Here is a 49,619-nt window from a genome sequence, read left to right as displayed (position 1 = left end):
CCGCTACCCGCACCTCGCATCATGCCGGGCGCGTCAACCCCGGCCCGCGGTTGTTCATGCGCGCGCCCGGCGCGCCCCCCGGCTCGAGCGCGCTAGAGCGCGCTATCGACGAGATGGCGTGGGCTTGCGGCATCGATCCGCTCGCCTTTCGTCTGAAGAACTATGCCGAGGTTGAGCCCATCACCGGCAAGCCGTTCTCGTCCAAGGCATTGCGCGCCTGCTACGAGCAGGGAGCGGCGCGCTTCGGCTGGGCGAAGCGATCGCTCCAGCCGCGGCAGATGCGCGACGACGATGGCCTTCTGGTCGGCTGGGGCATGGGCACCGCGACGTTCCCGGCGCTGATGTTCCAGGCCGAGGCACGCGCAGTGCTTCGCCGCGACGGCTCCGGCGCCATGGAAATCGGCGCGCATGACATGGGGCAGGGCGCCTGGACGGCGCTGGCGCAGATTGCGGCCGACGAACTGGGGCTTGATATCGACCGCGTCGAGTTCAAGGCGGGTTCATCCGACCTGCCCGATGCCGGCATCGCCGGCGGCTCGGCACACACGGCAACCGCGGGTGCCGCGATCCACAGCGCAGGCGCCGCCGTGATTGCAAAACTCGCCGATCTCGCCACCAACGATGAGCGCTCGCCGCTGTTTGGCGCCGGCAATGCCGGGGTGATCGCGCGCGATGGCAGGTTGATCCGGCGCGACGACGAGAGCCGCGGCGAAAGCTACGCCGAGATTCTCGCGCGCGCAGGCGTGGCCGAGGTCGAGGCGCGTGGCACCGGCGCGCCGAATCCGGCGGCAATGGAGGAGTATGCGATGCATGCCCATGGCGCGGTGTTCGCGGAGGTGAAGGTCGATCCCGAGCTCGGCCAGGTCCGCGTCACCCGTATGGTCGGCGCTTTCGCCGCGGGACGCATCGTCAACCCGCGTATGGTGCAGAGCCAGCTGTTCGGTGGCATGATCTGGGGCCTGTCCTTCGCGTTGCACGAGGAAGCCATCACCGACCGCCGCACGGGCCGGATCATGAACGCCAATCTCGGCGAGTACCATATCCCGGTGAATGCCGACGTGCCGCCGCTCGACGTGATCACGGTCGATGAGCACGACCCGCACGTGAACGCGCTCGGTATCAAGGGTGTCGGCGAGATCGGCATCACCGGCAGTGCGGGCGCGGTTGCCAACGCGGTGTGGCATGCGACGGGCGTCCGTGTCCGCCGTTTCCCGATCCGGATCGAGGAGTTGCTGACGTAGCCTTTAAGCAGCGGCGGGCGAGGCCGTCTCGCTCTCCGCCTGCTAGTGCAGCTTCTTGCGAAGAGCCTTGAGCGCTTCTCGCTGCGACTCGATGTAGTTCGCGATGGCCTTGCGCAGCTCCTCCGAATGGAGCTTGTCGTTGTCGCGCTGCACTTCATCGAGTGCGGCCTCTGCATTTGCGAGCGTGATCTTCATAGCGAGCCCTGTTACGAAGCGGCTCCGGAAAGCGGAGGCTGCTTGGCTATGGCTCGAAATATATAGAGGATCAGGCTGCGGAAATTGAGATGGCTCAAGCTCCGTAAGATACCGGTGGCTCCGTAGGATCGCGGATAACTTCAAAATGTCGGCGGTGTGCAGGCCGAGATCACCTCGCACGGCTTGCCGCCGACGCAGCGGAAGCGATGCGGACGCCGGCTCTCGAAGTAATAGGCATCGCCCGGATTGAGGATGCGGCGCTCGTCCTCGACGGTGACTTCGAGCTTTCCCGAGATCACGATGCCGCCTTCCTCGCCGTCATGGACGAGGTGAACGCGCCCGGTGTCGCTGCCGGGCTCGTAGCGCTCCTTCAGAATCTGCAGGCTGCGACCGAACAGATTGTCGCCGATCTGCCGATAGGAGATCGGCTTCTTGCCGACCTCGGTCAGCTCTTCGCCGCGGTAAAATATCTTGCGCCGGCTCTCCGGCTCCAGCGCGAAGAATTCGGCGAGCCCCATCGGAATGCCGTCGAGGATGCGCTTGAGGGCGCCGACCGACGGGTTCATCTGGTTGGATTCGATCAGCGAGATCGTCGAATTGGTGACGCCGGCGCGCTTGCCGAGTTCGCGCTGCGACAGCTTCTGGCGCGCCCGGATGAATCGCAGCCGTCCACCGATATCGACGCTCATGTCCCTGTCCCGTGTTGCAGGTGTTGCGGATCGCGCAAATATGGACCGGCAGCCCCAGTTAAATCAATGGCTTGCAGCCTCTCAGAAAAGGACTTGTTGCGCTTTTCAAGCCGTGCCTCTGGTAGCAGGTCAGCAAAGGAGCGTGGCCCGTGACCCTTCATCAGATTCCGAACACCATCAAGACCGACTCGTTCTGGATGCCGTTCACGGCCAACCGGCAATTCAAGAAGGCGCCGCGCCTGTTCTCCTCGGCCGAGGGCATGCACTACACCACCGTCGACGGCCGCAAGGTGATCGACGCCTCCGCCGGCCTCTGGTGCGTCAATGCCGGCCACGGCCGCAAGCAGATCGCCGCCGCCGTCGAGCGCCAGCTGATGACGCTGGATTTCGCACCGTCGTTCCAGATGGGCCATCCGCTGGCATTCGACTTCGCCGAGCGTCTGGCCGAGATCGCGCCGAAGGGCCTCGATCGCATCTTCTTCACCAATTCCGGCTCCGAGTCGGTCGACACCGCGCTGAAGATCGCGCTCGCCTATCACCGCGCCAACGGCCAGGCGAGCCGCACCCGTCTGATCGGCCGCGAGCGCGGCTATCACGGCGTCGGCTTCGGCGGCACCTCGGTCGGCGGCATGGTCGCCAACCGCCGCGCCTTCGCGACCCTGCTGCCGGGCGTCGACCACATCCGTCACACCCACGATCTCACCCGCAACGCCTTCGCCAAGGATCAGCCCGAGCATGGCGCCGAGCTCGCCGATGATCTCGAGCGGTTGGTGGCCCTGCATGGCGCCGAGACCATCGCCGCCGTCATCGTCGAGCCAGTGCCCGGATCGACCGCGGTGTTGCCGCCGCCGAAGGGCTATCTCCAGCGCCTGCGCGACATCTGCGATAAGCACGGTATTCTCCTGATCTTCGACGAGGTCATCACCGGCTTCGGCCGCCTCGGCACGCCGTTCGCCGCCAACTTCTTCGGCGTCACGCCTGACATGATGACGACGGCCAAGGGCATCACCAACGGCACCGTTCCCTGCGGCGCCGTGTTTGCGAGCCGCAAGGTTCACGACGGCCTGATGGTCGGCCCGGAGAACGCGATGGAGCTGTTCCACGGCTACACCTATTCGGCGCACCCGGTCGCCTGCGCCGCGGGCATCGCGACGCTCGACATCTACAAGGATGAAGGCCTGCTGACGCGCGGTGCTTCGATCTCTGAATACTGGCGCGACGCGCTGCATTCGCTGAAGGGCCTGCCCAACGTCGTCGATATCCGCAATTGCGGCCTGATGGGCGCGGTCGAGCTGTCGCCGCGTGACGGCACCGTCGGCGTGCGTGGCTACGACGTCATGGTCGACTGCTTCAATCGCGGGCTGTACTTCCGCATGAGCGGCGATAGCTTTGCGCTGTCGCCTCCGCTCATCGTCGAGAAGAGCCACATCGACGATATCGTGTCGATCCTCGGCGATGCCATCAAGCGGGTGGCCTGATAATTGCTCTCGCCGTTGCCGAGTTCCTCTTGCAGCGGCGAGCGTGATGCCGCGGGAGTTTGACCAAGCGTGAAAGTTCTGATCCTCGGCAGCGGTGTCATCGGTGTCACCTCTGCCTACTACCTCGCGCGTGCCGGCCATGAGGTGACGGTTGTCGACCGTCAGCCCGAACCGGCGCTCGAGACCTCCTTTGCCAATGCCGGCGAAGTGTCGCCCGGCTATTCCTCGCCGTGGGCCGGTCCCGGCGTCCCGGTGAAGGCGGTCAAATGGCTGCTGATGAAGCACGGCCCGCTGGTGATCCGGCCGAAGCTCGATCCCGTGATGTGGGTCTGGCTGCTCAAGATGCTGCGCAACTGCACCAGCGAACGCTACGCGATCAACAAGAGCCGGATGATTCCGATCGCGGAATACAGCCGCGATTGCCTGCGCGACCTGCGCCGCGACATCGGCATTCAATATGACGAGCGCTCACAGGGCACGCTGCAGCTGTTTCGCTACCAGGCCCAGCTCGACGGCACCGGTGAGGACATCGCCGTGCTCAAGCAATACGGCGTGCCGTTCGAGGTGCTGAGCCGTGAGGGCTGCATCGCGGCCGAGCCGGCGCTGGCGGGCGTGAAGGAGAAGTTCGCGGGCGGACTACGCTTGCCGCAGGACGAGACCGGCGATTGTCACATGTTCACGCAGGCACTGGCCAAGCATGCCGAAGCGCTCGGCGTGCGCTTCATGTTCAATACCGGCATCGACCGCATCGTCACCGACGGGGCGCGCGTCAGCGGCGTCGCGACCAGCGCTGGGATGTTGCAGGCAGACGCTTACGTGCTCGCGCTCGGAAGCTGGTCGTCGCGGCTGGTCGCGCCGCTCGATATTTCGCTGCCAGTCTATCCCGTGAAGGGTTATTCGATCACGGTACCGATCAAGGACGCTTCCGGCGCGCCGGAATCGACGGTGATGGACGAGAGCTATAAAGTCGCCATCACGCGCCTCGGCAATCGCATCCGCGTCGGCGGCACCGCCGAAATCTCCGGCTTCTCGAGCCAGCTCTATGGTGCGCGGCGCGCCACGCTCGATCACTCGCTGACCGATCTGTTCCCGCGAGGCGGCGATCTCTCCAAGGCGACGTTCTGGAGCGGCCTGCGCCCGATGACGCCGGACGGCCCGCCCGTGATCGGCCCGACGCAATACGCCAACCTTCACCTCAACACCGGCCATGGCACGCTAGGCTGGACCATGTCCTGCGGCTCCGGCCGCGTGCTCGCCGACATGCTGTCAGGCAAAAAGCCGGACATTGATGTGAGTGCGCTGACAGTGGACCGGTACAAGTACCGGTTTGGCTAAGACTCTATCCTCCCGTCATTGCGAGGAGCTCTCGGGACGAAGCAATCCAGAGTGTCTCCGCGGTGAGAATGTGGATTGCTTCGCTTCGCTGGCAATGACGGCTGCGCTACGCCGTCCCCGTCACGCAATTCACCCACAGCACCACCGCCTTCGCGTCATTGGCTGGATTTGAAAACCGGTGCGGCCGACGGCTTGCAAACCGAAAACTGTCGCCCGTCTTCAGCGACCACGTCTCGCTGTCCACCGTCAGCATCATCTCGCCTTCGAGAACGAGGCCGGCTTCCTCGCCGTCATGGGTGTAGAGCTCGTCACCGGTGGAGCCGCCCGGCTCCAGATGCACCAGGAACAGGTTGAGCCGGTTGTCGGGGCTGGCGGGGCTCAGCAACTGCTTGGACACGCCGGTGCGCCAGAGCTTCAGCTCGGGCCGCTGCAGTCCGCGCGTGACCACCTGATCTGGTGCACCGTCGGCGTTCGGGCTCGCGCCGAACAGCGCGGCGATGCCGACGCCGAGCACGTCGGCGAGCGTGGCCAGCACGCGCAGCGACGGCGACGACAGTCCGCGCTCGATCTGGCTGAGGAAACCGATCGACAGCTCCGTGCGCGAGGCAACCGTCTCGAGCGAGAATTGCCTGATGCGCCTGAGATCGCGGATGCGGCGGCCGACCGCAACATCCATCGCCGGCTCGGCCGCTTTGGCGATAGCCCGGGCGGAGGCTTTCACCTTCACCTTCTTCACCGGCTTTGCGGCGGCCGGCCTGTGCATTCTCTTGCCACCGCTCACGTCAAACCGCTTCCTTCATGTGCATGAAAACCACTTGCATCGGCCGCAGAAGTGTGACCAAATTTTCATATTGGTGAAAATAGGCCGAAACGGCTTTGCCCGCAACGTCTGCGATGACGAGGTTTGCGAGCGCCGCCATCGGTCGGGCCCAAGGGGGATGCGATGAAGCGTTTTGGTCTGGCCGCGCTCGCGGCACTCGCGATTGCCGCAGCAGCGCCGGCCTCGGCGCAGCAAGTGCTGAAGGTCGGCTCGACGCCGACAGGCATTCCCTTCACCTTCCTCGACACCAAGACCAATAGCATCCAGGGCATCATGGTCGATCTCGTCACTGAAGTGGGCAAGGATGCCGGCTTCAACGTGCAGATCGAGCCGATGCAGTTCTCGGCCCTGATCCCGTCGCTGACATCAAGCAAGATCGACATCATCGCGGCCGCGATGTTCATCACAGCGCCGCGCAAGGAGGTCGTCGACTTCTCCGACCCGATCTACACCTATGGCGAAGGCCTCGTGGTCCCCAAGAGCGACACCAAGGCCTACGCCACCCAGGACGATCTGAAGGGCGAGACGGTCGGCGCTCAGGTCGGCACCGCCTTCGTCGACGCGCTGAAGAAGTCCGGCCTGTTCGCCGATGTCAAGGCCTACGACACCATCCCCGACATCCTGCGCGACGTGAACACCGGCCGCCTCAAGGCCGGTTACGCCGACTATCCGATCCTCGCCTACAATCTGAAGCAGGGCGGCTTCCCCGAGGTGCGCCTGGTCGATGGCTACAAGCCCGTCACCGTCGGTTCGGTGGGCATCGGCGTGCGCAAGGGCGAGGCCGCGCTGCTCGGCAAGATCAACGCTTCGCTCGCCAAGCTGAAGGCCAACGGCACCATCGACAAGATCCTCGATAAATGGGGTCTGAAGGCACAGGGTTGATCGGCAGAGGCCATCGATGAAAGCTGATCGATGAAAGGCTTCTGGCACGACGCGGCCGAATTCTTCCCGATCCTGATGAGCGGCGTCGCGCTGACGATCGTCGTCACCATCGGCTCGCTGCTGCTTTCGACGGTTCTTGGCCTCGTCTGGGCGATGATGCGGGTCTCCGGCATCCGCGTCCTGTCGCTGCTCAGCGCCAGCCTGATCAACGTGATCCGCGGCATTCCGATCATCGTGCTGTTGTTCTACCTCTATTTCGTGATGCCCGATCTCGGCGTTACCCTGTCCGCGTTGCAGGCCGCGATCCTCGGGCTCGGCATCGCCTACTCGGCCTATCAGGCGGAGAATTTCCGCGCCGGCATCGAGGCCATCGACAAAGGGCAGATCGAGGCCGCGCAATCGATCGGCATGGGCTGGTGGCTGACCATGCGCCGGGTCGTGCTGCCGCAGGCGGTGCGGATCGTGCTGCCGCCCTACGGCAACGTCATGATCATGATGCTGAAGGACTCTTCGCAGGCCTCGACCATCACGGTCGCCGAGCTCGCCCTTCAGGGCAAGCTGATCGCGTCCTCGACCTTCAAGAACACCAACGTGTTCACGCTTGTCGCGCTGATGTATCTCACCATGAGCATTCCGCTGATCCTGCTGGTCCGTCACTTCGAGAAGCGGGCCGGCAAGAAATGATCGAGTTGACCGACGTCCACAAGAGCTTCGGTGCGAACGAGGTGCTCAAGGGCATCACGGCGTCCGTCCAGAAGGGCGAGGTGGTCTGCATCGTCGGCCCTTCCGGCTCCGGCAAGTCCACCATCTTGCGCTGTATCAACGGTCTCGAAAGCTACGACCGCGGCGAGATCAGCGTCGAGGGATTGAAGGTCGACCGCGACGCGCCGTCGATCGTGAAAGTCCGCACCCAGGTCTCGATGGTGTTCCAGCGCTTCAATCTGTTTCCGCACCGGACGGTGCTGGAGAACGTGGTTGAAGGTCCGCTCTATGTGAAGCAGGAGCCACGCGCTGCCGCATTCGAGCGTGGCCGCGCGCTGCTCGCCCAGGTGGGCCTTGCCGAGAAAGCCAACGAGCATCCGCCTCAGCTCTCCGGCGGCCAGCAGCAGCGCGTCGCGATCGCACGGGCGCTGGCGATGCAGCCCAAGGCCATCCTGTTCGACGAACCGACCTCGGCGCTCGATCCTGAATTGGTCGGCGACGTTCTCGGCGTGATGCGCAAGCTCGCCGACGACGGCATGACCATGGTCGTCGTCACCCATGAGATGGGCTTTGCCCGCGACGTCGCCGACCGCGTGCTGTTCATCGACGGCGGCGTCATCGTCGAGCAGGGGCCGGCCAAGTCGCTGCTCAATCAACCCCAGCATCCGCGCACGCAGGACTTTTTGCGCCGCGTGCTGCATCCGCTCTGACCGGTCTTCGCCATGACCACGCGCCTGCCTCTGCCGCCGTCTCTCTATGCCGACACCGCCGTTGCGCCGGTGGCCACGCCGCCGCTCGAAACCGACAAGACGGTCTCGGTCGCCATTATCGCCGGTGGCTACACCGGCCTGTCCACCGCGTTGCATCTGGCGGAGCAGGGTGTCGAGGCACTGGTGCTGGAGGCGCAGGAGCCGGGCTGGGGCGCATCCGGCAATAATGGCGGTCACACCAATCCCGGACTGAAGCACGATCCCGATCAGATCGAGGCGGATTTCGGCGCTGAGCTCGGCCGCCGCATGGTCGCGTTCTCCTACGGCACGACGAACTTCACCCACGATTTGATCCGCCGCTACCAGATCCCGTGCGAAGCACGGCAGAACGGCACGCTGCGCGCGGCCTATAACGAGGCCAGCGCCGCCGCGATCGAGACAACCGCACAGCAGTGCATCGCCCGTGGCATGCCGGTGTCGTACCTCAATCGCGAGCAATTGCGCGAGATGACGGGCACGGATCGCTACATCGGCGCCATGCTCGATATCCGCGGCGGCGATCTGCATCCGCTCAGCTATGCCCGCGGCCTCGCGCGCGCCGCGATCTCCGCGGGCGCGAAGGTGTATGGCGAAACACCCGCACTATCACTCCGTCGCGAGGGCAGCCGCTGGCGCATCGAGACGCCGCGCGCGGTGGTGCATGCCGACAAGGTGCTGCTCGCGACCAACGGTTTTACCGACGATCTCTGGCCGGCGCTTCGCCGCACCATCGTGCCGGTGTTTTCCTCGATCGCGGCCACGGCCCCGCTCTCTGACGACGTGGCCCGTTCGATCATGCCGGCGCGTCCCGTCCTTTACGAGAGCGGCCACATCACCGTCTATTACCGCATCGATCAGCAGAACCGCCTCTTGATGGGGGGCCGCGGCCCGATGCGCTGGATCAGTTCGCCGCGCGACGTCGCCTATCTCATGCGATACGCCGAACGGCTATGGCCGCAGCTCAAGGGCGTGGCCTGGACCCATGGCTGGAACAGCCGGCTTGCCATCACCGCGGATCATTACCCGCATGTGCACGAGCCCGCGGACAACATCCTGATCTCGCTCGGCTGCAACGGTCGCGGCGTCGCGCTCTCGACCGCGATGGGCGCGCAGCTCGCGAGGCGTCTGATCGGCGGCGCCAAGGCCGAGCTCGACATGCCCGTCACCGGCATCAAGCCGATCCCGATGCATGCCTTCTGGCCGGTCGGCGTGACGACGGCAGTGATCGCTGGTCGCCTGCGCGACCGGTTGGGGATCTAGGCTCAGCCCTCCGCCACCGCGTCGGCCCAGGGCTGGAAGATCTCGACCGCGCCGGAATTGGTGTCACCGTCGCGCATCACGACGCTCGGGCAGGCGAACTTCTGCGGCAAGGACTGCACCCGCGCTTCCTCATAGTCGAATCGCGCCGCGAGCGCCTCGCGTGTGTCCGCCGGCAGCCTGGTATCGCCGATCACGATGGCGCCTTCGCTGGCGTCGATGCGCGGTTGGTGGATCGCGGCATCGAGATCCATGCCGAAATCCATCGCAAACGACACGATCTGCATCACCGACGGGAGGATGCGGCGACCGCCGGAGGCGCCGACCGCGAGCCGTCTGCCGTCTTTGGCCTCGGCGATGACGGGAGTGTAGTTGGTGAGACAGCGCTTGCCAGGGGCGAGCGAGTTGGTGGTGCCTGGCTTCGGGTCGAACCACATGATGCCGTTGTTCATCGCGATGCCGGTGTGCGGCGTGACGTATTTCGAGCCGAAGGATGACAGCAGCGTCTGCGTCACCGCCGCGATATTGCCGTGGCGGTCGACCACGGAGAAGTGCGTGGTGCAGGCGGGCGCCAGATATTCCGCGCCGAGCGAGCGCTTGCCGTCGGCATCGCCCATATCCTTGAGCCGCTCGCGATAGGCCGATTGCAGCGCGGCGGCATATTCGGCATAGGCGGCCGCGTCGGGCGCGCTTCCCGGCTTCAGGTTCTGCTGCAACAGGCGCAGCGCATGCGCCATTGTCGGTCCGGCTGTGAGTTCCGGCGTCGCAAACACGTTGCCGCCACGATAGGGGATCGCCAGCGGATCGCGCAGATGGGCTCGGAACGCGGCGAGGTCCTCCACCGACAGCGCGCCGCCGTCAGCCTTGATGTCGGACGCGATGCTCCTGGCGAGGTCGCCCTGGTAGAAATCGCGCGGACCGGCGTCGGCGAGGTGCGCCAGTGTCGCCTTCAGCGTGTCCAGCGGCAGCCGCGTCTCGGACTTGATGCCCCACGGCGCGCTCGGCGGGAGGCCGTCCTTCAGGAACGTTGTCGCGCTCGCGGGATAGCGCCGAAGATCGGACGCCGATGCCGCGATCGTCAGCGTGGTCCACCAATCGACCAGCAGGCCTTCGCCGGCGAGGGCGACGGCCGGCGCGACCAGATCGTTCCACGGCAGCCTGGCATGACGGCGATGCGCCTCCTCCATGCCGGCGACGACGCCGGGCACGGCGATCGAGCCGGGGCCGTGGATGTTGCGGTCGTCCTTCACCCGCTGCCAGGGAAACAGGTCGGAAGCCGCGCCTTCGCCGCTGAGCGGATAGTCGGCGGCGCGCAGGCTTTGCGGCGCGCACATGCCGTAGTCGATCACCTCGTAGAGATTTTCCGCGGCACGGTAGAGCACCATCGCGCCGCCGCCGCCCATGCCGCTGTTCCAGGGCTCCAGCACGTTAAGCGCGAAGGTGGTGGCGACGATCGCGTCCACACAGTCGCCGCCCGCCGCCAGCACTTGCGCCCCCACTTCGGCCGCCCGCCGCGATTGCGCGGCGACGATGCCGCCTTTGGATGTGACGGCGGGCTTGCGGACGGTTTGGGTGTGGCTGAACTGGTGCGGCATGATGATGTCTGTGTGCTGTCTTCGGTTTGGCTTCGTTGCGCTGAGCTCCGCGAAGAATGGCACATCGCCCCCATCGAGAACATCGAAAGGGCGACGCGGCATGGCTGGTGTGTAACAGCGGGGGTGGCGCAGTCGGCAAGACGTAGATGCCAAGACGAGAAAGCCCGGGACAGGCCCGGGCATGACGAGTTATGAGACCGATCAGTGGGAAGCGGAAGCCGCAGGGCTCAGCGCGCGCGATCCAGCCGGCTGGCCTGATACCTGGCGTGCCATTTCGGGCCAGGCCCGCGCATGTAGTGGAGCTCGGGGCGGTAGGGATTGCCCGCGATCCGGATCAGCGTCAGCCATTTGCTGGCGATGAAGTTCAGGGGCTGGCGGAACAGGGTCAGTGACGCGAGCAACATGGCATCACCTCAGTGCGGCTTGCCGAGCATGGCAGTGAAGGGGAGGTCGAAGATCTCCTCGCCGTCGGAGCCGCTGACATGGATTACCCAGTCGCGCCAATCCTCAGCGCCGGGCGTCAGGATCATCGCGTTCATGATCTGGGCGGCACGGTCGCGCGCCTCGGTCAGGTTGGTCACGGCTGTGCCGCTGCGATCGATCAGCGTGCCGTCCAAGTTGGAGCAGTGAAAATAGACCTGGACCATATGCGTCTCCTATTGGGAGCGATTGGGACGGCAAACCGATACCATTCCAAGCCTTCGCGAAACATTCGGGTCGAGCCCGGTAAGGGAATCTACGGAGATTGGTCGGCGCCAAGCCCCCTGCTGGTTTGATCACAAGGGGGTGTTGATCAACTGGACGGCGTTCCCGCGGCATGGAACAACCCTGGACGGAACGTCCGGGAGGCGCCGTGAACCACCTCACATTTTGGCGTGAAAGCCGAAGCCTGCGCGCATGCACGGGCGCCTTGGTGGTCCTCCTGACCCTCGCCTCGGTAGGCTCATCAGAACCGGTCCGCAAGAGCGGCTATGCGATCGGCACGGAGACCTGCGGCAGCGCCGATCTCGCCTTTCCCAGAATCCAGATCGACATGAAGGCGGGATTTTGCGCTGGCCTCGTCGCCAGCGAGGAGGATCGGCTGAAATTCCCGCGCTCGATCATCCAGGTGCCCGGTCGTGACCTGTTCGTGGTCGCCGACATGGCGGGCTGGGGCCATACCGATGGCCGGCTGCTGTTGCTCGACCCGCGGGCACCCCAGGGACAGCGGTTCAAGGAGTTGCTGACTGCAATCGAATATCCGTTCGGCCTCGCGATCGGCCCGGACAAGAAGCTCTATGCCTCGAGCGCGGAGACGATCTTCCGGTTCGATCCGCTCGCCGACAATCCGCGCGACACGGTCGAGACCGTCGTCCGTCACATGCCCGGCCGCCGGATCACATTGCCCGACGGCAAAAAGCTCGACGAGAGCGCGCATCCATTCAAGCAGTTTGTCTTTGATAAGAACGGCCGGCTGTTCGTCAATGTCGGCTCGCACAGCGACGACTGCATCACGCCGGCGCCGATCACGAGACCTTGCGCGGCGGCCGAGGGCGTTTCCGCAATGGCGTCGATCTGGCTGTTCACGCCGCCCCCGGGCGGTATCTTCCCGGCGTTGAAGCCTGGCGAACCCGACCCGCCGCACGGTGTCTATGCGCGCGGCCTGCGCAACTCGATGGCGCTGGCGCTGCATCCGAACTTCCCTGATGCGGGCTATGCCTTCCTGCAAGGCGAGAACGGCCGCGACCTGCCTGACATTTTCAAGCCGAACGAGGAGATCAACGCGATCGAGCAGGGCAGGCATTACGGCTGGCCCTATTGCTACGATTTGTCGACGCCGAGTCTCGAATTCAGGATCGTATTGCGGTCGGGGGTCTACAAATCGCTGTGCACCGCCAACGCTCTCTACAAGGCGCCGTTCTCGCTGCTGCCGCCGCACGGCGCGCCGCTCGCGATGCTCTATTATCGCGGCGCGAAATTTCCGGAGCTCGAGGGCAAGCTGCTGGTCGGCCTGCATGGCTATCGCCCGACCGGCAGCCGCGTCATCGTCTATGACGTCGACGATCACGGCTTCCCGAAGCCCGCCCCGGCGCCGGTACGCTATCATGTCAGTTGCGCGGCCGATCCGACCCACAGCTTTCAGACCGAGGCCGGCGCCGTCGCCGCCGCGCCGTTCGAGGAGCTGATCGCAGGCTGGCACCGCGTCAACGGCGCGCGGCCGCAAGGTGCGCCGGTCGGCATGACGGTCGCGGAGGACGGCGCAATCTGGCTGGTCGAGGACAAGAACCAGACCGTGATCCGGATCGACCGCGCCGCGGGCGATGCGCCGTCGCCGCTGCCCTGCGACGTGCGTAGCCAGGCGCTGATCGAGCAACTGGCGGTCTTCGTGGCCAGGGACGCGCAGAACAGCGTCCGGCTCACCAATTTGCGCAAGGGCCTCGTCGAAAAGCACTGCGTCGGCTGTCACTCGGATTTCGGCCTGAAGCCGGGCCTATCGGACGCTCAGAAGGACGCGACGGTGCTTCGCTTCATGCTGTCGCAGGATGGCTGGATCTATCCTGGCGATCCCGATTCCGGAAAGTTGCGCACGCGGCTTCGTGGGTTGGGCGCGGAGAAACTGATGCCGCCGGGTGGCGACGGCCTGCCGAAGGCCGAACCCGGTTACACGCGCCTGCTCGACACGGCGGATCTGCTGGTGTCAAGAATGGTTCCAGGCATCCGGATGCGGATCAAGTCCGGCCCGCCGCAGCGCAAGTTCTTTGGCAAAACGAACAAGGAATGCGGCGAAATACCGGCTGCCAAGGTCGTCGTCGTGACACAAAGGAACGCTGTAGACAAACCCGGTTTCAGCCGCTTCTTCCGACCGGCCGATGCCTATCTGAATGGCGAGTGCAGCGACGGCGATGGCTATTACATCCGGCAGGAATTTCTGGTGCCTGTGCAGTAGCGTTGTTCTCGTCCTTGCGACGGCACCGGCCCGAGCGGAAACGAAACTGTTCGAAAGCGTGCAGGTGACGCCATCAGGCGAATACACGTTCGGCATCGAAGGGCCGGCCGCCGATCTCGACGGCAATCTCTTCGTCGTCAATTTCGGCAAGCCCGGCACCATCGGCAAGCTGCCCGTCGGCGGCACGGCGTCCGAGCCGTTCACGGCGCTGCCCGAGGGCAGCGTCGGCAATGCCATCCGCTTCGCGCGCGACGGCACCATGTTCATCGCCGACTACAAGAAGCACAACATCTTCGCGATCCCGAAGGGATCGACCGAGCCCGCCATCTGGTTTCACTCCGACGAGATGAACCAGCCCAACGACATCACCATCGCCCGCGACGGCACGATCTACGCGAGCGATCCGAACTGGAAAGGTCGCGAAGGCCACATCTGGCGCATCGCGAAGGGAGCCGACGGAACGGTGCAGGGACAGCTGATGTCGGCGCCGCGCGCGATGGGCACGACCAACGGCATAGATCTCAGCCCTGATGACAAGACGCTCTATGTCGGGGAATCCAGCAGCGGCCAGATCTGGTCCTATACGGTCGCCGGCAACGAGCTCACCAGTCCAAGACTCGTCAAGGCATTTCAGCCCGACACTGTCGACGGCCTGCGCACCGACATCGCTGGCCGTCTGTATGTTGCGCGCATCCTCAAGGGCACGATCACGTTGATGAAGGCCAATGGCGCGGTGGAGCGGGAGATCACGCTGAGAGCCAAGGAGCCGACCAACCTCGCCTTCGGAGGCCACGACGGCAAGACGATCTTCGTCACTCAGCGTCAGGGCGGCTTCGTCGAGTCCTTCCGCACCGACCAGCAGGGCCGCGAGCACTGCCTTCAGCGCGGGCGCTGCTGAGCTTCACGAGGGATCTGCTTCCGGCGCAGGGCGGTGCGACAGGGGCGGCATTCTTCTTGCTTGCATCTCGCCGCCGCGGGGATTTAGACATCTGTGGCACCCTCAAAGCGACCACGGAGTGTTCGAGTGAAAGCCGTCCATACCGAGCTGCATCGCAGCCACGATCCGCAATTCTTCCTGGTTCGCGGTGTGGTCAAGCGCACCACCGAGCAGCCCGAACGTGCCGACCGCCTGCTCAAAGGGCTCAAGGACGGCAAGCATCAACTGGTCGAGCCGACCACATTCGGGCAGGGACCGCGTGCGCGCATCCACAGTCCGGAATATCTGTCGTTCCTGAGCGAGGCCTGGGAGGCCTGGACCGCGCTCGGCGATTCCGGCCCGGAGATGATCGGCAATATCCATCCGGTGCGCCATGCCGCGACTTATCCCACCCATATCACCGGCAAGCTCGGCTGGCACACCGCCGACACCGCGGCGCCGATCGGCCCGGGCACCTGGGCTGCGGCCTGCGCTGCGACCGACGTCGCGGTCACCGCGGCACAGATGGTGATGGACGGCGAGGATGCGACCTATGCGCTCTGCCGGCCGCCCGGCCATCACGCCTATCGCGACATGGCCGGCGGCTTCTGCTTCCTCAACAACAGCGGGATCGCGGCGGCGCATCTGCGGCAGAGGCACGAGCGTGTCGTGATCCTCGACGTCGACGTCCATCACGGCAACGGCACGCAAGGAATCTTCTACGCGCGGCCGGATGTCTACACGGTCTCGATCCATGCCGATCCCGTCGCGTATTATCCTTACGTGTGGGGCTATGCGCATGAGCGCGGCGAAGGTCCCGGCCTTGGCACAAATCTCAACATTCCCCTGGCGATCGGCACCGGCGATGACGGCTACATCCAGGCGATGGACGTCGCGCGCAAGGCGATCGAGTCCTTTGCGCCCGGCGCCCTCGTCATCGCGCTCGGCCTCGACGCCTCCGAGCACGATCCGCTCAAGGGTCTCGCCGTCACCACGCCGGGCTTCCGCCGCATCGGACAGGCCATCGCGAAGATGGGCCTGCCGACCGTGTTCGTGCAGGAGGGCGGCTACCTCTCGGACATCCTCGGCGCGAACCTGACCTCGGTGCTGGCCGGCTTCGAAGAGGCGCGCTGATTCTCGCTGAGTAGCCCATCATTCTCCGTCATTGCGAGGGTAGCGAAGCAATCCAGAATCTTTCCGCGGAGGGACTCTGGATTGCTTCGCTACGCTCGCAATGACGATGTGGATGGTTAGGTCGACTTCATCCACAACTCAAAACATCCCGCTTGCCGCGAGCGCCTTGCAGACGTGCTGCATCTCGGTCTCGTCCGCGACCATGTCGAGCATGATCGTGGTCAGCCCCTTCGCGGCAAACTCCTTCAGCTTCGCGCCGATCTCCGCGTAGCTGCCGACGAGGTAGGGGCAGTCGGCCTGGAAGGTCAGGAACGGCAGCAGCCAATAGCCATTGTCCGCGAGCTCGCCGCTCTGGCTCTCGTAGAGGCGCCGTTTCCACACGGAATCGCTGTTCTCCACGGTGAGCGCGAGCAGCTCGCGATCGTCGGCATTATCGCGGAAACGCGCCTTTGCCGCTTGCCGCGCCTCGTCGCGTCCCTCGCGGGCGAAAATTCCAAAATTCACGCCCGGCGCATCGAGGCCGCGGTCGAGATCCGGCGGCAACATCTGCATCTTGATGCAGCCGGTCTCCTTTGCGACGCGCTGTGCCGGCTCGGACTGGCCTGCGACCAGAAATTCCGGCATCAGCTCCGGCGGCAGGCGCGGCCGAAGTTGCAGGTTGCTGGCGCGGTAGAACCGGCCCTCGAAAGTCGTCGGACGCGGGCTTGCCAGCAGCTGGCGCATCAGCGCAACGAATTCGCCGAGCCGGACATAGCGATCGGCGTGCGACTGCTCGTCGCCGAGCCCCTGCAGATCGCTGACCGCCGTCCCCGTGATCATGTTGAGATAGACCTTGCGGCCGTGGAGCTGCGCAAAGGACGAGACGAATTTTGCCGCCGTGAACGGGTGCATGTAGACCGGATTGACCGCGATCAGCGGCGAGGATCGGGTCGTCTCGCCGATGATGTGCTGGGCCATCGCCCAGGGCTCGACGAACACGTCGTTGCCTTCGAATAGCAGGATGCCTTCGAAGCCGTTGCGATCGGCGAACTGCGCCACCCGCATCAGCTCGTCGACATATTTCTTGGGGTCGCGGTTGCGCGAAATCGCGGGAAAGACGCGCAGCCGCCGCGGCGTCATTCAGCCGCCTCCTGTAGCGGCCATCCATTGCGGGTGATGGGAAGGCCGCCGGTGGCGCGGGAGCCGTCCGCGATCGCGAGACGATGCGAGGGCGACGGCGAGATCAGCTGGAATCGCCAGCCTTGCGGATCGTCGGGGATATCGGGCTTGAAGCTGATCTCGATGGCCTCGCGCGATACCTGCATCGCGAAGGCGTCGAGCGGCAAATTGAGGCCGAAACCCCTGGCCTTCAGATAGGCTTCTTTCAGCGTCCAGTAGTCGAAGAAGCGCTCGGTCGCGGCGGGCTCCGGCAGCCTGCGCAGCGTTTCGACCTCTTCCGGCGCGAAGAACCGAAGCGCGGTCGACAGCGGCGCCACCCGACGCGACACGGTCTCGACATCGACGCCGACGGTCTCATGCCCCGACACGACGCAGGCGACGCAGCCGTCGGCGTGCGACAGGCTGAAATGCAGCGTGCTCGATGTCCTGGGTGATGCGACAAACGGCCGCCCGTAACGCCCGGCCGCAAATGACCAGTCGGTCGGTGCGACCTCAGGTGCGACGTGCGAGAGCGCAAGGCGCAACATCGCGTGCGCGAAAATATACTGTCGCTGGTGCCGCTCGAACACGAAGTGGTCGGCTCGTACCCGTTCGTCGACCGAGAGCAGGCGCCGGCACGTATCGATCGCACCTGGCGTGTCAAAATTCTCGATCAATCCGACAAACAGTTCAATTCTGTCGTCTGCCATCAATTGGGCCCATGGCGCCAGGCCGGGGCCAAATCCCCTGCCATGACGGAAGAATCAGCTGAGCAAGAATCAACTAAGCGGACCGCTTCTAGCGGTCCACTCGGGCGAATCCTTGTCGATTGCTGGCCGGTTTACGGGCGCAAGCTTGTGCGAGACCCCAACTCGACACGCGAGCGGCCAAATGTGAAAAATGAAGCCCGAAAACTGAAGCCTGAAGATTCGTGCGGCGTCGGCCGACGAGTCTTACGTCTTCTTCTTCTTGGACTTCTTGGAGCCGCCCAACATCGAAATGCTGGCGTCGACGTCCTTCAGCGCGGACTGCAGCTTCTTCTTCTCGGCGCCGAGCAACTTCTGCAGGGCCTTGCGGTCCTTGTCGCTCAACGAGGTGCCCTTGGTAAATTTGATGAAACCCATAACGAACTCCCCGGTTGAAAATACTCGTCCAAATCAAAACGCGAGAATAATCTTGCGCGATGGCGCCAAATAATCAAGATGCAACTTGGTCGTTCACAGCTTTGACGAGTGACCCCGTATTCGTCCGTGATGTACGGCCGGTCATGCCGCCCTGCGATTGAGCAATCGGCCGAGCGGTGTGTTGGGTTGGGCGAGGGCGGCCGCGAGCAGCGCGACGAGATCCTCCATCCACTGGCCGACCGTAGCGCCGTCGAGCAGCTCGCTCTTGTAATTGCACGAACCGGTGATTCCCGTCGGCCGCTCCTTGAGCATCAGCGACAGCCATGTCTGGTCGATCGGCAGCACCGGCTGGCCTTCGCGGGCGATGTTGCCGATCGATCCTGTCGTGAGATCAGGCAGATCGAGCGGCTGGCGCAGCGGATTTTGCAGGGTGAAATAGACCTGGAGCAGCGAGGCTGGATTGACCCCCTCCTGCTCCAGATGATCGGCCAGGATGTTGAAAGGCAGCTCCTGGCGCGCATGCGCGTCAAGCACGCTCTGGCGGACCCGGACTACGGCCTGCGCGAACGACAGCTCCGGCGTGATTTTGGTGCGAACGATCACCGTGTTCTCGAACGGACCGACGATCCGGTCGGTGTCCGGCTGGGCGCGATTGGCCATGGCGGTGGCGATCGAGATGTCGTCGCGGCCGGTCCGCGCCAGCATCACGGCCTTCAAGCCGGTCAGCAGGCACATGAAGAGCGTGCAATTATGCTGGCCGCCGAAAGCCGCGAGCCGGCCGATCAGCTCACGTTCGAGACTGACCGGATGGTGCCCCCTGGACGGGCCCGGGCTTGATTCGCCCTCGAAGAGGGGAGGCGCCCCGCGCAAATTCTCGGTCCAGTCGGCCGCCTGACGGCGGGCGGCATCGGTGCCGCACCACCAGCGCTGCCAGCGCGCCACGTCCGCAAAGGCCGGCGGCGGTTTCGGCAGCGGCACCGACCGATAGCCGGCCAGCGCCGCATAACGGTTGGATAATTCCTCGAACATCACGCCGATCGACCAGCCATCGACGACGGCGTGATGCAGCGTCAGCAGCAACACGTGATCGCCATCGTGGAGCCGCAACAGCCGGGCGCGCAGCAGCGGCGCGCGCGTGGTGTCGATCGGGACATAGGTCTCCTGTTCGATCAGGAGATTGATCTTGCGGAGTTCCAGCGCCTTGCGCCGCTTGTTATTGTGGGGCTGACCGTCGCCGATCGTCTCGACACTCAGGACACGGCCGAGGGCGCCGGGCGCGGCGATGCGGCTGACGGGCTCCCCGCCGCTCCAGCCGAAATGAGTCCGCAGCGATTCGTGCCGGCGCACGATGTCGTCGATCGCCTGCGCCAGGGCGGCCGGATTCAGCGGCCCCTGGAGGCGGAAAGCGAAAGGCAGGTTGAACAGCGGCAGTCCGTGAAGATTCTGCTCGATCCGCAGCATCTGGTCCTGCGCGATCGAGAGCGTGGGTGGGCTGCCTTCGGCCAGGCTCGCGCCAGCCAGCCTTGCAAAACTTGCAGCCGGCTTGCGCGGCTTTGCCGCCACGACCTCGTCGACCCGCCGGGCAAGCTCGTCGATCGTCGGTGCCTCGAAGATGGTCTTGATCGGCAGCGACGCGCCGAGCGCCCGAGCGACCCGCGCCATGACTTGGCCCGCCAGCAGCGAATGGCCGCCGAGGTCGAAAAAATTGTCGGTGACGCCGAGGCTCTCGACCTTCAGCAGGTCGATCCAGATGTCGGACAGCACCTTTTCGGTGAAGCGCCGCGCCGGCACGGCCGCATCCGGTTCGAACGTTTCCTGCTGCGCCGGCGCCAGCAGCGCGGTCCGATCGATCTTGCCATGGGCATTGAGCGGCACCTGATCCAGGAACAAGAACGCGGACGGGATGGCATGGTCCGGCAGCCGGCTCTTCAGGAAATCGCGCAGCTCGCTGGCGCTGCTCCGGCTGCCGGATCTTGCGACGATATGGGCAATCAGCCTGACATCGCCGCTCGCTTCGCGACGCGGCTCGACGATGCCGGCGCGCACACTGGGATGGTCGGCAAGCGCGTTCTCGATCTCCTTGAGCTCGATACGGTAGCCGCGGACCTTGACTTGATGGTCGGCGCGACCGAGGCATTCGATCGTGCCGTCGGCACGGCGGCGGGCGAGGTCGCCGGTCCGGTACAGCCGGCTGCTTGCTTTGCGCGAGAACGGATCGGGCAGGAAGCGCTGCCGGTTCTGCGCGGGATCGTTGACATAGCCGCGGCCCACACCGGCGCCGCCGATGCAGAGCTCGCCGGTCACGCCGACCGGCTGCGGCTGCAGGTTTGCGTCGAGCACGTAGAGCTGCATGTTCGGCAGCGGCGCGCCGACCGGGACATGGCCTATGTCGGTCGCCGGCGCCTTGGTCAGGCGATGCAGCGAGACGTCGTCGGAACATTCCGACGCACCATAGGCGTTGATCAGCGGCACTTTCGGACAGCGGGCGAACCAGGCCTTGCAGAGATCGACGGGCAGCGGTTCGCCCGTCGAGATCAGAAGGCGCAGCCTCGCAAAGGCGCGTCGGATTTGTGCCTCGTCCATGCGATCGAGGATCACGCGCAGCAGCGACGGGACGATCTCGAGCACCGTGATGCCCTCGCGCTCGATCTCGCGCGCGAGCAAAATCGGGTCCTGCACGATCGCGGTCCCGGAGATGTGGATGCGCGCGCCGACCATGGGCCCCGCGAGGAACTGCCACACCGAGATGACAAAACTCTGTGGCGCGGTCTGCGCGATCACGTCCCGGGACGAGAGGTTCAGCTCGGAGATGAGCGACGCCAGATGGTTTGACAGCCCGCGCTGCTCGATCATGACGCCCTTGGGCGCGCCGGAGGACCCGGAGGTGTAGATGAGATAGGCAAGGCTCGACGCCGCGCGCCGCTTTGCGCGGGCCGGCTTGGCCGACGCTGGCGCGATCGCGTCCTCGAGCTCGGCCATTTGGATGCGCTCGACCAGCGGTTCGAGCAGCGCCTCCGCCATGGATGACTGCGCCCGTCCGATCAGCAGCATGCGGGCCCCGCTCGATCCGAGGATGGTTGCGAGCCGTTCCCGCGGCTGGTCGGGATCGAGATTGAGGAAGGCGGCGCCCACGCGTTGCACGGCGATCATCGCGGCGAGCAGGTCGGGCCCGCGATCTGCAAGCAAGGCGACCACGGCCTCGGCGCCGACGCCTTCGAGAGTGAGCCAGCGCGCAGCCGCTTGGCTGCGGCGCGCCAGCTCGCGGTAGCTCAGGGATGTGCGGCCGTCCGACACCGCGATCGCGTTCGGCGTCTTCTTGACCTGGCGATCGAAACCTTCGCTCAAATTGCCGCGCGCGACGAAATTGGCTGGCACGCCCCGGCCCTGCGCCAGCAGCTGCCGGCGTTCGACCTCGGTCAGGAGTGCCAGGCGGGAGATGCGCTGCTCTGGATCGGCGATGACGGATTTGAGCAGGGTTTTGAACTGAGCGGCCATGCCCTCGATCGTCGCCGCGTCGAACAGATCGGTGGCGTATTCGAAGAAGCCGGTGAAACGGCCGTCGGCCTCGACCAGTTCGAGCGTGATGTCGAATCGCGCCACTTTTGGATCGATCTCGATCCGCCGCGTCGACAGACCGGAGAATCGTGCCGCCTCGATCGAGGCATTCTGGAGGATGAACATGATCCGGAACAGCGGATTGCCGTCCGTCCTTCGTGCGATCTGAAGCGAGCGCAGGACTTCCTCGATCGGGAGATCCTGATTGCGATAGGCATCGAGCGTGACCTGCCGTACCCGGCGCAACATGTCGCCGAAGCTCGGATCGCCGCCAAAATCATTGCGCAGGATCAGGGTGTTGGCGAACAGTCCGATCAGGCGCTCGCTCTCGATCTGATTGCGGTTGGCGATCAGCGATCCGGTCGCGACATCTTCGTGTCCGGTGTGACGGAACAGCAGGCACTGGAACACGGCGAGCAGGGTCATGAAGGGCGTGACGCCCTGGTTCTGGCTCAGCGCGCGCAGGTCGGCCGACAGGGTTTTGGAGAATTCGAGATAGTGACGGGCACCGTGGCCGCTCCAGACCTCCGGCCTTGGGCGGTCGGTTCGCAGCGGCAGCGTGGTGACGCCGTCCAGTTGCACCCGCCAGTAATCGAGCTGCTCCTTGGCCGCCGGCGTCTGCGCCCAGCTCTGCTGCCAGAGCGCAAACTCGCGGTACTGGAAGGCGGGCGAAGGCAGTGCCGTCACGTCGTTCTTGCGCGCTGCCGAATAATGGACGGCGAGTTCTTCCCAGAACAGCCGCTGCGACCAGCCGTCGGTGACGAGGTGGTGGACGTTGACCACCAGCACATGGCTGCTCTTGTCGAACGAGAGCAGCGTGACCTTCAGCGGTGCCTCGTTCGCAAGGTCGAACGGATGTTGCGCGAGCCGGAGTGCTTCGCGCCTGACAACAGCGACCCGCTTGTTCGCGGGGCAGGGCTTGAGCTTGATCCGCTCGAACCGCGGTGGCGATTGCAGCACAAGCTGCACCGGCTCGCCCTCGCGTTCGACGATGACCGACCGCAACGCCTCATGGCGCGCCGATACGGCGGTGAGGCTCGCAGAAAGTGCGGCGACGTCGAGCCCACCCTTGAGGAGCGCGACTTCGACGACGTTATAATTGTAGCGCGTGGGGTCGAGCCGCGAGAGCACGTACATCCGCTGCTGCTGGAACGACAGCGGCGCGTCTGCTTCCCCGGCCTGGCGCCAGGCCGGTAGCATCGTTTCGCGATGGATTGCGGCGGTCTCGATCCGGGCCGCAAGCGCGGCGGCCGTGGCGCAATCAAAAACGTCCTCGAACGAGAAATCGACATTGAAGCGTTCGCGCAGGCGCGAACGCATCTGCGTCACCGCGAGCGAGTCGGCACCGAGCGCAAAGACGTCCTGATCGCCCCCGACCTGCGGCAGCTCCAGCAGATTGGCCCAGATCCCGGCGAGCTCGGTCTCCAGCGCGTTGCGCGGCAGACGGGCCTCCTCCTCGCCGCCGTCCGTTCCAATCAATTCGGCGAGCGCATTGCGCTTGACCTTGCCGCTGGCGCCTTTCGGCAGCGTCGCGACGCTGCGGATCAGGCTCGGCACCTTGTAGGCCGCGAGCCGTTTCCGGGCGAACTGGCGCAACTGGTCCGAAGTCGCCTCGGAATTCGGCCGCAGCACCACGATTGCGGCGACGTTCTCGCCGAGCTTCGGGTGCGGGACGGCAAACACGCCGGCCTCCAGCACCGCCGGATGGCTGAGCAGAACCTCTTCCACCTCCAGAGGCGAGATCTTCTGCCCGCCGCGGTTGATGACGTCCTTGATGCGGCCGACGATGAAGAGATAGCCGTCGGCATCGAGATAGCCGAGATCGCCGGTCCGGAACCAACCGTCGCGGAAGGCAGCCTGCGTCGCCGCCTCGTCATTATAGTAGCCGCGGCTCATGTTGGGTCCGCGCAGCATGATCTCGCCGTGCTGGCCGCTGGCGAGCGCGCGGCCCGTCTCGTCCATGATTGTGATCTCGGGGCCCGCGGCGCGGCCGACCGATCCGACCTTGCGCAGCTCGAACGGGTTGGCCGCGATCTGCGAGGCCGCCTCCGTCATGCCGTAGGTTTCGAGCACGGGAACGCCGAACGTCGCCTCCAACCCGTCGAGGATCGCAGGCGTAAGCGAGGCCGAGGCGGAGCGGATCACGCGCAGCGACGACGATCGGGCAAGATCCGGGTTGGCTTCCGCCGCCGTCAGCAGCGCGCGATGGATGGTCGGCACTGCCGTGTACCAGGTCGGTCGCAGCTGCCGCATCCAGCCGAAGAAGGAGGCTGCGTCGAAACCCTCGGTACAGACTACGCTGGAGCCCGCGGCCAGCGCCGTCAGCAGGCCGGAAATCAAACCATGGGCGTGAAACAGCGGCAGGACGTTGAGCAGACGATCGTGGGACGCGAGCGAGAGCACGCGGCCGGCATTGTAGGCGGAGAGGCACACATTGCGATGCGTCAGCGGCACCATCTTCGGTCGCGCCGCCGTGCCCGAGGTCAGCAGGATGAACGCGTCGTCGTCGCCGCGCGAGGCGCCGCTGCTGCTCGCCGGTCCGACCGCCGGCCCGACCAACGCGCAGCCGCCGAGATCGTCTTGCGGCCCCGGCACGAAATCGATCACCGCAATATCGAGCGCCTTGGCGACATCGCGGGCCGCCGAGTTCGTGTCGGCCCGGGTGACGAGCGCCGTCAGCTTCAATTCGCTGAAATAGCGTTGCAGCTCGTCCGCCGTCAGATCGGGATTGACGGGAACGCAAGCGCAGCTCGAGGCTACCGCGATCAGGGCCAGTGCGCTGTCGGCACCGCGCGGCAACGCAACCGCGATGCGGTCGGTAGGAGCGATGCCGAGCCCGCGCAGCGTGCGGACGAGATCCTGCGTCCGCGCGCCAATCCCGCCGTAGTTGAGGACCGGCTGGCCGGGGGCGAGGAGGGCGGGGGCCACCGGCATCTTGCGGGCATGGAAATCGAGAAGACCGCCGATATCCTCGAATATCTTCGCTTCGGCCGTCGTGCTCGCTTCCCGCGGGGCTGGGCGTGTGGCGTCCGACAATTCCGTTCCCTTTTGATCCGATTGGGCTATTCTTCCAAGAAGTTAGGAAAGGCGTCCAGTCTGAGGTGAAGTTTTGGCCCCAAAATCTGTGGTTGCGGGGCCCTAAGCCCTTCGACGGAGTGATTGGTCGGGCGGAATCACCATGCTGGAGAATGAGCCGGGCACGGGAGCGGAAGGCGGGCTGAAGCGCTGGCTCGAGGGTATCGGTCTTAGCCACTATACCGATCTCTTCGCGCAGCACCGTCTCGATCTCGACGTCATGGCGGACCTGACCGAATCCGATCTGGTCGAGCTCGGATTGCCGCTCGGCGATCGGAAGCGGCTCCAGCGCGCCATGACCGCGTTGTTCCGGGCCGAAACCGCGGAGAAGCCCGACGCGACGGCGCGCCCGCAAATCCGGACGGAGGTCGGCGCCGAGCGGCGTCAGCTCACCACCATGTTCTGCGACATGGTGGATTCCACCTCGCTCTCGGTGCAGTTCGATCCGGAAGACGTGCGCGACATGATCGCGAGCTTCCGCGAAACCTGTGTCCGCGTCGTGAAGCATTACGAAGGTTTTGCTGCCCGCTTCGTCGGAGACGGTATTTTGGTCTATTTCGGCTATCCGACCGCACATGAGGACGACGCCGAGCGCGCCGTGCGTGCGGGGCTGGAAATCGTCCGGGTGCTGTCGACCGCTCGCGCGATCGAGCCGCGTGGCGCGCTCAGCCACTCACCCGCCGTCCGCATCGGCATCGCAACCGGTCTCGTCGTGGTTGGCGACCTCGTCGGACAGGGCACCGAAGAGCGCGACTCCGCGGTCGGAGAAACCGTCAATCTCGCCGCGCGCCTGCAGGGCCTGGCGCCGCCCAACGGTGTGGTGATTTCCACGTCGACCCAGTCGCTGCTGAAGGGGAAGTTCGACTACCGCGATCTCGGCGTCCACGTGCTCAAGGGAATCTCGGAGAAAGCCCAGGCCTGGCACGTGATGCGCGCCTCGCGGGTGGAGACCCGCTTCGCCGCCGCCATGGGCACGCGGCTGACCCCGCTCGTCAACCGGGAGGAGGAGATTGCGCTGCTGATGGGGCGCTGGCAGCAGGCCAAGGAGGGCGAGGGCCAGGTCGTGGTCAAGTTCGGCGAGCCCGGCATCGGCAAGTCGCGCATCATCCAGGAGATCTTCGACCGGATCGCGGGCGATCGCCATGGACAGGTCTCGTTCCAGTGCTCGCCCTATTACACCTCCACGGCGTTCTATCCGTTCGCCGAGCAGCTCAAATTCTCTCTCGGTCTCGATCGCGAGGATGCGTCCGTTCAGTCGCTGGCGAGCCTGGAGACCGCGATCGCCGCCGCTCATGGCGACATCGAGCAGGTTGCGCCGCTGTTTGCCGTGCTGTTGTCCATTCCGACCGGCGACCGCTATCCGCCGCTCGAGCTGTCGCCGCAGCAGCAAAAGGATGCGACCGTCGCGGCGCTGGTCAATCATTTCCTCGGCCTTGCGCGCGAGCAGCCGCTGGTGATCGCATTCGAGGATCTGCACTGGATCGACCCGACGTCCCGTGAGGTGATCGATCTCCTGGTCGACCGGGCACAGAACCGGGCAATCCTGGTCATCATCACCGCGCGCACCGAATTCCAGCCGAGCTGGAACGCCCATTCGCATATCACGACCCTGGTGCTGAACCGGTTGAGCCGGCAGTTGCGCGCGACGCTGGTCGAGCGCGTGGCGGGACGCGAGCTTCCCAAGGAGGTCATCGAGGAGATCATCGTCAAGACCGACGGCGTGCCGCTGTTCCTGGAGGAGCTGACCAAGACGGTTCTCGAATCCAACCTCCTGACCGAACGGCACGGGCGCTACGTGCTGTCGGGTCCGTGGCGGCAGCTTGCGATCCCGGCGACGCTGACGGACTCGCTGATGGCGCGGCTGGACCGGATGGGGCCGTTCAAGCGGATCGCGCAAATCGGTGCCACCATCGGCCGCGAATTCTCCTACGAGACTCTGCACGCGGTCGCCAACACACCCGCCGAACAGATCGAGGCCGCGCTCAATCATTTGGAGGAGGCCGGACTGATCATGCGCCGCGGCCATCCGCCCGACGCGCTCTACTCCTTCAAGCACGTGATGATTCAGAACGCCGCGCATGCGAGCTTGCTGCACAGCGAGCGGCGCAAGCTGCATTCCCGGATCGCCCAGGTGCTGGCCGAGATGTATCCCGAGAAGACCGAGCGCGAACCGGAACTGCTCGCCCATCATATGACCGAATCCGGCCAGAGCGAGAGCGCCGCCAGCTTCTGGCTTAAGGCCGGTAAGCAGGCGGCCAAGAGTGGCGCCAATCTAGAGGCGATCGGGCATCTGGGCCGCGGCCTCGGCGTCGTGCAGGCCAATGCGCGCATGCAGGGCGCCGATGAGATGGAGCTCGAATTGCGCATCGCGCTCGGCAACGCGCTGATCGCCGCCAAGGGCTATGCCGTGCAGGAGGTCGAGGAGAACTACGTCCGCGCCCTCGAACTCGGCCAGCAGCTCGACGACGACGAAAAGGCCTTCGCCGCCACGCGCGGGCTCTGGGTCTGTCATTTCATCCGCGCCGATCTGACCCGCGCGCACGATCTCAGCGTCGAGCTGTTGAAGTTCGCCAAGCGCGAGCGGCTGAACGAGGGGACGCAACCGGCGCAGCAGACCGGCTATCTGATCGAGGCGCATCGCTCGATCGCGATGACTATGCTCTATCGCGGGCGCTTTGCCGCGTCCCAGCATCATCTGCACCGCTGCATCAACCTCTACAGCCCCGACCTGCACTCCGATCTGATGGAGCGGCACGGCACCGATCCCGGTGTCGTCTCGCTGTCCTATCTCGGCTACCTCCTGTGGTTCCTCGGCCGGCCCGACGCGGCGCGCCAGCACAGCGAACAGGCGATCGCGAACGCCGAGAAGATCCGCCACCCATTCACGCTCGCCTTCGCGCTCGTGTTCGGCGCCTATCTCTGCCAGCATTTGCGCGATGTTGAGGGCACGCGCGACCATGCCAACCGCGCCATGATCATCGCCACGGAGCACAATTTCCTGCACTGGAAGCAGCAGGCGGCGATCCTGCGCGGCTGGGCGCTGGCGCAGCTCGGCGAGGCCGACGAAGGCCTCAGCCAGATGCGGTTCGGCCTCGACGAATACGAAGCGATGGATTCCTGGCTCGCCGGCTGCTGGTTCCGCTGCCTGCTCGCGGAGGCCTACGCCAAGGTCGGAATGCGCGATGCCGCCTTGCGCGCGCTGGACGGTGCGCTCGCGACCGCAAGACGGACCGGCGACCACTCCTACCTCGCCGAAGTCTACCGCCTGCAAGGCGAGATCACCCTGTCGGATGAGAATCCGGCCTCGGTGCAGGAGGCCGAGGACCTGTTCAACCTGTCGCTGGAGATCGCGCGTAAGCAGGGCGCTCTGTCCTGGGAGCTTCGCACCGCCGTCAGCCTCGCGCGCCTGTCGCACCAAGCCGGCAAGCGCGAGCACGCTCGTCTCCTGCTCGTACCGATTGTGGCCAAGTTCAGCGAGGGCTTTTCCACGCCGGACCTGAAACAGGCGATGCAACTGATCGACGAGCTCGGCGTGGACGCGCTTGTTCGTAAACAGGCCGATTCCGTGAGATGAGCGATCTTGCCGCCGCGCGTGCGCGTTACGTGGAGCTGATCTCAAAACGCGAGCGGATCTCTTCAACGCGCCTGCTCGAAGCCCTCGGCACTGTTCCGCGCGAAAAGTTTCTGGCGAAGGGGCCGTGGCGCATCAAGACCGAGGCGGCGCGCAACTATCGGCTGACGCCGGATGCTGATCCCGTTCATCTCCAGGACAATGTGCTGGTCGCGATCGATGCGCGCCGCAAGCTTGATACCGGACTTCCGAGCCTGTGGGCGCATTTCATCGATTTGCTCGACGTCGGGGAAAAAGACCGTGTGGTCCAGATCGGCTGCGGGCTCGGCTATTTCTCAGCCGTGCTGTCGAAGATCGTGGGGCCCAAGGGCAGGGTGCAGGCAATCGAATGCGACGAGCGGCTTGCGGCGCGCGCCGCAACCTATCTTGGCGCCTATCGCAACGTCGCGGTCGTCCATGGCGACGGATGCGAGGACATCGGCGAACCCGCCGACGTGATCATCGTTCATGCCGGCTTCTCGCAGCCGCATCCGCTCTGGCTTCGGTCGCTTCGTCCGCGCGGCCGGCTTCTGGTGCCGCTGACCCAGCGGGACCGCGAAGGCGCCGCCCTCAAGATCACCCGCAAGGGCAGGGGGTTCGAAGCCGAGGCGGTGCAGCAGATCCGGATATTTCCCGGCCAAGGCCGCGGTCTGACCGCGCTCGACGACCGCGTCGCCGACTGGTGGCAGCGCGCCTCCGCGCTGGCGCCGCTGCGCTTTCGCGGCATCGCGCAGGGGTTGCCGTCGGATGGCTAATGCTTCGTTTCATTTTACCTTGATTGCGAATGTAAGTATCCAACGCGTCTCGGCGCCGCTATGACTGCGGCCTGATCGCCATACGAGCGCGCGCCATGCATTCCGTTGCCCTGCTGACCGCCAGCTACGCCAAGGATATCGAGCGCTTTTCGCTGCTCAGCGAGAGCATCGACACCTGGTTGACGGGCTACACACGGCATTATGTTCTCGTTAACGATGAGGATCTGCCGCTGTTCGCGCGGTTCGCTTCCGACAAACGCGTCATCGTTCCGGCCTCGCGCTATTTGCCGAAATGGCTGTGGGCGTTGCCGCCGGCTCTGCAGTTCATCAGCAAACGGCGCGTCTGGCTGTCGCTGCTGTCGTCACCTGTTCATGGCTGGCACATTCAGCAGATCCTCAAGATCGCCGGCGTCCTCAACGCGCCAGAGCAGCGCGTTTGCATCCTGGATTCGGACAATCTGTTCTTCCGCGAATTCGACGTCGGTGAGTATGCCGGCGCCGAGAAGACCCCGCTGTTCGTCACGCGCAACGGGATCGACGCCGCCCACCCCTTGCATGTCCTGTGGCTCCGCACCGTCGATCAGCTCCTTGGCATCAAGGACCGGTCCTTCCCCGCGGACGACTATGTCGGCAACGCGCTGGTCTGGGACAAGGACACCGCGCGCGCGATGACCGATTCGATCAAGTCGGCAACGGGATTGAACTGGGTTCTGGCACTGTGCCGGAAGAAGAAGTTCTCGGAATATCTCATGTACGGCCATTTCGTCGCGAACGCGCCCGCGCATCTGGCCACTCATCGGGTCACCGAGGACAGCATCGCGGTCTCGCATTGGGACGACACCCGCCTCGACCGTCCCGCCATCGAAGCGATGATGCGCGCCGCTTCGCCCGACCAGGTCGCGCTGTGCATCCAGTCCTATTCGTCGACCTCGATCGACGACATCCGCGACGTGTTCCGCCTCAGCTCGCGCGACCGTCGCGGTCCGAGTCTTTCGCCCGAGCACATGGGCGACGAGGCTCAGTTCGAAGTGCCGAAAGCTCGCTAGACCTTACACGTCTCTCGTGAACTTGCTGATCACGTTCATGAACGGCTTCGGCTTGAACTCGCCGTCGAGCGGCAAAGGACGGTTCGGCTGCTTGTCGGCGCGGGCAAAGGTGCCGTTGATCCAGCTGTAGCGGTCCGAGAGGCCCCAGGTCAGGATCGAGCGCACCGGTCCGCTGGTCGAGATCGCGGTCAAGAGATCATCGACGCGCTTGGCGACGATGGCATCGCGCTCCGCCGGCGTCCCCGTCAGCTTCTGGTCGTCGACATCGAGCTCGGTGACGAGCACCTCGAGGCCCCAGGCGCGCAGCTCGGTGACGAATTCGGCAAGCCCATGGGTGTCGATCTCGAGCTCGGCATGCAGATGCGCTTGCAGTCCCACGGCGTGCAACGGCACGCCCTGGTCGAGCAGCTCCATGATGAGATGGCGGTAGGCCGCGCGCTTCGCGACGAACGTGTCCTTGGCCGACTCGATGTCGTATTCGTTGATCGCGAGCTTGACGAAGGGATCGGCCGCGGCCGCCGTGCGGAACGCCAGCGGAATCCAGCGGTTGCCCAGATGCTGCGTCCAGAACGACTCGCGTCGGTCTTTCGGGCTGTGCGGATTGTCCGGGATCGGCTCGTTGACGACGTCCCACGACGTCAGCTTGTCCTTGTAATAGGAGACGACGGTGCCGATGTGGTCGACATAGGCGCGCTCGACGCCCTTGGTATCCTTGATCTGCTTGGTCCAGTCCGGAATGTCGTGATACCAGGCGAGCGCGTGGCCGCGCATCGTCAGGTCGTTCTGCCGGGCGAAATCCAGGATCGCGTCGGCGCGTTCGAAGGCAAAGGTGTGCGCGTCCGGACGCAGCATCGGCCATTTCAGCTCGAGCACCGGCACGACTTGTGTGCAGTAGGTGCTGATGGCTTCGCCGAGCCTGGGATCCGCTTGCAGATCCCAGAGCGTGGCCGCGGCACCAAATCCCTGATAGCGCTGGGCGAGTTTCGACGCCGGCGCTGCGGACGCCGATGCGGCTGCCGCGAGTGCTGCGGCGCTGCCGAGGAGAAATTCGCGTCTGTCGAGCCTGGTCACGGCATTCCTTATCGGAGCCAACGCGCCACCGTACCAAGCGACGCCTTGCAACGCCGGGGATTTCCCTCGTTGGGTTAACTTTGCCAGTGCGAAATCACGGTTCCTTTCGGTGGCCGTGGCGCCGTCAGGGAAGGGCAAATTTAACGCTAACCCGCGAAAGCGGCTTCAAAACCGGATTCGCCGCCCGATCTCCAGACTTATGTGACACTCTTGAGAGATGTTGCGGCGCAATTCGTTCGCCCCGCCATGGTCCAATTGATGAACGGCCGTCACACTCGCAACAATGTTGTCGGTCCCGTGCTCGCATGCTGAACCGCCATTTCTCGATTTATCTCGTCGCCTACATCCTGCCTGCGGCGGTGGGTTTCTTCGCCGTCACGGCCTACACGCGACTGCTGACGCCGGCGGAGTACGGCGTTTATGTCGTCGGCATCAGCCTGGCCGGCATTCTAGGCGCGATCTTCTTCGCCTGGATCAAGCTGTCGGTGTCGCGCTATCAGGCGATGTCGGCCGAGGTGGATTTCCGCGGCACTGCAATGGTCGCCTTCGCGCTCACCGTTGCCGTCCTCTGCGCCACCACGCCGCTGGTTTTCCTGTTCCGCAATGATCTCAGCGTTGGGCTGCTGCTTGCCAGCATGTTCGTCGCGATCATGGCGAATGCCGTCGATGTCGGCCAGGAGTTCGAGCGCGCAAAACTGCGCCCTTACAGATTCGCGGCGATCTCGATCGTGCGCAGCGTGTCGAGCGTCGGTTTCGGCCTGCTCGGCATCTGGCTGGGCTGGGGTGGACTGGGACTGCTCGCCGCATTCGGCCTGGGTTCGCTCGCCGGGATCATCCTGAACCTTCTCGGTGACCGCACCAGGATCGCGCGCTTTCAGCGCAGCCAGTTCGTGCAGCTCGCGCGCTACGGCCTGCCGCTGACGCTGGCCGGATTGTCGGTTGCGGTCTACTCGGCCTGCGACCGCCTCATCGTGGCTTATTTGCTCGGCAAGGACGCCGCCGGAATCTTTGGCGTCGCCGCCGATCTGCCGCGACAGTTCATGGTCATGATCGCCTCCAGCGTCGCCGCGGCGACCGTGCCGTTGGTGTTCCGGTCATTGTCGGACAAGAACATCGAGACGACGCGGGAGCGGCTGACCGAGAGCCTCGAACTTCTGCTCGTCGTAGTTGCGCCCGTCGCGGTCTGGCTCGCGCTCGCAGCCGACCAGGTCGCCGGCACGCTCGTCGGCGTCGACTTCCGCGCCGGCGTGTCGGTATTGCTGCCGACCCTGGTGCTCGCGCGCTTGTTCGGCATCGCCAATCAGTTCTATGTGCAGATCAGCTTCCAGCTTGCCGAGCGACCGTTCATGCTGGCGGCGCAGTCGTTCCTGACGCTGGTCGTCAGCGTGGCGTTGATGTTCGTGCTGGTGGCCGGCCATGGTCTCTACGGCGCGGCGCTGGCGACCCTTGCAACCGAAGCGATCGGTTTCCTCGTTGCCGTCGTGCTGATGCATCGCGCCCATCCGGTCCCGTTCGACCTCCACCGCCTCGCCGGCGTTGCGGTCTCCGCCGCGGCGATGGCGGCTGCGATCCTCGTGGCACGATCCCAGGTCAATGGCATCGGCCTCGTCCCGCTCATGCTCGTGAGCCTCGCCGGCGGGCTCGCTTATGCCGCTGCCGCGTGGTTGCTGAACATCGCAAACGTCCGGACGCTGTCGCTGCGTTTCCTGCGAACCTTCAACCGCAAGGCGCTGGGCGTTTAAGCCGCGATGCCTGACGAGGCTCGGCCTCAGCGTCTGAAGCTCTGAAAGCGCCGCCTGGCCTGGCGATGGCTCGGTTCCGACCGGAAGCGCACAGCCGCCCGGGTCTAGGGCGGAGGGCGATTTTGTTGCGTCCGTGGCCATAACTGTGCTTCTTGGGCGGCATGTCGGGAGCAGAGCAGATATGACCCAAGGAACGCCGGAAATCCGCGCATCGGCGCAGTTGCTTGCCCGCTATCGCGAGCCTGACAATACGCGGGGTGTCCTCGAACTGGCGATCACGGCGATCCCGTTCGTCGTCATCTGGGCTCTGATCTGGGTCGCTCTTGACCAGGGCTATTGGTTTGCCCTCCTGCTCGAGGTGCCCGCGGCGGGTTTGCTGGTCCGCCTCTTCATGATCCAACACGATTGCGGACACGGCTCGTTCTTCCGCGGCCGCGTTGCCAACGATTGGGTCGGCCGTGCCATCGGCGTGATGACACTGACGCCATACGGCTACTGGCGGCATAACCATGCGGGCCATCACGCGAATTCCGGCAATCTCGACCACAGGGGCTTGGGCGACATCGATACGTTGACCACGCGCGAATTTCTCGGGCGGTCGCGATGGCGCCGGACGCTGTATCGCTTGTATCGACATCCCCTCGTGATGTTTGGCGCCGGTCCCTCGTATTTGTTCATCTTGAAGCACCGATTGCCGGTCGGGATGATGCGTCGCGGCTGGAAACCCTGGCTGAGCACGATGGGCACGAACATCGCCCTCGCGGTTCTCGCCGTCACGATGATCTGGCTGGTCGGCTATGGGCCGTTGCTGCTTGTGCATCTGCCGATCGTTGTCCTGGCGGCGTCGATCGGTGTGTGGCTGTTCTACGTCCAGCACCAGTTCGAGCACACGCATTGGGCCCACGACGAGACCTGGAACTTTCACGACGCCGCGCTGCACGGCAGCTCTCACTACCAATTGCCGGGTGTCTTGCGATGGTTCACGGCAAATATCGGCGTCCACCACATCCATCATTTGTCCAGTCGAATTCCCTGCTATCGCTTGCAGGACGTATTGCGCGACCATCCGCAGTTCGCTGGTGTCGGGCGGATCACGCTGCTCCAGAGTTTGCGGACCGTGCGGCTGACCTTGTGGGACGAGGAACGGCAGCGGCTCGTCTCCTTTGGAGAGGCAGCCTTGTTTGGCAAGGCAGCCTTGTTTGAAAAGGCAGCCTTGACTCCAGTGGCTTAGCTTTACGCCGCCCCGCGCGGCCGCCGACCGGCGTGAATTCGCGCGATCGGAACGCGATGGGCGTCTAGCGGCCGTTCAACGTGGCTTCGCCGTCCGACGCCGGGCGCTGGCAGCCGTGTCACCGATCCCCGGTCATTCTGTCGCAGCGATAGACCGCCAGCTTCGGCCGCGCGGCGCCCTTCCGCCTGCGTTAACCGTCGTATATGAGATTTATCGCCGGAACGTGCCGAATGTCGCCACAGACGGAACGTAAGGCGGCGGCGATTTCTTAATTCAAAGATCGCAATCTGATCAATGACCGGCGGACTGGCATTTCGACCGAGGATGGCATGAGAAACCTGATGACAACGGCGCAATCCACCGTGGCGATGCGGCGTTGGGGGCCCCCCGGAATTGTGACCCTGGCGGCAATGCTCGCCTTTGCGGCCGTGGCTCCGGCCAATGCGGCCAAGCAGGCGCGTCAGCCGGCCGAGGCGGTGGCACCGCGCGAGGCTGGCGAACCGATCATGGCGATCGTGTCGATCAAGAGCCAGCAGGTCACCTTCTACGACGCCGAGGGCTGGATTTTTCGCGCGCCGGTGTCCACCGGCACGACGGGACGCGAGACGCCGGCCGGCGTCTTCGCCATCATCGAGAAGGACAAGGACCACCACTCGACCATGTATGACGACGCCTGGATGCCGAACATGCAGCGCATCACCTGGAACGGCATCGCGCTGCATGGCGGGCCGCTGCCCGGCTACGCCGCTTCGCATGGCTGCGTGCGGATGCCGTTCGGCTTTGCGGAGGGCCTGTTCGACAAGACCAACATCGGGATGCGGGTGATCATCTCGCCGAACGACGCGGCTCCGATCGACATCGTTCATCCCGCACTGTTCATGCCGAAGCGGGACGCCATTGCGGCGGCGCCGGGCCAAATTGGCAGGCTCTCCGGCGAGGCCGAGGAGGCCACAAGGGCGGCCGACGAGGCCAAGAAGGCCGCGACGGCGGCCGCGAAAGAGGCGGCATCGCTGCCGGCCTCGTTGCGCAAGCTGGAACAGCAGAAGACCCGCGCCGACGCCGAGCTCGCCTTCGCCGACAGGCAGCTCGCGGCCGCCAAGACCGATCAGGCCCGCGCCAAGGCCGAGGAGCTGAAGCAGAAGGCCGCCACCAAGGCCGCCGACGCGGCGACGCAGCTCGATGCCGCCAAGAGCGCCGCACAACCGAAGCGCGACGCGGTGGCTGCCACGAAAGAGGCCGCCAAGGCGGCAGCGGCCAGGAAGGCCGATGCCGTGAAGGCCGCGACCGACGCAAAGCTCGCACTCGAGCCGGTCTCGGTCTACATCAGCCGCGCGACGCAGAAGCTCTACGTGCGGCGGAACACGCACAAGCCGGCACCGGACGGCGGCGGCGAGGTGTTCGACACCAGCATCGAGGTTCCCGTCGCGATCCGCAATCCGGATCAGCCGCTCGGCACGCATATCTTCACCGCGATGGCGAAGACCGACACAGGCCTGCGCTGGAGCGTGGTCACGATCGAAGACAGCGACAACGCCAGGAACGCACTCGACCGCATCACCATCCCACAGGAGGTGCTCGATCGCATCGCGCCGACCGCGTTGCCGCGCTCCTCGATCATCATCTCGGACGAGCCGCTGAGCAGCGAGACCAACTACCGCACCGAGTTCGTCGCAGTGCTGAGCAACCAGCCCCAGGGCGGTTTCATCACGCGCAAGCCGACCGCGCCTCCGATGGCCATGGCGAGCGATGACGGCTGGGACAATGGCGGCAACGGTTTCGGCTTCTTCTTCCAGCGCGATCCGAATCCGCAGCCCGTCAATCCGCGCCGGCGCGGCCAGTATCAATATTATCAGCCGGCACAGCCGATGCAGCGGGGCTTCTGGTAGGAGCGGGCGGATCGAAGCTCGCCACTATCGCCGCGCCTCGATGACGATAGCCTGGATCTTGCCTTCGATCGGTCCGGACCCATGGCGCGTTCGGATCGCCTCGGCAACGATGTCGGTCGCAGCCTGAAGCTTGCTGGCATCGCGTGCCTCGATCTCGCTGCGCAGCGGCGTGCCCTGGCAGAGCGCGATCGCGACGTGCTCGGGCGACGGGGCCCGGCTTATTTCAGCTCGCGTTTCGATCGATATGTCACGGAAGCCTGCGCGTTCGAGGTCGGTTCTGATGACGGCCTTGTCGTGATAGCCGTGCGGCGTCCGGGCCATGAAACGAGGCGGGTCGTCGGGAAACAGCTTTTCGAGCGCGACGGTCGCTTCATGCGTCAGCACATTGTCCTCGATGCGATCCCAGACGTTGAACACGAACGTGCCATTGCCGTTGAGGACGCGCTTCACTTCCCCGTAGGCCTTCACGCGGTCCGGAAAGAACATGGCGCCGAACTGGCAGCAGACCACGTCGAAGGCTGCATCGTCGAAGGGCAGGGCCGATGCGTCGGCCTGGCGCCACGAGATGCGATCGTCGTCTGCCTGACGCTGCGCCGCGACAGCCAGCATCGGCTCGTTGAGGTCGGTCGCGACATAACGAACGCCGCGCGGCAGCGCCGCCGCCACCGCGCGCGTCACGGCGCCGGTGCCTGCCGCGATCTCGAGCAGCACGGAGGGAGACCGGGCCGCGACACGTCTTGCGATGTCGTCGGCGTAAACGGCGAAGATCATCGGCACCAGATATTCGTCGTAAAGCTTCGGGATCGAGCCGGCGAAAACCTTGTCAGTGTTGGACATGCTTGCCTCGCTGAAGTTCGGAGACGAGGCTCACGTTACCATGGATTGCCGTCTACCGCGCCAGTAGCGCGGTGAATCCGGCCGATGCCTGCATCGCCTTGCTGGCCGCCGGCGTCATCGGCTTGCGCCGACCTCGCGGATCGGCCGCGTGCCGTCCCAGTTGGCCGCCGCCTGCCGGACCTTCTCGAAGAACGGCCCCTTGGTGCCGCTGATGTCGGAGATCTCGATCACGGTGCCTGGATGGGCCTGGGTGTCGAAATAGGCAAAGCGTCCTCTGTCGCCGCCGATCTGGCCCTCGTGGCCGATCCTGTAGCCGAGCCCGAGCGCCCTGTCGTAGAGCGCCTGGTAGTCGTGGCTCCAGTAGGACATGTGCTGGAGGCCTTCGTGGCCGGACTCGAGGAATTCCCTATATAGCGAGGGCGCGTCGTTGCGCTGCTGGATCAGCTCGATCTGGAGGTCGCCGGAATTGGCCAGCGCGATGCTCATCTCGACGGCGGAGTTTTCGCCGCGATGGCAAAACCAGTCGGTCTTGACGCGGTCCATGTAGTACCAGGGACCGACGCCCATCACCTCGATCCAGTGCTTCATCGCGGAGTGGATGTCCCGCACCACATAACCGTTCTGGCGTACCGCGCCGAAGATGCGGCTCATGCCCGCGCTCCTCTTGTCAGCTTGATCACTTCAGTTCAATGCCCGCGTCCTTGGCAACCTGCTTCCAGGCCGCGATGTCGCGGGCGTTGATGTCACGCTGCTCGTCGCCCGGCACGAATTGCGGCGTGATGCCAAGCCCCAGCAGCTTCTCCTTCACCTCGGCATCGGCGAGCGCGTCCTTCAGCGCCGCGGACAGCTTTCTTGCGATCGGTTCGGCAAGCCCCGCAGGCGCATACATCGCCCAGGACAGGCTGCGGTCGAACGGCACGCCTTGTTCCTTGTAGCTTGCGACATCCGGCAGGCTCGGCGAGCGTTCGCCGCAGGCGGCCAGCGCCTTGATCGAGCCGTCCTTCACCAGCGGCGTCGCGGTCGCCATGTCGAGCGTCGCCAGCGAGATGTGGCCGCCGAGCAGATCGCCGGCCAGTTTGGCGATGCCGTTGAACGGCACGTGGTCCATCTTGATTCCGGTCTGCTGCATCAGGATTTCCGCGCAGAACTGTCCGGTCGAGCCGACGCCCCAGCTTCCGTACTGGATCGGCTCGCCCTTCCTGGCCAGCGCGATCAGGCCCTTGATGTCGTTGGCGGCAAAATCCTTGGTCGCCACCAGCATGATCGAGGACGTGCCGATGCGCCCGATCGTGGTGAAATCCTTGATCGAATCGTAAGGCAGTTTCGGATAGATCGCCGGCGCCAGCACATGCGTGGTCATGCCGCCTACGGTGATGGTGTAGCCGTCATTCGCCGACGCCGCGACCATCTGGGTGCCGAGCGTGCCGGCAGCCCCGGTGTGGTTCTCGATATAGACGCTCTGTCCGAGCGTCTTGCCCATCCTGTCGCCGAGCAGTCGTCCGATCACGTCGCCGCCGCCACCGGCCGCATAAGGCAGCAGCATCCTGATCTTGTGCGTGGGATAGGCGGCCGGATCCTCGGCCCGCGCAGGCAGCATTGCCGAGAACGTTATGACCAATGACAAAGTTGCGGCGCGCAGCAGACGAAAATGGACGAAGCGCGCCATGACCTGATCTCCCCAGATTGCTCTCCGCTTCTTTTGAGAGCGGAGTTGAAGCGCAAGACCGAACGAGCGACCGCGCCGGCGGTTGACTAGCGAACGATCGTTCGTTAGTCAAGCCCGCATGGCTGTCCACACCACCAGCGCGGCGGAAGCGGCTGCGCCCACGACCCGCGCGCGCATTCTCGCCGAGGCGCTCGATCTGTTCGCGCAGAGCGGCTATGGCGGCGCCTCGATGCGCGAGCTCGCGCGTCGCGTCGGCATTCGCGAGAGCAGCCTCTACAATCACTTCGCCGGCAAGGCCGCGATCCTCGAGGCGATCGTCAGCGAGCACGGCCCGGCCAGCTCGGCGAGCCGGCTGGAAGAGCCGCGCTACAAGCAGCTCGCGCGCCAGCCCGCCGCGTTCTGCCGCCAGTTTGCACTGGATCTCGTCGAGCAATGGTCCGATCCGCGCGAGCACCAGTTCCAGAAAGTGATCACCGCCGAGCGCAACCGCGTGCCCGGCATCCGCGCCAAATTCGCCGATCATTTCTATGCGCGCGAGCAGAGCATGATGACGGATTATTTCCGCGGCTTTGCGCTCGCCGGTCTCGTCTCGACGCCGGACCCACGCGAGACCGCGCGGCTGTTCGCGGCCGGGCTGATCTACATCCGTCTCGAGCATTACGTGATGGGCGCGGCACCGTCGCCGCGGCCGAAGGTGATCGAGGCGATCGACTGCTATCTCGCCTTCTTCCTGTCGCTGATCGCGGCGGATGGCGGGACACAGGACAAAAAGAAACGAAAAGCCAAGGGAGAGACTCGTGGCAAGGCTGCCCCTGATTGATCCGGAGACGACGAGCGGCGACATCCGCGCCTCGTTCGACCGCATGCCGGTCAAGCTGAATATTTTCCGCATGATGGCCCATGCCGAGGCCAACATGATCCCGGCGATGCGGCTCGGCAATTCGATCCTGCACAAGCAGAAGCTCAGTGCGGTCCATCGCGAGCTCCTGATCCTTCAGGCCGCCCAGCTCGAAGGCGGTGCCTATGAATGGCGCCAGCACGTGCCGATCGCGCTCGGAATCGGCTGCACGCAAGCACAGATCGATGCGGTCGAGCGGGCCGACTACGATGCCGCCGGCCTGAGCGAGGCCGAGCGCGCGCTGCTGAAATTCGGCCGCGAAGTGGTCGAGCACGTTCGCGTTCCCGAGCTGATCTTCGCCGCCATGCGCGCGCATTTCAGCGACCAGGAGATCGTCGAATCCATCGTCGCGCTCGGCTTCTACATGATGATGGCGCGTGTCACCGAGGCGACCGAGACCGATCTCGACCCGGCAGCCGGCATGAAGGTCTACGACAGCGGCAAGAGATAGGCGGCGCGCATGCGTGAGAATTCCGAGACCAGGCCGGAGCGCTATGTTCTCCCGCCGAGCGCGGAATCGCTGGGCGAAGCGCGGGGCAGGGGACGCCTTGAGAGGCGTCGCATCCTGATCGCCGGCGGTGGCCAGCGTGTGTTCGACGCCGCCACCGATCCGATCGGCAACGGCCGCGCCATGAGCATTCTTGCGCGCGCGAGGGCGCGAAGGTCGCAGTCGCCGATCTCAACCACACCTCCGCGCAGCAGACCGTCAAGCACATCACCGACGAAGGCGGCGAGGGCTTTGCCATCACGGCCGATGTCACCTCTGAATCCGACGTCCAGCGCATGATCGAGGAAGCACATCGCGCCATGGGCGGGCTCGACGGCATGGTCCTCAACATCGGCACCTTCGGCAAGGTCGGCCTCGACGCCGTCAGCCCCGAGGAGTGGAATGCGATCTACGACGTCAACGTTCGCGGTCCGATGCTGTGCTGCCGCGCGGGCCTGCCGAAATTCGGCAACGGCGGATCGATCGTCTTCATCTCCTCCATCGCCGCTCTGAAGGCCGGCTCGCAGATGGCGGTGTATGATTCCTCGAAAGCCGCCCTCGGCGGCCTCATGCGCAACATCGCCCATCTCGGATCGCGCCGCGGCATCCGCGCCAACCTCGTCTATCCCGGTCTCGTCGACACGCCGAACGGTCGCGAGGCCGGCGCCGGCCGCCCCTCGCGCGGCAAGGGTCACGTCCCGTTCGGCCGCCAGGCCACCGCCTGGGAAATCGCCTATGCCGTGCTGTTCTTCCTCTCGGACGAGAGCGTCTACGTCACCGCGCAAACGCTCGCGGTCGATAGCGGCCTGAGCGGGATGTGACGTCGATCCGTAACAGGCTGCGGCTCGACGCGACAGTTTCGCAGGGCCTGCTCATCTGATAAGCCTCAAAGGCATGAAAACCACATTGCTGAAATCCGAAGACTACGCCCGCTCGCCCTGGAAGAACGGCGGCGGCATCTTCACCGATATTGCGGATGCCCATCGCGCTGAATCCGTGAAGGATTGGGACAGCCTGCTCTGGCGCTTCGCGACCACGCCGATTGTGGCGCCGGGGCCATTCTCCCATATGCCCGGCATCGACCGCCTGCAGATGGTGGTCGGCGGACGCGGGCTGGTGCTGAAGTCGCCCACCGAGGAATTCGACGAGCGCGAGCCGTTCACGACGGTGCGCTTCACCGGCGAGCTCGAGATCGTGACCCGGCTCGAGGAAGGGCGAGTCGAGGTGGTGAATTTGATGGGCCGGCGCGGTGCGGTCGCGCTTGAGCTCGAAGCGCTTAAGGAGCCCGGTGAGCGGCGATTGTCCGCCGGCACGCATCTAATTTATGCGGCGCGCGGCGACTGCACTATCCGTCTCGAAGGCACGGATTTTTCGATTTCGCACGAAAACACCTTGAAAGTCGAACTGACGGGGGCATCGACGCTTGCGCTCGTCTCGGGGCTGGCCGTGCTGGGCTCTATCCAGATCGTCGGCTGAACGGCGTTCCAGCCCACCAGAGCGATGCGCACAATCCGTGCAACTGGCTAGGTTGACGCCGTCGCGCCGGAGCACGATATCTGCCCTGATGCAGCCGCCGCCCAAAAGCCAAAGCACGATATGGGCGGCCACGATATGAACGGGCAGATATGACCGCGCCAGAGAACAAATCCGCCACGCTGTCCGACGGCGTCGTCGACTGGTTGATCAACGGCACGCGCGACCAGCGCTTTATCGACAATATCTTTGCCGAGATGTGCATCCGGCTTCAGCAGGCCGGCATTCCGCTGGCGCGCTCAACCCTTCACGTGCTGATCCAGCACCCGCAATGGCTGGGCGCCCGCTTCATGTGGGCCGACGGCATGCGCGAGGCAGAGATTGCACGGGTCGACCATGACGTCCGCGAGCGGTCTGAATATATCGGCAGTCCCGCCAACGAAATGTTCGACGGCGCGACCGAGTTGCGCGAAAATCTCGAGCAGGACCCAGCGCTCGGCCGCAAGCACGCGCTCTACCGCGAGATGCGCGCGCAGGGCCTCACCGACTATGTGGCTTGGCCGCTCTATCATACGCTCGGCAAGCGCCATCTCGTCACCTTCGCGACCAACCGGCCCGGCGGCTTCGACGACACCCATGTCGCTGCCCTCAAGAACTTGTTGCCTGTGCTGGCGCTGGTCAGCGAGATCCGCGTTAAGAATCGATTGGCGCGAACGCTGCTCGAGACCTATGTCGGCTCTCATGCCGGCGAGCTCATCCTGGCCGGCGCCACGCGGCGCGGTACCGGTACGACGGTGCGCGCCGCGATCATGATCTGCGATCTGCGCGACTTCACCAAGATTTCCGACAATTGGCCGCGCGACGACGTCATCGATCTGCTCAACGATTATTTCGACGCGATGTCGGAGCCGATCGCGCGGCATGGCGGCGAGATCCTGAAATTCATCGGTGACGGCCTGCTCGCCATCTTTCCGCTGAGCGAGCCCAAGGCCTGCGCAAACCTGCTGCATGCCGTGACCGAAGCCAGGCAGGCCATGATCGCGTTGAACGCGCGCAACGACGGCACCGGCCGAGCGCCGCTGAACTACGGCATCGGCGTCCATGTCGGCGACGTCATGTACGGCAATATCGGATCGTCCACCCGGCTCGACTTCACCGTGATCGGTCCCGCCGTCAACATGGCCTCACGCCTCGAAGCCTTGACCAAGCAATTGGGAAAGAAAGTGTTGCTGTCACGCGACTTTGCCGAGCTGGTCGAGCGAGAGTTCGAGCTGGAGCATGTCGGAAAATATGAGGTGCGCGGCTTCAGCGATCCGATCGAGCTTTTTGCGTTTTGAAGATGACGGAGGCCCCCGGCTAAGCAGCGGGCGATCATCGAGTCCTGTTGCCAACGCAGGATTGTGTGACTACGCTCGGTGCGAAGCGCAACCAAGCGTTTCGTCCAAGCGTGTCATCGATCGGCCGCAGTACATGCCAAAATTCCTCCGCATCGGAATCCATCAGTCGAACGTATCGGGTTACACGTCGAAGGCGTGGTGTGTCCGGCGCGTTGGCACGGCGATCCTCCTGAAATGGGGCGCCGTGGAAGTCCACGGCGCGGGTGACGGACGAAAGGTCTACTGGACGCGTCTGCCGCAGCAGAAGACAATTCGCTGCGGCAGCGCGCAGCGTGCCCAGGATTACGCCAAGGCCGCGATCGCGCGGCGCCGCAATCATCGCTATGAACCGCTGACCGGCGCGATCGTGCTCCGGCGCCGACCGGCCGCAGGCAACACCGAGCTCAAGCGGGCGCTTGCCACGATCCTGATCGTCGATATCGTCGGCTCCACCGCAAAAGCCGCAAAGCTCGGCGATGTCCGCTGGACCAAGATCATGGGCCATTATTACGCGGCGGTCCGCAAGGAGCTGAAGAGCTCGCGCGGCAAGGAAGTCACGACGACGGGCGACGGCGTGCTGGCGACGTTCAAGACGCCGGCCGCCGGAATCAATTGCGCGACCGCGATCCAGAAGGCCGTGCGTACGCTCGGCCTCGAGATCAGGGTCGGCCTGCATGCCGGCGAATACACCGTGAGCGGCACTGAGGCGGTCGGCCTCGCCTTCCACATCGGCACCCGCGTCGCCGCAAAGGCGAGCGCCGGCGAGGTGCTGGTGTCGAGCGCGGTGAAGGAGCTGATGGCGTCGCAGTCGGCGATCAACCTGAAAGATCACGGCATTCACCGGCTCAAGGGCGTGCCGGAAAAATGGAGACTCTATAGAGTGGAGGGGTGAGAGTGGGTGAAGCTCTCACCGTCCTTCGTAAACGGGTGGACGCTTCTGTGCCTCGGCATCCCGCCCTTCCTGGAAGTCCCTGGTCGTGAGCAGCGCACGATATTGGTCGCCAAGTTGGGCAAGCGCGGCCTCGGGGTCTTCGAGCGCAAGGTGCGAGGACGCAATCGAGGTCTTGATGCCGAGGGGAGCGCATGCGGCGATCTTCTCGGCGATCTCGACGGCCTTCGCGCGAGCGGCGTCGCGGTTTGTTGCCACCTCCTGAACCGTTCCCATCCGGAGCGCTTCGTTCGCATCCCAATGATCGCCCGTCAGAATGAACCGCATGGCATTTCCCCAGCCGGCTTCTCGTGGGAAGCGAACGGTTGAGCCGCCGCCGGGAAAGCGGCCGTGCGTGTTCTCGTCCTGGCCGAAATCCGTGTCTTCCGATGCTATGCGGATGTCCGCAACGAGGAAGATTTCGTGCGCCATATTCCAGGTATCGCCATGCACCGCGACAATCAGCGGCTTGGTGAGCGCTGGTTTGGTTCGCCCGAGAGGGTCGATGAAGCCGGGTCCCTCCATCATCGTCTTTCCCGATTGAACAAATGCCTTGTAGGCGTCGACATCGACGCCTCTGGAGAAGCGTTCGCCGTAGCCGAACAGAACCGCTGCACGCAGCGAGGGATCTCGATCGTACTGGTAGTAGGCTCTCGCCAGGCTCTCTGTCGCCTCCGGGTCCAGCCGATTGTCGATGCCAGGCCGGTTGATGCCGATCAGCACGATGTGGCCTTTGCGCTCGATGGTGATCTTCGTCCGCTCACCGTACGGAATGTCCGCCATCGGCGCGGACTCGTCAGATTGTGACATCATGGATTCTGTCTTCCCGTGCTGATGAGAGCGCTGCAGCAATGATGTGGTATCATGCAGAAGATTGCATCAGGCCCGACATGGGCGATCGTGCGTATCGGAAAACGCATCTGCGTTTTCGAAACGACGATGAACGAGGGTGTGGGCTCAAGAGCGTGCCGGAGCGGTGGCGGGGTGGGGACTGAGGCGATTGCGCGCGGGGCGGATCCACGCCCTCATCTCATCTGGACGACGATTTTCCCCCTGGCTCGTCCCTTTTCGAGATAGGCCAGCGCGTCTTTCGCCTGTTCGAACGGAAAGACCTTGTCGATCACCGGCCGGATACGCTCCGCCTTGAGAAGCTCGCCGATCTCGGCGAGTTGCCTGCCGTCCGGGTGCACGAACACGAACGAATACTCCGCGCCGATCTTGCCGGCGCGGCGAATGATCTTGCGGCTCAGCCATCCGAACAGGAACACCATGACGACGTTCATCCCGCGGTCGCGCGCGAACGCGGCGTCCGGCGGCCCGACCAGCGAGGCAATCCTGCTCCCCCGCTTCAGGATCCGAAGCGATGTCTCGACCGCATCGCCCCTGAGCGTGCCCAGCACCGCGTCGTAGTCCCGCAGCACTTCCTCGAATTGCTGGATCTTGTAGTCGATCACCTCGTCAGCCCCGAGGCTGCGCACCAGATCGATATTTCCAGTGCTGGTCGTCGTCCCCACTTTGGCGCCGAAATATTTCGCGAGCTGGATCGCGAACGTGCCGATCCCGCCGGCGCCGGCGGGGATGAAGACTTTCTGGCCGGGTTTGAGACGTATGCGCTCCCTAAGAGCTTGCCACGATGTCAGGCCGACCATCGGGATCGAGGCCGCGTGCACGAAGTCCAGGTTCGGCGGCTTGAGCGCGGCGGCATCCTCCGGCACGGTCGCGAATTCGGCGAGAGCGCCTGTGCCGAGATCAAAGATGCTGGCGAAGACGGCGTCGCCCGGCTTGAAGCGGGTCACGCGGCTTCCGACCTCGACGACGACGCCCGCCAGGTCGCTGCCCAGCGTGGCCGGCAGTTCAAACTTCAGGATCGGCTTGAACGTTCCCTTCGGAATCATGTTGTCGATCGGGTTCAACCCCGCGGCATGAACCTGGACCAGGATTTCGTTCGGCTTCGGCGTCGGCCGCGGGATATCGGCCAACGCGATCTGGTCCGGCTTGCCGTAGCGCTTGAACACGAGGGCTCTCATTTTTTCTCTCGGTCCGAAGGTTCTTCGCACTGGCAAGATTGCGGCCCTCAGAAAGCCCGCGCGGTGCGGGCGGGCTGCGGCGCCGCCGTCGCATCCAGCCGCAAATCCTTTCGGATTCCGGCATCCACCAGGGCTGCGGGCGCGAACCGGCGCAGAAATCGCAGGCGCTTCGCAAGGCTGCCGGCCGCGTATTTGAGTTGCGGGCGCACCGCGCTCGCGGCCTTCAGCACGGCATCGGCCACGACGCCGGGCTGTTCGGCCGTCGCCATCACCTCGTTCACCCGCTTGGTCACGCCGGCGCGCGCCTCGCGATATTCGTCGAGCGTGGCGTCGGGCTCCATGAAGTTCGCGTCGAACGGCGTCTTGGTGTAGGCGGGCTCGACTACGGAGACCCGGATGCCCCGCGTGCGCAGTTCATGGTCGAGCGATTCCGAATAGCCTGCCACGGCGTGCTTGGTCGCGGCATAGAGCGCGCCGTAAGGCATCGGCAGAAAGCCGAGCACTGAGCCGATGTTGATGATGCGGCCGCTTCCATGGCGCCGCATGTGCGGCACGACGGCGCGCGTCATCCGGATCAGGCCGAAGAAGTTCGTCTCGAAAATCGCGCGCGCCTGCTCCATCGAGCTCTCTTCCGCGCCGGCAGGGGCAACGCCGAAGCCGGCGTTGTTGACGAGCAGGTCGATGCGACCCTCGCGCCGGATCACTTCGCCGACGGCGGCTTCCACCGATGCATCGCTGGTGACGTCGAGAGCCAGCATCTCGAACGCCTGCTTGCCCGCCTGCGCGCCCCGCCTGCTGGTGCCGAACACCTTGTAGCCGGCGTTCGCGAGTCGCTCCGCCGTCGCCTGGCCGATGCCTGAGGAGGCGCCGGTCACTAGCGCGATCTTCGGTGTAATCCTGTTCATAATGCCTCTCCGACGCCACTACCGGGCCTGAAATCGTTTGATTACGATCGTAACTATTGATATACATGACGATCGTAATTATAAAAGTCAAGCCCCGCCTCTAAGGATCGGTCCCATGCGCGTCTCAAAGGAACAGGCCGCCAAAAATCGCGAGCATATTCTCGAGACTGCCTCGCGCCTGCTGCGGGAGCGCGGCATCGCCGGCGTCGGTGTCGACGCACTCGCCGAGGCGGCCGGGATGACGCACGGCAGCCTCTACAGCCAGTTCGGCTCCAAGGAGCGGCTGGTCGAGGAGGCGGTGGCCCATGCGATCGACGCCAAGGGTCAGGAATTCCCCGAGGCCTTCGAGCTCGAGGACTATGTTTCGCACTATCTCTCGCCGGGGCATCGCGACGATCCCGCCGCCGGCTGCCCCTTCGCTGCGCTCGCCTGTGAAGTGTCACGTCAAAGCGGCGGCCTGAAGCAGCGTTTCACCGCCGGCGTGCGCGGCGTGATCGGCTTGCTGAGCAGCCGAATGGCCGCCGATCTGAAGCCACGCCAGCGCGAGGACAAGGCGCTCGCCGCCGCCGCCTCCATGGTGGGAGCCCTCGTGCTTGCCCGCGCCGTGGACGATCCCAAGCTGTCGGACGATATTCTTCGCGCGACGAGGAATTCGCTGGCGGGGTGAGGCCGCGTCCCGGCGGGGCGCCGAAAGTCCGGAACAAAATTCCGGTGACGACGTTCGACGTCGCGGACAGCCAAAAGCGATGGCTGCCGATCTTCGACATCGACATACTTTCGAACGCGCATGGATGACTACAGCGATCTGGTGCTCGGCATGTTGGCCCTGGCCGTCGCTGCCCTCCTGTTGGTGGCGGGCGAGCTCTATCTCGTGACCCGGCCAGAGCCGCCGCAAACTCACGCGCCGGCCCCACCGGTCGTTACATCGTCGGCCGAAACCATTTTTTGTCATGTCGATTTTGGAGCGTAAGCAGACCAACTCGAAGAGGTGGGCAATGGGAAGCACTGCAACTGTTCCGATGCTGTCGTCTGAGGGCGGATTGACACATTACCTGGCGGAAATTCGCAAGTTTCCGATGCTGCGGCCCGATCAGGAAATCGCCTACGCCAAGCGATGGCGCGAGCACGGCGACCGCGAGGCAGCCTATCATCTCGTCACAAGCCATCTGCGGCTCGTTGCCAGGATTGCGATGGGATATCGCGGCTACGGCCTGCCGGTTGCGGACATCATTTCCGAAGGAAACGTCGGCCTGATGCACGCCGTCAAGCGTTTTGAGCCGGAGCGGGGCTTTCGGCTCGCGACCTACGCGATGTGGTGGATCAAGGCGTCGATCCAGGAATACATCCTGCGGTCCTGGTCGCTGGTCAAGATTGCCAACAGCGGGGCGCAGAAGAAGCTGTTCTTCAAGCTTCGCCGGACCAAGGCGGAAATTTCCGCCCTGGAGGATGGTGATCTCCGTCCCGAGCACGCCAGCCGGATCGCGCGGCGGCTCGGCGTGCAGGAGAACGACGTCATCGAGATGAACCGGCGCCTCGGCGGCGACCTGTCGCTCAATGCCTTGGTGCGCGACGCCGACGGCAGGGAAGTCCAGGACTGGCTCGTCGACCCCGCGTCCAGTCCTGAAGCCGAATACGCCGAGCGGGAAGAAACCAGACGGAGGCGTGAAGCCCTCGCCGGCGCCATGGACGTCCTCAAGCCGCGCGAGCGCGACATTCTCGAGGCGCGCTGGCTCTCCGAGCCGCCGCTGAGACTTGAGCAGCTCGCGGCACGGTATGGCGTTTCACGCGAGCGGGTGCGGCAGATCGAAATGCGCGCGTTCGAAAAGGTTCGGGCTGCTATCGCCGGACGCCTGGCAGCCGGCTCTTGAAACCAAATCGGCGCCTCCTAATTCTTTTGGCAGCCGCATGCGAGTGCGGTGCCGGACGCCAAAGCAGGGTCCGGCGAGGCCATCGGGGCTCGCCCCGGTGATGCTCTTAATCCATGTTGCTCACAGGAGGATGTGGTTATGAGAACCGACGATATGTCTCCCCTCTGGCGTTCGACCATCGGTTTCGACCGCCGTTCCGCCGCGTCGCATCGCGATCGATGCTGCCGGCAATGCCGATCCGAAATCGAGCACTAGCAGGCGGCCTGACGAGTTGATCGTCCGGGCTTTGCAGCGCGTGCGTGGCCCTCGCCGCGCGCCGAGCTGCGCAAATCGACAATCAAGACAGGAGATAAGGAGAAACGACAATGGCACTACGCGATCTCATTCCGTGGAACAACGGCTCACGCAACATGGCCGTTCAACGCGGCGAAGCCGGCAACCCGCTGCTTGCGCTTCATCGTGAGATGAACCGGCTGTTCGACGACGCCTTCCGCAGCTTTGATCTCAGTCCGTTCGGCTCCTCGACCGCAATGGGCTGGCCGAACGTCGAACTCGACGAGAGCGACAAGGAAGTCAAGGTCGTCGCCGAGCTTCCCGGTCTCGAACAGAAGGACGTCAACGTCGAGCTTGCAAACGGCGTGCTGACGATCAGCGGCGAGAAGAAGAGTGAAACGGAAGACAAGGAGCGTCTCTTCAGCGAGCGTTACTATGGCCGTTTCGAGCGGCGCATTCCGGTCGATGACGTCGACCAGGACAATGTCGCGGCTTCCTTCAACAACGGCGTTCTCACCGTCACCCTGCCGAAGTCACCGGCGGCACAACAGAAGGTGAGGCGCATCGCGATCAAAGGCAAGTAAGCACCATGTGTAAGCATGGCCGTGGGGGGGGGGCGCCCCCCCCCCCCCCCCCCCCCCCGCGGCCGCCCGGGCGGGGGGGGGGGGGGGGGGCCAAATTTAATGGGACGAGGCGCCAGAAATAATCGGGGGGGGGGTTTGTGGGGGGG

42 protein-coding genes and 1 pseudogene are annotated in these 49,619 nt (G+C 64.8%); 26 read left to right on the top strand and 17 right to left on the bottom strand.

The features are described 5' to 3' along the window. On the top strand, positions 1 to 1,241 hold a 1,241-nt coding region (locus AC0L23_RS16835; protein WP_473357167.1), incomplete at its 5' end, for a xanthine dehydrogenase family protein molybdopterin-binding subunit. 42 nt (positions 1,242 to 1,283) lie between these two features. Here AC0L23_RS16835 and AC0L23_RS16830 read toward each other — a convergent pair. Next, on the bottom strand, positions 1,284 to 1,436 hold the full coding sequence (locus AC0L23_RS16830) for a hypothetical protein (RefSeq protein WP_018455699.1): 153 nt from the start codon (positions 1,434 to 1,436) through the stop codon (positions 1,284 to 1,286). A gap of 140 nt (positions 1,437 to 1,576) precedes the next feature. Then, positions 1,577 to 2,125 (bottom strand): cupin domain-containing protein, encoded by a 549-nt coding sequence (locus tag AC0L23_RS16825; RefSeq protein ID WP_473357166.1) that lies wholly within the window; start codon positions 2,123 to 2,125, stop codon positions 1,577 to 1,579. Between the two features lie 149 nt (positions 2,126 to 2,274). Between AC0L23_RS16825 and aptA the strand changes: the two genes are divergently transcribed. Together aptA and AC0L23_RS16815 are read left to right on the top strand one after the other, a co-directional pair. Continuing rightward, positions 2,275 to 3,603 (top strand): omega-aminotransferase AptA, encoded by a 1,329-nt coding sequence (gene aptA, locus AC0L23_RS16820; protein WP_085350327.1) that lies wholly within the window; start codon positions 2,275 to 2,277, stop codon positions 3,601 to 3,603. 69 nt (positions 3,604 to 3,672) lie between these two features. Continuing rightward, on the top strand, positions 3,673 to 4,938 hold the full coding sequence (locus AC0L23_RS16815) for a D-amino acid dehydrogenase (protein ID WP_085350328.1): 1,266 nt from the start codon (positions 3,673 to 3,675) through the stop codon (positions 4,936 to 4,938). Between the two features lie 106 nt (positions 4,939 to 5,044). Here the strand turns inward: AC0L23_RS16815 and AC0L23_RS16810 are convergent, their stop codons facing one another. Beyond that, a complete protein-coding gene (locus tag AC0L23_RS16810) occupies positions 5,045 to 5,701 on the bottom strand; it encodes a helix-turn-helix domain-containing protein (RefSeq protein ID WP_018455696.1) in 657 nt (218 codons plus the stop codon). A 180-nt stretch (positions 5,702 to 5,881) separates the two neighbouring features. Here AC0L23_RS16810 and AC0L23_RS16805 point away from each other — a divergent pair, with 180 nt between their 5' ends. Genes AC0L23_RS16805 through AC0L23_RS16790 form a run of 4 tightly spaced genes read left to right on the top strand, consistent with a single transcriptional unit; the run spans position 5,882 to position 9,351 of the window. Beyond that, a complete protein-coding gene (locus tag AC0L23_RS16805; protein WP_018455694.1) occupies positions 5,882 to 6,640 on the top strand; it encodes an ABC transporter substrate-binding protein in 759 nt (252 codons plus the stop codon). Between the two features lie 30 nt (positions 6,641 to 6,670). Next, on the top strand, positions 6,671 to 7,324 hold the full coding sequence (locus tag AC0L23_RS16800; RefSeq protein ID WP_018455693.1) for an amino acid ABC transporter permease: 654 nt from the start codon (positions 6,671 to 6,673) through the stop codon (positions 7,322 to 7,324). Beyond that, complete coding sequence (locus AC0L23_RS16795) at positions 7,321 to 8,052, top strand: amino acid ABC transporter ATP-binding protein (protein WP_018455692.1); 732 nt, start codon at positions 7,321 to 7,323, stop codon at positions 8,050 to 8,052. The genes AC0L23_RS16800 and AC0L23_RS16795 overlap by 4 nt, the downstream gene beginning before the upstream one ends. Before the next feature lie 12 nt (positions 8,053 to 8,064). After that, entirely contained in the window at positions 8,065 to 9,351 is a 1,287-nt protein-coding gene (locus tag AC0L23_RS16790; RefSeq protein WP_085357882.1) for an NAD(P)/FAD-dependent oxidoreductase, read from the top strand. Between the two features lie 2 nt (positions 9,352 to 9,353). On the opposite strand, the gene AC0L23_RS16785 is transcribed toward AC0L23_RS16790, so the two are convergent. From AC0L23_RS16785 to AC0L23_RS16775, 3 genes are all read right to left on the bottom strand, one after another. After that, a complete protein-coding gene (locus AC0L23_RS16785) occupies positions 9,354 to 10,943 on the bottom strand; it encodes a gamma-glutamyltransferase family protein (protein ID WP_085357884.1) in 1,590 nt (529 codons plus the stop codon). A 227-nt stretch (positions 10,944 to 11,170) separates the two neighbouring features. Beyond that, the gene (locus AC0L23_RS16780; protein WP_162847226.1) at positions 11,171 to 11,347 is read right to left on the bottom strand and encodes a hypothetical protein; all 177 of its coding nucleotides are present in this window, start codon (positions 11,345 to 11,347) and stop codon (positions 11,171 to 11,173) included. 9 nt (positions 11,348 to 11,356) lie between these two features. Continuing rightward, the gene (locus AC0L23_RS16775) at positions 11,357 to 11,590 is read right to left on the bottom strand and encodes a DUF6894 family protein (RefSeq protein ID WP_007606355.1); all 234 of its coding nucleotides are present in this window, start codon (positions 11,588 to 11,590) and stop codon (positions 11,357 to 11,359) included. A 206-nt stretch (positions 11,591 to 11,796) separates the two neighbouring features. Here AC0L23_RS16775 and AC0L23_RS16770 point away from each other — a divergent pair, with 206 nt between their 5' ends. From AC0L23_RS16770 to AC0L23_RS16760, 3 genes are all read left to right on the top strand, one after another. Further along, positions 11,797 to 13,869 (top strand): PQQ-dependent sugar dehydrogenase, encoded by a 2,073-nt coding sequence (locus tag AC0L23_RS16770; RefSeq protein WP_085350474.1) that lies wholly within the window; start codon positions 11,797 to 11,799, stop codon positions 13,867 to 13,869. Further along, entirely contained in the window at positions 13,826 to 14,767 is a 942-nt protein-coding gene (locus tag AC0L23_RS16765; protein WP_026233001.1) for an SMP-30/gluconolactonase/LRE family protein, read from the top strand. Before AC0L23_RS16770 ends, AC0L23_RS16765 begins: the two co-directional genes overlap by 44 nt. A gap of 126 nt (positions 14,768 to 14,893) precedes the next feature. Continuing rightward, complete coding sequence (locus AC0L23_RS16760) at positions 14,894 to 15,919, top strand: histone deacetylase family protein (RefSeq protein WP_018455686.1); 1,026 nt, start codon at positions 14,894 to 14,896, stop codon at positions 15,917 to 15,919. A 138-nt stretch (positions 15,920 to 16,057) separates the two neighbouring features. On the opposite strand, the gene AC0L23_RS16755 is transcribed toward AC0L23_RS16760, so the two are convergent. From AC0L23_RS16755 to AC0L23_RS16740, 4 genes are all read right to left on the bottom strand, one after another. Further along, a complete protein-coding gene (locus AC0L23_RS16755; RefSeq protein ID WP_085357886.1) occupies positions 16,058 to 17,038 on the bottom strand; it encodes an LLM class flavin-dependent oxidoreductase in 981 nt (326 codons plus the stop codon). Further along, a complete protein-coding gene (locus tag AC0L23_RS16750; protein ID WP_018455684.1) occupies positions 17,035 to 17,766 on the bottom strand; it encodes a 4'-phosphopantetheinyl transferase family protein in 732 nt (243 codons plus the stop codon). The genes AC0L23_RS16755 and AC0L23_RS16750 overlap by 4 nt, the downstream gene beginning before the upstream one ends. 243 nt (positions 17,767 to 18,009) lie before the next feature. Next, positions 18,010 to 18,180: a hypothetical protein gene (locus AC0L23_RS16745; RefSeq protein ID WP_162847227.1), complete on the bottom strand. Its 171-nt coding sequence runs from the start codon at positions 18,178 to 18,180 to the stop codon at positions 18,010 to 18,012. 141 nt (positions 18,181 to 18,321) lie between these two features. Next, complete coding sequence (locus AC0L23_RS16740) at positions 18,322 to 24,771, bottom strand: amino acid adenylation domain-containing protein (protein ID WP_473357165.1); 6,450 nt, start codon at positions 24,769 to 24,771, stop codon at positions 18,322 to 18,324. Between the two features lie 142 nt (positions 24,772 to 24,913). Between AC0L23_RS16740 and AC0L23_RS16735 the strand changes: the two genes are divergently transcribed. The 3 genes from AC0L23_RS16735 to AC0L23_RS16725 all read left to right on the top strand — a co-directional run bounded on the left by AC0L23_RS16735 (position 24,914) and on the right by AC0L23_RS16725 (position 30,221). Then, positions 24,914 to 28,384, top strand: a complete 3,471-nt coding sequence (locus AC0L23_RS16735; protein WP_085350333.1) for an ATP-binding protein — start codon at positions 24,914 to 24,916, stop codon at positions 28,382 to 28,384. Beyond that, complete coding sequence (locus tag AC0L23_RS16730) at positions 28,381 to 29,175, top strand: protein-L-isoaspartate O-methyltransferase family protein (protein WP_018455681.1); 795 nt, start codon at positions 28,381 to 28,383, stop codon at positions 29,173 to 29,175. Before AC0L23_RS16735 ends, AC0L23_RS16730 begins: the two co-directional genes overlap by 4 nt. A gap of 95 nt (positions 29,176 to 29,270) precedes the next feature. Beyond that, on the top strand, positions 29,271 to 30,221 hold the full coding sequence (locus tag AC0L23_RS16725; RefSeq protein ID WP_018455680.1) for a DUF6492 family protein: 951 nt from the start codon (positions 29,271 to 29,273) through the stop codon (positions 30,219 to 30,221). A gap of 3 nt (positions 30,222 to 30,224) precedes the next feature. On the opposite strand, the gene AC0L23_RS16720 is transcribed toward AC0L23_RS16725, so the two are convergent. After that, entirely contained in the window at positions 30,225 to 31,292 is a 1,068-nt protein-coding gene (locus tag AC0L23_RS16720; protein ID WP_018455679.1) for an endo-1,4-beta-xylanase, read from the bottom strand. 305 nt (positions 31,293 to 31,597) lie between these two features. Between AC0L23_RS16720 and AC0L23_RS16715 the strand changes: the two genes are divergently transcribed. From AC0L23_RS16715 to AC0L23_RS16705, 3 genes are all read left to right on the top strand, one after another. Then, positions 31,598 to 33,034, top strand: coding sequence for a lipopolysaccharide biosynthesis protein (locus AC0L23_RS16715; protein WP_018455678.1), 1,437 nt, complete (start codon positions 31,598 to 31,600; stop codon positions 33,032 to 33,034). A 181-nt stretch (positions 33,035 to 33,215) separates the two neighbouring features. Next, positions 33,216 to 34,265: a fatty acid desaturase gene (locus AC0L23_RS16710; RefSeq protein ID WP_018455677.1), complete on the top strand. Its 1,050-nt coding sequence runs from the start codon at positions 33,216 to 33,218 to the stop codon at positions 34,263 to 34,265. Between the two features lie 329 nt (positions 34,266 to 34,594). Beyond that, entirely contained in the window at positions 34,595 to 36,151 is a 1,557-nt protein-coding gene (locus AC0L23_RS16705; RefSeq protein WP_026233000.1) for a L,D-transpeptidase, read from the top strand. Between the two features lie 24 nt (positions 36,152 to 36,175). Here the strand turns inward: AC0L23_RS16705 and AC0L23_RS16700 are convergent, their stop codons facing one another. From AC0L23_RS16700 to AC0L23_RS16690, 3 genes are all read right to left on the bottom strand, one after another. Continuing rightward, entirely contained in the window at positions 36,176 to 36,988 is an 813-nt protein-coding gene (locus AC0L23_RS16700) for a class I SAM-dependent methyltransferase (RefSeq protein WP_018455675.1), read from the bottom strand. A 114-nt stretch (positions 36,989 to 37,102) separates the two neighbouring features. Beyond that, positions 37,103 to 37,639: a VOC family protein gene (locus AC0L23_RS16695; RefSeq protein ID WP_085350337.1), complete on the bottom strand. Its 537-nt coding sequence runs from the start codon at positions 37,637 to 37,639 to the stop codon at positions 37,103 to 37,105. Positions 37,640 to 37,664: 25 nt separating this feature from the next. Then, positions 37,665 to 38,654: a Bug family tripartite tricarboxylate transporter substrate binding protein gene (locus AC0L23_RS16690; RefSeq protein ID WP_085384393.1), complete on the bottom strand. Its 990-nt coding sequence runs from the start codon at positions 38,652 to 38,654 to the stop codon at positions 37,665 to 37,667. Positions 38,655 to 38,772: 118 nt separating this feature from the next. Here AC0L23_RS16690 and AC0L23_RS16685 point away from each other — a divergent pair, with 118 nt between their 5' ends. The 6 genes and pseudogenes from AC0L23_RS16685 (at position 38,773) to AC0L23_RS16660 (ending at position 43,780) form a co-directional block, all read left to right on the top strand. Beyond that, positions 38,773 to 39,474, top strand: a complete 702-nt coding sequence (locus tag AC0L23_RS16685) for a TetR/AcrR family transcriptional regulator (RefSeq protein ID WP_085350338.1) — start codon at positions 38,773 to 38,775, stop codon at positions 39,472 to 39,474. Then, positions 39,452 to 40,003, top strand: coding sequence for a carboxymuconolactone decarboxylase family protein (locus AC0L23_RS16680; protein ID WP_085384392.1), 552 nt, complete (start codon positions 39,452 to 39,454; stop codon positions 40,001 to 40,003). The genes AC0L23_RS16685 and AC0L23_RS16680 overlap by 23 nt, the downstream gene beginning before the upstream one ends. A gap of 9 nt (positions 40,004 to 40,012) precedes the next feature. After that, positions 40,013 to 40,860, top strand: a pseudogene (locus tag AC0L23_RS16675) (SDR family NAD(P)-dependent oxidoreductase). 73 nt (positions 40,861 to 40,933) lie between these two features. After that, positions 40,934 to 41,515: a HutD/Ves family protein gene (locus AC0L23_RS16670; protein WP_085359682.1), complete on the top strand. Its 582-nt coding sequence runs from the start codon at positions 40,934 to 40,936 to the stop codon at positions 41,513 to 41,515. Between the two features lie 149 nt (positions 41,516 to 41,664). Beyond that, a complete protein-coding gene (locus tag AC0L23_RS16665; RefSeq protein WP_085350341.1) occupies positions 41,665 to 42,849 on the top strand; it encodes an adenylate/guanylate cyclase domain-containing protein in 1,185 nt (394 codons plus the stop codon). Positions 42,850 to 42,982: 133 nt separating this feature from the next. Then, positions 42,983 to 43,780, top strand: coding sequence for an adenylate/guanylate cyclase domain-containing protein (locus AC0L23_RS16660; RefSeq protein ID WP_085350342.1), 798 nt, complete (start codon positions 42,983 to 42,985; stop codon positions 43,778 to 43,780). Between the two features lie 15 nt (positions 43,781 to 43,795). Here the strand turns inward: AC0L23_RS16660 and AC0L23_RS16655 are convergent, their stop codons facing one another. The 3 genes from AC0L23_RS16655 to AC0L23_RS16645 form a co-directional block, all read right to left on the bottom strand. After that, positions 43,796 to 44,668 (bottom strand): enoyl-CoA hydratase-related protein, encoded by an 873-nt coding sequence (locus AC0L23_RS16655; RefSeq protein ID WP_473297361.1) that lies wholly within the window; start codon positions 44,666 to 44,668, stop codon positions 43,796 to 43,798. Between the two features lie 173 nt (positions 44,669 to 44,841). Next, entirely contained in the window at positions 44,842 to 45,843 is a 1,002-nt protein-coding gene (locus AC0L23_RS16650; protein WP_473357164.1) for an NADP-dependent oxidoreductase, read from the bottom strand. 47 nt (positions 45,844 to 45,890) lie between these two features. Continuing rightward, positions 45,891 to 46,748, bottom strand: a complete 858-nt coding sequence (locus tag AC0L23_RS16645; protein ID WP_085350345.1) for an oxidoreductase — start codon at positions 46,746 to 46,748, stop codon at positions 45,891 to 45,893. Positions 46,749 to 46,863: 115 nt separating this feature from the next. Here AC0L23_RS16645 and AC0L23_RS16640 point away from each other — a divergent pair, with 115 nt between their 5' ends. The 4 genes from AC0L23_RS16640 to AC0L23_RS16625 all read left to right on the top strand — a co-directional run bounded on the left by AC0L23_RS16640 (position 46,864) and on the right by AC0L23_RS16625 (position 49,473). Then, positions 46,864 to 47,415, top strand: a complete 552-nt coding sequence (locus AC0L23_RS16640) for a TetR/AcrR family transcriptional regulator (RefSeq protein ID WP_085350346.1) — start codon at positions 46,864 to 46,866, stop codon at positions 47,413 to 47,415. A 120-nt stretch (positions 47,416 to 47,535) separates the two neighbouring features. Beyond that, positions 47,536 to 47,718, top strand: coding sequence for a hypothetical protein (locus AC0L23_RS16635; protein WP_018455661.1), 183 nt, complete (start codon positions 47,536 to 47,538; stop codon positions 47,716 to 47,718). Positions 47,719 to 47,743: 25 nt separating this feature from the next. Next, a complete protein-coding gene (gene rpoH / locus AC0L23_RS16630) occupies positions 47,744 to 48,616 on the top strand; it encodes an RNA polymerase sigma factor RpoH (protein WP_026232998.1) in 873 nt (290 codons plus the stop codon). Positions 48,617 to 48,981: 365 nt separating this feature from the next. Next, positions 48,982 to 49,473: an Hsp20/alpha crystallin family protein gene (locus AC0L23_RS16625; protein WP_018455659.1), complete on the top strand. Its 492-nt coding sequence runs from the start codon at positions 48,982 to 48,984 to the stop codon at positions 49,471 to 49,473. Positions 49,474 to 49,619: the final 146 nt, after the last annotated feature.

Source organism: Bradyrhizobium sp. MI1.4, assembly GCF_055811315.1.
Note: the sequence above shows the minus strand (reverse complement) of the source record. Positions and strands in the feature narration are given on the sequence as shown.

Coding starts and splice junctions, on each gene's coding strand:
- rpoH (WP_026232998.1), top strand. CDS start 47,744: ATGGGAAGCACTGCAACTGTTCCGATGCTGTCGTCTGAGGGCGGATTG.
- AC0L23_RS16645 (WP_085350345.1), bottom strand. CDS start 46,748: ATGAACAGGATTACACCGAAGATCGCGCTAGTGACCGGCGCCTCCTCA.
- AC0L23_RS16710 (WP_018455677.1), top strand. CDS start 33,216: ATGACCCAAGGAACGCCGGAAATCCGCGCATCGGCGCAGTTGCTTGCC.
- AC0L23_RS16665 (WP_085350341.1), top strand. CDS start 41,665: ATGACCGCGCCAGAGAACAAATCCGCCACGCTGTCCGACGGCGTCGTC.
- AC0L23_RS16640 (WP_085350346.1), top strand. CDS start 46,864: ATGCGCGTCTCAAAGGAACAGGCCGCCAAAAATCGCGAGCATATTCTC.
- AC0L23_RS16735 (WP_085350333.1), top strand. CDS start 24,914: ATGCTGGAGAATGAGCCGGGCACGGGAGCGGAAGGCGGGCTGAAGCGC.
- AC0L23_RS16830 (WP_018455699.1), bottom strand. CDS start 1,436: ATGAAGATCACGCTCGCAAATGCAGAGGCCGCACTCGATGAAGTGCAG.
- AC0L23_RS16745 (WP_162847227.1), bottom strand. CDS start 18,180: ATGGGTTTCATCAAATTTACCAAGGGCACCTCGTTGAGCGACAAGGAC.
- AC0L23_RS16800 (WP_018455693.1), top strand. CDS start 6,671: ATGAAAGGCTTCTGGCACGACGCGGCCGAATTCTTCCCGATCCTGATG.
- AC0L23_RS16775 (WP_007606355.1), bottom strand. CDS start 11,590: ATGGTCCAGGTCTATTTTCACTGCTCCAACTTGGACGGCACGCTGATC.
- AC0L23_RS16660 (WP_085350342.1), top strand. CDS start 42,983: ATGCCAAAATTCCTCCGCATCGGAATCCATCAGTCGAACGTATCGGGT.
- AC0L23_RS16825 (WP_473357166.1), bottom strand. CDS start 2,125: ATGAGCGTCGATATCGGTGGACGGCTGCGATTCATCCGGGCGCGCCAG.
- AC0L23_RS16695 (WP_085350337.1), bottom strand. CDS start 37,639: ATGAGCCGCATCTTCGGCGCGGTACGCCAGAACGGTTATGTGGTGCGG.
- AC0L23_RS16765 (WP_026233001.1), top strand. CDS start 13,826: ATGGCTATTACATCCGGCAGGAATTTCTGGTGCCTGTGCAGTAGCGTT.
- AC0L23_RS16755 (WP_085357886.1), bottom strand. CDS start 17,038: ATGACGCCGCGGCGGCTGCGCGTCTTTCCCGCGATTTCGCGCAACCGC.
- AC0L23_RS16690 (WP_085384393.1), bottom strand. CDS start 38,654: ATGGCGCGCTTCGTCCATTTTCGTCTGCTGCGCGCCGCAACTTTGTCA.
- AC0L23_RS16810 (WP_018455696.1), bottom strand. CDS start 5,701: ATGCACAGGCCGGCCGCCGCAAAGCCGGTGAAGAAGGTGAAGGTGAAA.
- AC0L23_RS16705 (WP_026233000.1), top strand. CDS start 34,595: ATGAGAAACCTGATGACAACGGCGCAATCCACCGTGGCGATGCGGCGT.
- AC0L23_RS16795 (WP_018455692.1), top strand. CDS start 7,321: ATGATCGAGTTGACCGACGTCCACAAGAGCTTCGGTGCGAACGAGGTG.
- AC0L23_RS16730 (WP_018455681.1), top strand. CDS start 28,381: ATGAGCGATCTTGCCGCCGCGCGTGCGCGTTACGTGGAGCTGATCTCA.
- AC0L23_RS16790 (WP_085357882.1), top strand. CDS start 8,065: ATGACCACGCGCCTGCCTCTGCCGCCGTCTCTCTATGCCGACACCGCC.
- AC0L23_RS16725 (WP_018455680.1), top strand. CDS start 29,271: ATGCATTCCGTTGCCCTGCTGACCGCCAGCTACGCCAAGGATATCGAG.
- AC0L23_RS16700 (WP_018455675.1), bottom strand. CDS start 36,988: ATGTCCAACACTGACAAGGTTTTCGCCGGCTCGATCCCGAAGCTTTAC.
- AC0L23_RS16785 (WP_085357884.1), bottom strand. CDS start 10,943: ATGCCGCACCAGTTCAGCCACACCCAAACCGTCCGCAAGCCCGCCGTC.
- AC0L23_RS16635 (WP_018455661.1), top strand. CDS start 47,536: ATGGATGACTACAGCGATCTGGTGCTCGGCATGTTGGCCCTGGCCGTC.
- AC0L23_RS16750 (WP_018455684.1), bottom strand. CDS start 17,766: ATGGCAGACGACAGAATTGAACTGTTTGTCGGATTGATCGAGAATTTT.
- AC0L23_RS16805 (WP_018455694.1), top strand. CDS start 5,882: ATGAAGCGTTTTGGTCTGGCCGCGCTCGCGGCACTCGCGATTGCCGCA.
- AC0L23_RS16650 (WP_473357164.1), bottom strand. CDS start 45,843: ATGAGAGCCCTCGTGTTCAAGCGCTACGGCAAGCCGGACCAGATCGCG.
- AC0L23_RS16670 (WP_085359682.1), top strand. CDS start 40,934: ATGAAAACCACATTGCTGAAATCCGAAGACTACGCCCGCTCGCCCTGG.
- AC0L23_RS16715 (WP_018455678.1), top strand. CDS start 31,598: ATGCTGAACCGCCATTTCTCGATTTATCTCGTCGCCTACATCCTGCCT.
- AC0L23_RS16685 (WP_085350338.1), top strand. CDS start 38,773: ATGGCTGTCCACACCACCAGCGCGGCGGAAGCGGCTGCGCCCACGACC.
- AC0L23_RS16625 (WP_018455659.1), top strand. CDS start 48,982: ATGGCACTACGCGATCTCATTCCGTGGAACAACGGCTCACGCAACATG.
- AC0L23_RS16780 (WP_162847226.1), bottom strand. CDS start 11,347: ATGTTGCTCGCGTCACTGACCCTGTTCCGCCAGCCCCTGAACTTCATC.